The sequence below is a fragment of the Pseudomonas sp. RIT-PI-S genome (assembly GCF_025642975.1).
In the GTDB taxonomy this organism is placed as follows: Bacteria; Pseudomonadota; Gammaproteobacteria; order Pseudomonadales; family Pseudomonadaceae; genus Aquipseudomonas.
Map to the genome: position 1 here is coordinate 1 of NZ_JANZKJ010000008.1, position 54742 is coordinate 54742.

Below are 54742 nucleotides of genomic sequence, written 5' to 3' on the forward strand. Positions count from 1 at the left end.
TGAATTCACTTCCGCCCCCTCGCTGGGAGCACCTAATAGAAGTTCTATTAAAACGCCTCTGGAACCGGCTCGTCCTCTAACCCCAGTTTGTTGAGGTCAAGGAACATCACTGGCTCTTTTCGAGCGTGATTGTCGGCCGTGTCGAGCATCGTGAAGCCGACCTTCTCATAGAATCTCTTGGAGTTGGCCTTTGAATCCGTCACCAAAAAACGGCACCCCACGCTAGGCGCGATGTGATCCGCAGCCATCGCGATGGCGAACTCCATCAACACCTCCCCGATCCCATAGCCGGCAAAGTCTGCGTGTCGCGCTAAGCGGGCAACTTTCAGCGCCGGCATGGAGGGGTAGCGATTGGCGTGCTCGCAGTCATCCAGATGGTACGCACCCCTCAGCTCGATCTCGCTGCAGGTGATGGTGATGTAGCCGATCACCCTTGGGCGGGCGTCCGGCTGTTCCGGAGGTAAGGCTGCTACGTAAGTCACCGCGACATTCGCAGCCTGATAGTCCCAGGCATTTTTTTGAATGAACGATTTCAAGGGCCGCAGACTTTCATCTGGACCCAGGGAGAATTTATTCGATTGGTGGTGAGGGAGGAGCTTTTCGATGAAGTAGTCAACGCCTGGTTGCATCGTGCAATAGAACCGGGTCAGCGCGGACGAGCCGCTTGGGTGCCTAGCACCTGCGCTAGCAGCTTTTTACCCCGAGCATAAGATGCTTTCGCTTGGGCGTTGGGCTTGTCCTCGCGCATGTGTTGCACGAAGCGAATAGCGTCGGCATCAGTCAGCTCAACTCGGCTGAAGGTGTCGCTCTTGATCGCCATATTCGTTTCCTTGCGGTATCACCGCGTTTCCGCTTTGCAATTCTTTGTAGCCGATCCTCGGAGGGGATCGCGGCGCCATCGCCTGCGGAATCATAGAGCAATGGCGCGCTCGTTGATCATTTTCGGGGGGCTCGACAGCAGTGTCAAGGCATCGTACTTCTTGAAACAAGCTGCCGTGAATTAGGAGTTACAGCACTTCGTCCAGCTTAGTGAGCGATTGGGAAAACCTTCCCTGCACCAAGGACAGAAGCTGGTGAAGGGGAGGGGCTGGCAGCAAGCTGCTCTCCGCCGAATTCAATAGCTGGAGGATCAGTTGCATCGTGCCTTCGATGGCGCTCAACGAGTTTCGTATGGATTCGATTTCGTCCAGGTTGTGGCCTAGCGCTTTCACATCGGCGGCAACCTCCTCGCGGGTGGATGTAGGCAAGTCAACCAGCCGTCCGGCCAGGTTGCGCCGTACTTCTGACAGGTGCCTGAGGCATGTAGGGGTGTTCATGACGGTCTCCTCATGTTGTGAGGCTGCCACGAACGTCGCCAAACGAATGGTGGCAGCTGTGCGCAGGTTGGCGAACCGGTACATAAGGAAACCGGCAGACCCGAAGGTCTCCCACGCACAGCCGCCATAAAGCCGATCCGCAAGCACGTGAAGCGCCTGCAATCGGTATGGCGCGCTGATGCGCCTTATGTTGAACGGGTCGCCAAACCCGGCCGCTAACTCCACAGCGGCGGCGCAAGGGTACGAGGATCTCTAGAGGAATGACAAGGGCCTTTGCGGCCCGATGTGGATGAGAAGGCCACCCGGGACGTTGCGCGCGCAATCGTCCCCCCGCCACGCCTGCGGTCTAAACCGACCGTTTTTCCTGCGCCCCTGCGCTTGAAACTGACCTACCTGCGGTTTGGGCTCGAAGGCAAGTCGATCAGGCCTGGCATCGCTGCAAAACCCTGCATCCGAGCGTTCTCTCACTGCATGGCAATGTTGGAATCAGCCGTCAAAAAAGGATGGCCCTGGCAAACAGGTAATTTCGGCAGGTCATCCACCCCAGATCACCTAAACCCCCATAAAGTCGAGCTCAGGAGTGAATTACCTCATTAGGGTAGGGTGGGTATTTTCTTGCAATGGTCCAGGTGAGGCCCTTGATTTTGGGGGGCTCTCTGCCCTAGTCCAATTACCCTTCTTGACGGTAATCGACGTACCTTAACTTACCGTCCTACTTACCTTAGGCCGAACCGGTCAAAGCCTGTCCTTATGGCTATCAGAAAGGTTTCATAACCTCCACCTAACCTAAATTACCCATCCGCCAGTCCCCACCAAATTTTTTAGCCCGTCGGCGCAACGCTTGCGTTGTTAAAAGCTGATCCGCTCATTAGTCCCCTGCGCCAGTCCTTCAGCAGATGCTCGCGCTCGCCTCGCCTGCCCTTGATCCAATGGCATTACGAACTAGAGAGCTACAGATCATCATCGCTATCGACGGCACGGTGCGGCGATATTACGGCCTAAGGCGGAATAGTTGCGGTCATCCCAGGCACCTTTGCCAAAGATCAGGCGTTCCGCATGATGTCGCCGGTGACCTACCTGTTCGGTCCAGCGGTGTTGGCAGTGCGCGGCCAGGTCCGGGCATCGGGCGCATTCGACGGTGCGGCGAAGCTCTATTACGGCTACGACGTTGAGAACTCGTGGACGGAACGCTGCGCAACACCGTCTATTGACCGTGCCAGACCGAGTCAATGCCGGGCACCTTGCGCACGCCTTCGCTGGTTAGGGAGTTGGACGACACTGCCTTGCGGGTGGGTGCGGATCTACGTGAACCCGGCGGTTGCTGGGCGGGATGCACTTTGGGCCCGCCCATCTCTCATGGGTGCGGTTCAGCGTGCCGCGTGATCTAGGGCTAGCGATGGCACCAGCTACAGAAACGCTGCTCTGATGTTGACCTGGGGATTTGAATCCCCGTCAGACGCCCATATGACTAGGCTTGCAACCGTATAGGTGGCATAAGGCTGTCACTCCTCGCTGTATTGTCTCGGCTATGCCATTCTCATGCTTCAGCCGATGTTGCCGATAAATGGAAATCCCATACGGAAGGACTTGGAATGGCCTTACCCATTGCTGCTGCAGCTAATAGCCCTGTTGGAGGCAGCCATGCTGCTTTCGATGATCAGGGCGCTTACCTAAAATCTTTAACTCCAGAAATCGTAATCGCGCTTTGCGGCCCGATGGGTACCCCATTGCATGAGGTAGGCAAAACATTTCAGGAGCTTTTACGAGGCAATGATTTTGGCTATTCAGAAGTCAAAATTTTGCGGCTCAGTGAGCAAATTCGGCGCCTGAAGGGGCTTGAGAATGAAAAATCGATTGAGCGTCTTATAGATGCAGGAAACGATCTCCGTAAGCAATACGGAAGTGCGGTTTTGGCTAAACTAGCAATTCAAGAAATTTTGATTTCTAGAGCAGAGCATCAAGAAGCTCACGATGCTAAACTTCGGGATGAAGACCCGCGATCAGCTTCAGATCCCGACGTTATGATGCCAAGGGCTCCTAGAAAATGTTGTCATATTATCGATTCGATTAAAAATATTGACGAACTGACTCTGCTGCGATCTGTATACGGAGACATGCTTCATGTTGTAGGAGTATATTCTCCTATTGAAATGCGAGTGGAGCGTGTAGGACGGATTAAGGGGCCGGAGGATCAGATTCACCAACTGATTGATAGGGATTCGGGCGAGGAAGTGAAGTATGGGCAGAGTGTTCAGGATACATTTCCCCGCTGTGATTTCTTCCTAAGAGTAGACTCTGCTACTGACTCACAACGCAATACTCGTGTAAGACGTTTTTTAGAGCTGATGCTCGCAACCAAGATTATCACCCCTACTATCAATGAGCGTGCCATGTACGCTGCATATTCTGCAGCACGCAATTCCGCCTGTCTTTCCCGGCAAGTAGGAGCTGCAATTACTAACTCGGAAGGGGAGATACTTGCTACCGGTTGGAACGACGTTCCCAAAGCCTTTGGAGGACTTTATCATACGGTTGATCAAAACTCCTCTACTGACGATGATCGACGGTGTTGGAATATTGAGGGTGGTAAATGTTTTAATGATGATGAAAAGACTATCATCGCCAATGCTATGGTTGATCGATTAGTTGCGAATAATTTAGTAGATGAATCAAGGCGCGTTGATGCTTTCGACATGCTCAGAAAGGATTCTCAGCTGAAAAGCTTAATTGAATTCTCTAGGGCAGTGCATGCAGAAATGCACGCTTTATTGACTGCGGGAGAGACTAAAGGCGGTCAAATAAGAAATGGCAAGCTTTTTGTAACTACCTATCCTTGCCACTCCTGTGCCAGACATTTGGTCGCTGCTGGTGTTAAGGAGGTCTATTTCCTTGAGCCATATAGGAAAAGCTTGGCGACCAGGTTGCACTCAGATTCCATTACGGAGCGTGAAAGCGATGAGTCGAGGGTGAGACTAATGCCTTTCGACGGAGTGGCGCCCTCTAGATTCCTAAGGTTTTTTTCAGCCCATCCAGGTGGCAGAAAGGATCCAAAGGGGGTCATGCATGTACACGAAGCTTCGCCCGTGACATCCATCACGCTTGAGGCTATACATACGCTTGAAGCTTTCACCTTAAGGGCATTAGAATCCGCCGGCCTGAACAAACGGTGACCGGACATGTCTCAAATTGACCTGAAGCTTACGGGGGCCAGCATGGAGCATCACGTCCAACTCTCTTTGGATTTTCACAGCGTTGCAGAGCGGGTCAATGAGTTTCCGACTACTCTCCAGCCCATTCCCTATGCTATTCACCACCGTTTTGAACAGGCGCCTGAGCAGGTATTTTCGAACGTGGTGGCGTTGACTGCTCGAGCTTCCCCTGCCGTTAGTCGTCATAACGATTTGGTCAGTCGGATCCTCAAAAGCGTTCGCTTTTACGGCTGACGTGGGGTTCAGTACTGGGCTGGACCCAAAGCTGCTTAGCCTTTGGCCGGTTGTACGTCTGCAACTGACATCCACCGGCCATAAATCCGATCAATCATAGTCCAGTCTCTATGCTCTATCTCCTGCCTATCCACATTGGATGTTTACCCGCTTATTGCCTGACGGCTGGCGGATAAAGCGGAGGGTCGCCTTTCACCACCCCGGCCCCCTGTCCAACGGCATCACCAGTTGCTCCCCCTGATTCCGGACATTTCCCACCGCCCGATCCACGGCATACCACTCAAACGCCTCGGTCCCCGTTCCCAACTCCCGCGCGATCACTTCCGCCCGCTGCTGAGTGGTCGCCGGGTTCATCCATTCCTTGGCCAGCTCCGGCGCGAGCACGATCGGGCGGCGGTCGTGGATATCGACCATGCCGCCCATGGAGTCGGCTGTCAGGATCACGAACCCTTCGTCCTCCCGGCCGATGCCAGCGAAGAACATTGGCTCACCGCTTTTGAGGTGGATGAAGTACGGCTGCTTATGCTTGGGATCGTCCGCGTTGGTTACCCATTCATACCAGCCCGCCGCCGGCACCAGCAGCCGATGGGGCCAGGCGTCGCGGAAGAAGCCGCTCGAGGAGACGGTTTCGACCCGGGCGTTGATCGCGGGTGGCCGCTTGCCTTTCGCCCAGAACGGCTGCCAGCCCCACTTGATGGCTGAGATCAGCAACCCATTGCCGCTTTCCTGCAGTACGTGAACCTTAGACGTAGGCGCTACGTTGTAGCGCTCTAACGGCACGCCGTCGTAGCCGCTGGCAGCGTTGGTGCCGAGCCAGTCGACGTAATCCGCAACGCTTCGGTCCTGTACAAATCTTCCACACACGGCTGCCACCCATCGTTTTGCCACCATTCTCTTATTGACCCTGTCAGGCGGCAAAGGTTAACTGTATATAAATACAGTAATGCAGTGCTCCCCATGGTTACCATCCTCAGCCCCTTGTCCCCCAGTACGGCGCGCCTGCCGATTTATTCCTTCCGCGTGCCGGCCGGTTTCCCGTCGCCGGCGACCGACCACCTGGAGCGCGCCATTTCGCTCGACGAGCTGCTCAACCTGCGTGCTCCGCACATCTACCTGGTGCGCATCGAAGGCCAGAGCATGATCGGCGCCGGCATCTTCGATGGTGACCTGGTCCTGGTGGATCGCGCCGTGGAACCGGCGCATGGGCAGATCGTGATCGCCGCCGTCAACGGCGAGCCGGTGTGCAAACGGCTGCACCGGCGGGGTGGAGAAGTGGCGCTGTTGTCCGAGAATCAAGGCTTCCCCGCGCGGTACATCCTCGACGGCGACGAGCTGGAGATCTGGGGCGTGGTGACGTTCAGTGTGCGCAGCCATGACCCAAAAGCCTGAGCCCGCCTTCGCGCTGATCGATTGCAACAGCTTCTACGCCAGCTGCGAGCGGGTGTTCCGGCCGGACCTGAAGCGCACGCCCATCGTCGTGCTCAGCAACAACGACGGTTGCGTCATTGCCCGCTCGGCCGACGCCAAGCCCTACGTGAAGATGGCGGAGCCGTACTTCCAGGTCCGAGAGCGGCTGCGCAAGCACGGCATCCTGGCGTTCTCGTCCAACTATGCGCTTTATGGCGAGATGAGCGAGCGGGTAATGACCACCATCGAGGGCATGGTCCCGCGCCTCGAGGTCTACAGCATCGACGAAGCCTTCGCGGACCTGAGCGGCATGACCTGTAACCTGGAGCAACTGGGCCGCCAGGTGCGCGCCCGAGTGAAGCAATGGACCGGCATTCCAGTGGGCGTCGGCATCGCCGGCACCAAAACCCTGGCCAAGCTGGCCAACCACGCTGCCAAGACCTGGCAGGCGCAAACCGGCGGCGTGGTCGACCTCCGCGGCCGCACCGCACGCGAATGGGTGCTCAAGCACTGCGACGTGGGCGAGGTTTGGGGCGTGGGCCGGCGCATGAAAGCCCACCTCGAGCCGCTGGGCATCCGCACCGCCTGGGACCTGGCCAACGCCGACGCGCGGGCGCTGCGCGGCCAGTTCAGCGTGGTGATCGAAAAGACCGTGCGCGAGCTGGCCGGCACGTCGTGCCTGGAGCTGGACGAGGTCGAGCCGCCAAGGCAGGAGATCTGCTGCAGCCGCATGTTCGGCGAGCGCCTGACCCAACTGGCGCCGATCCGCGAGGCCGTGGCCAGCTACACCTACCGCGCCGCCGAAAAGCTACGTAGCCAAGGCTCGCTGTGCAAGAAGATGCGCATCGCCATCCGCACCGGCCTGTTCAACCCCGACGAAGCCAAGTACGCCAAGGGCGTGGTGGTCGAGCTGCCATACCCCACCGACGACGTTCGGGTGATGACCAAGGCCGCGTGCGAGGCGCTCGAACAGCTGTACCGGCCAGGGTTTCGCTACAGCAAGGCGGAGATCCTGCTGATGGATCTACGCCAGCGAGGCGAGTACACCGATGATCTGTTCGCAATCACGCAGCCCGCCGCAACGGAGCGGCTGATGGGGCTGCTGGACGAGATCAACGCCAAATGGGGCAGGGGAACGGTGCGCACGGCGTCCGTGCCGCTGGAGCCGGATTGGGGGATGCGGCGGGAGTTGATGAGCCAGAGCTATACCACCCGCCTGGATCACTTGATGAGGGTGAGGTGAGCGTTATGTATTTCTTGATTGCTCCGATGTTCGAACGCGGCGTCCATCGCGACTGGAAGGATATTCGACGCGCTGAGCGAGTAACAGGCGATATTCAAATTCAGGACTGTCCGTTTAATCCAATGAAACGCACTTCGCTGACAGCCCGCATTTTAGGCTCAGGTCCCCTTTCAGATGATCAGATACCGCCGCTTTATGATGTGCAGATGGACGGCATGGCCACGCTAGGATTCGTTTTGAAGGGCTTTGAAATCATCGACGGGGTGATGTACCGCCAGGCTTGGCATTGCAAGGATGATCCGAGAACGGTTCGTATGATTGAGGTGGCGATATCGGAGTTAGGAAGCTTAATCTAAAAGAGAGGGGTACTTAAAGGGGCATGAAGAGGAGCTCAATACGAGCTGCATAGAAACCGCGACGACGTACGCAGGTGATGCCGGCGGATAGCGGAACAAAAGTTCGCTAAACCTCTTGACCAATTGAAGGTAATGCGCTAATAAGATTTGTAATATTTCTTGTGACTCCATAGGATATTGTGCGGAGAAAACGTTGTTCTTCGCGAAAGGATTTAATTCAAGGATCGCTCATGAAAAAAGTTGCAATATTTAATCATAAAGGTGGAGTTGCTAAAACTACCATGACTTTTCACCTGGCTTGGATGCTTGTCGAGCGTGGGAAGAAAGTTATGGTGGTCGATTGCGATCCTCAATGTAATCTTACGGGAATGTTTATTAATGATATGGAGGAAGAGTACCCGTTTGAAAGCACTGCCGCACAGCGGCCACGTAACCTAAGGGATGCAGTTAGGCCAGCCTTTGAATCCCGGCCTTATATGATTCAAGCTGCAGAGCTGGTAGAGTCTCCGAAACGCCCAGGATTATATTTGCTGCCGGGACATGTTGGGCTTTCAGAGTACGAAGGCCAACTATCAGTCGCGCACGAGTTAAGCAGTACGTTGTCCGCGCTGCAAAATATACCAGGTGCGCTACATCACGCCATTCAGAAAACCGGAGAAGCCCATAATATAGATTATGCTTTTCTAGATATGAGTCCAAGTCTAGGGTCAATAAATCAAAATTTGTTTGTAACGAGTGACGCCTTTATCATTCCGATGGCGCCTGACCTATTTTCTTCCATGGCTCTGAAATCCCTGGCAAGGACACTTCCGAAGTGGGTTGAGTGGGGTAAGAAGGCAGCAAGCAACACTATATTGAAATCGGCTGATTATCCATTCCCGCAGACTTCTCCAAAATATCTGGGTGCATCGGTCCAAAACTTCAGGAAGCGGTCCAGAGGTGGTGAAGAAGCAAAACCAACCCAAGCGTTCCAAAAGTGGTTTGACGCTTTGGGGCAAACGTTGAGTGGAGAACTATTGGTAGCCCTGAGCGAAGCGGGAATGCTCCTACCAAATTCAGTATATGAGACGGCCAATGCTTTACCGGATAAATTTATCATGGAGATCGGTGCGCTAGATGGTCTGATAGCAATCGCTCAAGAATTAGGTAAGCCGGTGTATGCCATAGATTTAGAACAGGATACGGATTATGCTGGTACTATTCTGACGAACTATCAGATAAAGGTTGATGGTATCAGAAGTGGATTTCAAACGGGTGCAGATAAGATTGATAAACTTCTTTCGGCAATTTAATCATGGAACGATTCAATAGTGCGATAGCCGTCTTTCAACACGCTGTCGAACGCGCGCGACAAATGGTCAGCTTATATGACGCGTTAGTAGCTTTAAGGCCACGTGAGCCTGCTAACGATGATGCATTAAGATCCGCATATTTTCAGGTGGTAAGCTCCTTTGATTTTTTTGCACATGAAATTGCTGCTATTGAAGCAAACTATCGGCTGTCTAAAAATATTCGGACCAAGAAAATTTCGGTTCCTATGGAGCTAATGGTTATAGTGAATGAGGAAGAAAGAATAGCCGCGGCTGATTCATATCTTAGACAGCAAAATTCCTACCGGGCATTTGTCGATCCAGGAAAGCTTGCAGAACTTCTTTCTTGTTATTGCGATGAGCCTTGGAAAAAAATTCATATTTCTTTTAATGATGGAAAAAATGAATCAGATAAGTTGGGGCTGGAGGAATTAAAAGGACAGCTTAAGAATATTTGGAGGCGGAGAAATCAAATTGCTCACGAGGCCGATGTAAATCCTACGTTCGCTGGTATCGGCTTATGGCCCATAGATAAAACTGACACTCAGTTTACAATTGATTTCATAGTTGAGTTAGGAAGATTTCTTCCAATGGTGATTTCGACTGAGTTTGATGCTTAAAGGGAAGAAGAAAGGGGGAAGTGATGCAGGTACCGAAGCGCGATTGTCTTGGCGTAGCTCAGTACAGCTCAGATTTAACCGAACAGTTTCTCTAAGCTGTGCATGAAATTTGTCTTGATTATATAATCTCCAGGTATTGGTTAATCCAGTCTGTCGTCGTTATAGTTTTGGTATGTGCCGCCGCTCTGCTTTTGTAGGTGGATGGTTATGTGGCTTGCAGCGGAAACATGCTCAAGATTGTTTAAAGCAATGGTTTGTTGACTTACCTTGGAGCCCCCTTGGTCTTACGTACTGATTTGTGATCAATACATGGAATTGCAAAGCGAGGCTCCGCCGTTTTAATCCAAGCTCGGCCTTGGAAAGAGCGCCCAATCAATGGCGTGGCATTTAGTGGGGACGTGTAAGGAACGCGGGCAGTGGTAAAGAATTGGTACAAAGCAAGGACGGCAAGCCCAAAGCCCCCGGCAGCCGCTACCCGCCGCGAGACACCGTCCAATCCATCATCGGGGCAACGCTGAAGCGCCGGGACAGCGCAGGGCGCGTGGCCGTTGGGTTAGAGGCAGTTTCGGAGGTCATCTGAAAGGTCTGGTTATGGCTCGTTTGCACTCTGCCGTCAGCGGGTTTTCAAGAGATCACCGGTACGGTGTACCAGACAATCCTCATGTACCTGTGACGCTTGGCATCCTTCTAAAACGAAAAAATGCAGTAACAGCTTAGGGCTGTACGGCGCGAGTGTCGGCTGGTGCGGGATGAGAGACCAGTCTATCAGGAAAGCAAACCCCCTCGACTGCCCCCAGGCTGCCAGTGCACCTCCTTAGCAGCGATACGGCTGTTACTGGTCAGGTGGTACACCCCCGACTGGGTCCCGATCCCCGAGGACCGTTGAGCGGCACTGCTGGCGGGCCTTCCGGGCGAATCATTGCCAACGCGCTGAGGCAGGATCTCCAGGGCATTCACTCTGGGGCCGCCAGTCCATTCAAGGCGGCCTCGTACTCGGCGAAGCTTATGACCGTTGCCTCCCCGGCCCAGTCGATGCTTGGGTCGCCGCGCTCGGAAATCTTCTGCGGGCTTTGCTGGTCGTGCCTGAACCCCAGCAGGATGTATGCCGTCTGCCCGCACGAAAAGAACCGACCGCCCCATAACGCAATGCTACCTAGGTGAATGCCCAGCGCTTTCCATACTTCGTTCGCGTCGATCCGCTCCGGACAGTAAGCGGCCCATAACTCAAGCAGGCGGTCGTGCTCGGCATAAATAGCCTCTGGCTTGACCAACTGCATGCCCCTGGGGATTTTTGGGCGCTTGCGCAGCGTTCGGTAACCCCATTGATCGGGCCGGCGCCAGTGCCGGTCCAGCTCCACGCCACCGGTCAATTGCACCCCGCCAATGTAATGGGCCTGTAGCCAGCGCATCGATGACACCGGCCCGCCTAGCTTTTGTGCCAGTTGTAGCCGCGCCTGATGGAAGCTCGCCACTTTCTGTTCCCACGCTTGCACCGTGGCGACTACAGCGGGCGCATTGGTTCGGCAGCAGGTGCGGTAAGCGCTGGACATGACCTGATCGGTGATAATCTCTGCGTCGCTAACGGCATTGAGCTCTATTTGCATGGTGTACTCCTTGTATCGTTGGCAGGCGTCGGGTGTTGCCGCACCCGGCGCCGCCCTGGTCAAAGTTGCAGCAGCTCGAAACCCAAAGGCACGGCGTAAGCCAGGGCGAAAATCAGCCCGGCCATGCCTACCGCTTCGCCAGCCAAGGCCAACAGGCCGGGTTCGTCAGGCGGTTCGTTCATCCAGGGGTTGCTCCTTATCAGGGCGTGTCAGTTCACCAAGCGCAGGTGGCGGCGGCCCGGAGCGGCGAGGATCAGCCGGACGATGGCAGCCACGGGGACCATGTACGTCAGCCCGCTGGCCGAATCCGTCAGCACGGCCAGCGAATCGGTGCTGTTGGCGAGGTCCAGGCGGTAGCGCCCGTCGGCCCTGCGAAACTCGCCATAGGCGCGGCCGGCGATGACATGAGCCTGTTCTGCTTCCACGCCGTGGTCATGCTGCAGGTGAGCCGCGGTCCGGCTGAACAGCGCTTGGTCGCAACCGGGATGCGTGTTCCGGTGGCTTTGCAGAAAGGCGAGGGCGATGCCCTGCATGGTGCTGTGAGGGTCGTGTGGCGCGCTGAAGGTCATGGCAATCGCTCCTCAGTCCGCTGTAGGGGCTTTGGCGACGTGGCGTCGCGCTTTCGAACGTGCCGCCCTGGGAGAAAGGGGTAATTTGATGCCTGGGCTGGGCATCCCCGATGGGCTCAGCTCATGGGTCATTTCAAATTGAGCCCGGCATGCCCAGCCGCAGCGCTCGTTGAGGCATTGCAGGTACGCCACACGCAGAAAAAGATGCACGCCATCGCTGGTGCGGATACGCATTCGCGCCTGGCAGTGGGGGCATACCAGTTTATAAACGCTCATGCCGCCTCCCTGGGGCGCACGCCGCGCTGGCTGGGGAAGTCGCTTACCGAGGCTTCTGACGTCTGAATCCGCTCGTGGGCCGACCGGCGTGCTTGCTCACTGGCATAGGTCATAGGCATATTCCGTTTCGTGTGACTGTTTGTGCATTTAAGTAGACGATATTCAACGAATGTTGAATCGTCAAGCCGTGGAGTGATCGCTTTGTTGAAAATCGGTGACCGGTTGAAGGAAGAAAGGGTGCGCCTAGGCTTTAACCAAGCGGACTTCGCTGCGGTAGGCGGCGTCGCCAAGACCAGCCAGTTCAACTACGAAAAGGGTGATCGCAGCCCAGACGCCGAGTACCTGGCCAAAGTGCTGGGGGCCGGCGCAGACATTCTGTACATCGTGAGCGGCCAGCGAGTCCCGCCGGCGGCCAGCCTCGATGCGGCCGAATCATTGCTGTTGAGCCGCTATCGCGCTGTGGGCGCGCGGGATCGGGACACCTTGAACCACATCCTGGAGCGGATGGTCGCGGCTAATTAACCGCCTAGGCCATTAGAGTAATATTTTGTCAGGTTCCAGACTTTTCTCGGCTTGCGGCGCTGCCTTTAGGCGTTCAATCCAGTACCTCCATCCAGGAATAGGTACATGCGGGAGAAGCAAGAAAACCAAACCGTCGTCGAGCCGGAATTCAACAAAACGGAACGAACGCTTATTCACCTTTACCGGCAGTTGCCCCTGCAAGATCGTCGCTACCTTCGGAGGGTAGCGCTGATCATGGCAAAGGCTGCACTGAAGCGTTCGTAAGACCCCCTGGCACGGTTACTGGCCAAGAGGGTCGCTGTTCACTCATAAGCAGGAGCATGTAATGGAATCAGTCAAATTTTACTTATCCACCTTTGATCATGTTGACTTCACGCACTGGGGGCCCGCATACAAAGCTGGCGGCCCCGCTAACAAACCCTCGGTGCTGGCGGTAAAGCCAGGCCGGCACCGGTAGCGCTCGGCGCACCCCGGGCGCCGGCTATTCAAGGGCGCGTTGCTGATGGTCCACGATCATGTCCAGTTGTGCCGCGCAACGCGCCCAATCCGCTACAGCGGCATCCAGCGCGGCTTGCAACTCGCCGTTATTGCGCGGCTGGCTCGCGCTCAGCGTGCAGCGCACCACGGCGGGACATCCATTCACGATAGGCAGCGGCACCGCTGAGGGCGGGACGTTGGTGCAGCCCACGAGCAAGCTCAGGCAAAGGCTGGCCAGCCCACTGGGCCAATTCGGTATTTTCACGTTTCAGCTCCTCGATCAAACGCTCGCGTTCAGTGGCCAAAGCGGCCAGTTGGTGATGCTCGCGGCGCAGCCGGGCTTGTGCCCTGCGTTCGGCCTCGAGGGTGTCGCGAATGGCCCTCAAGGCGGTTTCGCTGTGGGCTTGGGCCATTTTCGCCGCTTGGGTGCGAGCCTCGCTGGCGCTGCGTTCAAGGGCATTGAGGCGAATGAACAGCCCCAACGTAAGCAGCAGGCCCAAACCGTACAGGGCTTGGCGCAGCAGGCTCATGGTTTGCTCGCCCGGCGTACGAAAAAGCGCAGGGCGAGGGCGCGGATGGCCTCGACCCCGAGCAGCCCGATCATGCCGCCGAAGAAGGGCGCTGCGCTGCTGGCAATGCCAAGTAATGCCAGCCCCGAGCAGCCCGCCAGGGCGATCGCGCCACACAGCAGCGCTTCTAGGATCATGCGGCGCCAGGTGCCCCCGCCATAGATAACGCGCAGGCCGGCGATCACGCCGGCGAGTGTGCCGGCATACAAAGCGGTCCAATGCTGTTCCAGCCAGGCAGCCAGCCAGGCCCAGTCTTCCGGTTTGTCTGGCATGTTCGGGATCCTTCCAGGTGAGAGGTTCAGGTCCACGGCTATAGGTGCGCCTGCATCGAGCCGATGGAGCGTGGTCAGGCAATAGCCGGTTCGTTCAAGCGGGCTCAACCCAGGCGCAGCTGCTTCCTTGCAGCTCACTCAAGGCTTGGCGATAGGCCCTGCGGTAGTCATCCGCGGCGTGCGTGAGCGCATGGGGCCGGCGCTGACCGTCGCCGATGCCATCGTCGGTACGGGCGAACTCGCATAACCGAGCGCCCGCCGCGCAGTACAGCGCGCGGCGGTACAGCAGCAGCCATACGCTATGGCCATGCAGACGCTCCGCGGGTACTTCTGCGAGGGTGTTGTAGCCTTCAGCACGCCAACCCTGTTTCAGAGGCCGCAGTTCGCGATTAAGACAAAGCATGGCGTCGAGCACTGCTTGCTCCAGCCGCACCGGCGTCACATTGGCAGTCAGCCCCAGCACCGTGGTGACGGCCTGAGGGTCGATGTCTGGCCAGAAGCCGTCGTTGTCGAAGGTGGAGTTGGCAGCGATGAAAGCACTCATATATTTCCTCCTTGATCGGGGGTGGCCTTGGCGCCTGGGCGGCGCGGATGAAGGCCATGGTCGCGATGAAGGGCTGCGTGGGGCAATGAGCGCGAGTTGTAGGGGCGTACGGCACAAAAGCAAAGCAGGTCAGCTGCGCTCGCTATTGTCATCGGCCCCCGGTAAATCCAGCGACTGGATGAACAGCGAGAACAGCTCCGGCTGCGCGGAAATATCCAGCTTGGCATACAGATGGCGGCGATGAACCTTGACGGTTTCTGGGGAAATACCCAGCCGCTCGGCCATGGCCTTGGACGAATACCCCCGCAGAATCAGCCTTGCCACTTCCAGCTCCCGCTCCGACAGCACCTGCGTGCCAAACCGCTCGAGTGCGTCGCCCACAGAGGGCCGGGTGCCCTCCCAGCGGGTGGCAGCAATTCGCTGGCGGGCGTGTGTCCAGTGCTGCTTGAGCAACGCCAGCACCCAGGGGGCGCACAGGGTAAGCCTGCCCAGATGGTGGAGGCTAAAGGTTTCGTGCATGCCCAGCGAGAGCGACAGCGTCCCTTCGCCTGGCAGCTGCAGCACGTACTGCACCTCATCCTCGAGCACGTGGTCGTGAAAGTAATTGAGGTAATAGTCGGTCTGGTGGAAATGATCAGGGGCGACTTCCTCAAGCCGATAAAAGCCGCTGGCGATGCCTTCCCGGGCCGCCTGGTAGAAGGGGTCTAGCAGGTACAGCCCGTCCAGATAACGAATGCTCGAAGCAGGCCCGGAAAGGGGCATGGCATCGTACTCTTCAAGGGCCACAGGGGCGGCTGAATCCGAGTAGAAGGTCGCCAAGGCATTATCGAAGGGCACCCAGTGCCTGAGCAGCAGCACCAGCTGTCGCCAGAAGCGGGGGCCGCCAGCGTGCTCGACGGTGCGGGCCAGGGCCATGTGCATCGCGGGTATTTCAAACAGGCTGTTCACGGGCCGCCTTGGTGCTTCAGGGCGTTACAGTACCTACCGTTTGGCCCCGCGTTGTCAATGGGGGTACCCCCATAGGGGAATTGTTCCCCCCGTCGCAACTTCCTACAGTGCTGCCCATCAAGCGCTCCCGTCGAGGGCGCCCGATTTCAGTCTTCGTTCCTGCCTCAACGCCAATAACAACCCGAGGGTAACGATATGACGGCTCCCGTCCCACAGGCGTCCGCGCTCAAGCCCACCTTGAGCGTCGCTGACGTGGTTGCGATCACCGTGTCATCCGTAACGCCGGCAAGCTCCGTGTTTGTGATAGCCCCATTCGCGATTCAACAGGCCGGTACGGGGGTCATTTGGGCCTTCGGCCTGGCGGGGGTGCTGGCGCTGATGTTCGCCTATTGTTATGCAGAGTTGGGCCGGGCCCACAACACCGCCGGTGGCGAGTACGTCTTCGCCAAGCGGGTATTTGGCGGCATGGCCGGGTATGCCACTTTCCTCACCGTGCTGGCCATGTTGTTGTTCATCCCGCCGGTATTGGCGACCGGGGCCGCGACCTACCTTAACGCGGCGCTCGGTACCCAATTCGATAGCCAGGCGGTGGCGCTGGCGATCGTGGTCCTGAGTTACGCCATCGGCATTCTGAACATCAAGCTCAACGCCTGGGTCACCGGGCTGTGCCTGTTCCTGGAAGTGGCCGCGCTGATGGTGATCGTGGTGCTCGGGTTTGGGCATGCTCAACAACCCGTGAGCGCACTCTTGCACCCTCACGTCCTCAGCGGTGGCGTACTCAGCGCGGCGCCCTTTGCCCTGGTCATCGGTGCCATCGGCACGGCGCTGTTCTCCTATAACGGTTTCGGCGGCGCAGTCCTGCTGGCCGAAGACATGCGGGACGGCGGCCTGGGCGTGCCCAAGGCCGTGTTGTGGTCGCTGGTGCTGGTGGTAGCGATCGAGATCATCCCGATGATTGCCCTGCTGGTGGGCGCGCCTTCGCTGACCGAGATGCTGGCCAGCGCCGACCCCATTGGCTACCTGCTGACCGCGCATGGCAACGCGACCCTGTCACGGTTGGTCAGCGCGGGTATTTTCCTGTCCGTGTTCAACGCCATCGTGGCAATCGTCATCCAAAGCGGGCGAGTGATCTACAGCAGCGGCCGTGATGAGGTCTGGATGCCGCGGCTCAACCGGGCCTTCACCCGCATCCACCCGAAATGGCAATCGCCCTGGCTGGCTACGCTGTTCCTGGCAGTGCCTTCGGCGGTGCTGACCTTCAGCTCCAACCTGGCCGAACTCACCTCGTTCACGGTGCTGTTGATTCTGCTTGTGTACCTGATCGTGGCCTTGAGCGCGCTATTCAGCCGTGTGCTGCGGCGCGACCGTGAGCACCTTTATCGCATGCCGCTGTGGCCACTGCCTGCGTTGCTCGCCACGGTAGGCGCCGGCTACCTGCTGTTCACCCTGATGGGCGAGGCCTCGAGCCGCGACATCATGATCATCATCGGCATTCTTTGTGTGTCGGTGATCCTTTACGGAACCTACGGGAAGTTAAGCCCGGGCTTCCAGAAACTTTGAGTGAGGACATGCCATGCGTGCGCGTCAACTGGGTATCACCCTGGGCCTGGGTACCCCCGGCCCGTTCAATGCGATCACCGATGTACCTGGTGTGCGGGTAGGGCATAGCACCCTCAACGAGCGGCGCAACGGCAAGCAGGTGCTGACCGGGGTCACCGTGGTGGAGCCGCGCGAGGCGGCGGCGCGCTACCAGCCGTGTTTCGCCGGTTGCCATGTGCTCAATGGCAATGGCGATGCCACCGGCCTGGAGTGGATCCGCGAGGCCGGCCTGCTCACCACCCCCATCGCGACCACCAACACCCACAGCGTGGGCGTGGTTCGCGATGCGCTGATCGCTCACGAACGCAAGGTGCTGGGCGACCGTTCGACCTATTGGTGCATGCCGGTGGTGATGGAAACCTATGACGGCGTACTCAATGACATCTGGGGCCAGCACGTGAGCGCTGAGCAGGTGGAGCAGGCGTTGCTCGCGGTTGAGTCAGGGCCGGTGCGCGAAGGTGCGGTCGGCGGCGGCGCCGGGATGATCTGCCACGAGTTCAAGGGCGGGATCGGCACTTCGTCACGCCAGCTGGCACCCTCCCAGGGTGGCTGGACGGTGGGTGTGCTGGTCCAGGCCAACCATGGCCAGCGTCGGGAACTCCGGATAGACGGGTACCCGGTGGGCCGCCATCTGCTGGATATCGCCTCGCCCTTCGCCGCGCAGGGCACTCCGGGCATGGGTTCGATCGTGGTCATCATCGCCACCAATGCGCCGTTGCTGCCGCACCAGTGCCAGCGGCTGGCGCAACGGGCGTCCATTGGCATCGCCCGCACGGGGGGCGGCACCGAAGACTCCAGCGGCGATATCTTCCTGGCCTTCGCTACGGGTAACCGAGGCATTCCCGTGGCCGATTACGACCGCCAGGGGCTGCCCCTGACCACCCCGCTGGCAATGGTCAACAACGACCATATCTCACCGCTGTTCGCTGCCGCCGCAGAAGCTGTGGAGGAGGCCATCATCAACGCGCTGCTCGCAGGAACCGCCGTGTGCGCCGATGACGGCCGGAAGGTAGAGGCCCTGTCAGAAGCTCGCCTGCTCGCCGCCCTGGGTTCAGCCGGCTGGCCGTCGCAGGAGCACTCGTAGTCGCCGGTCGCTCCTACCTCCTTTCACCGTGCAGGGCCTGGTGCCGAGCCTTTACGGCGACTCCTGGCCCACATCCGCTGAACGCCCATCACTCCTACTCCGATGACATAAATCCTTACATGTAAGGTTTTAAAATTCCTTACATGTAATATTGCATGATCCTATTTCCAGGAGTAAGGTACCTTTCATGTAAGGGATGGAGCGGATCGAAATGCCCCCCAGGAAAAAGACCGAGGCTGGCCAGGCGCAACCTGCCGGCAAACTCAAGACGTCCACTGACTACGTACGCAATATGCGGCAACGGTTGGCCGAAGCGGGCCTGGTGAAGCGGGAGTTCTGGATTCTTCCGGAGAACGTCGGTGCCCTGCGGGGGATCGAGAAAGCGCTGCGGCAGCCCTTTTTAGGTGAAAGGATCAAACTGGAGAATTTCATGACACAAAACGGCAACTGGACCACTGAGTCCCTCCGCAAGGCCCTGGCCGAGCTGGAAATCGTCACCTCGGGCAGGGTTGTGCTGGGGAACGAAGCGGGCGCGAGCATTTCGCTGACCATGACCGAGCTTGGCGACCTTCCGATCTATATCGCTGTGTCCGGCGACCAGGTGCTCGTGGACACCACCCTGGCCGAAGTGGCCAAGGTCAAGGATGTACCCGCGTTCAACAGCTTGGTGCTTCGCAGCCGTGACCTGTTCCCGCTTTCCTCGGTCGGTATCGAGACGCTGGGTGATGGTACCGAGGTGTACTGCATGTTCGGCGCGCTCAGTTCAGCGTCAGACCTGACTGTCATCGTGCAGGAAATCTTGACCCTGGCGGACAACGTGATCCGTGCAGCGGATGCGTTCGAAGGCTATTTCAGCAATTAACCCTTACGTTGGGCAGGAGTACTCAGATGAGTGTCTGGAAGAAAATCGTCACCGCCCTTCGTGGCGGCGCTTCGGAAGTTGGTGAAGCAATCGTTGATGCCAATGCCATCCGTATCCTCGAGCAGGAGCACCGCGACGCGGACGCCGCCGTGCTCAGGGCTCGCAATGGCCTGATCGAAATCAAGGCCAAGCAAAAGCTGTCGCTGCAGCGGCTGGAAGGGTATGCCTCGGACATCGCCAGCTGGGAAGGCAAGGCCATGGCCGCGCTGAACAAGGGCGAGGAGGGCCTGGCCACCGAATGCGCGGCCAAGGTGGCGGAGCTCGAAGGCCTGCGAGACCAGGAAAAGGTCCTGGCGGACCAGTTCGGCAAGCAGGTCGAAACCTTGCACGCCCAGGTCACCAAGGCCGACGCGCAGATCAAGGGGCTCAAGCAGCAGATCGAGATGGCCAAGGCCCGCGAAACCGTGCAGCAGGCGCGTGTGGCCACGGCGGCCGCCACCGGTGGCGCCAACGGCAAGTTGGAAACCGCGGTTGGCTCGTTGGCCCGCATCAAGGAACGCCAGGACGCGCAAGATGCGCGCCTGGAGGCTGCCCAGGAAATGGCAGATGCCGCCAACGGCGGTGACCTCGAGCGTCGCCTGCAGCAAGCCGGCATCGGCGCCAAGGCGGGTGGGGCCGATGACGTGCTGGCCCGGTTGAAGGCCAAGCAGGCCGGTGGCAGCGCGCAGTAAACCCGCGCGAGGAGGGCAAGCGGGATGATCCGTTTGCCCTTTTTTTTGCCCGGAATTCGTGGAGCAGGGGATGCAGATAGGAAAACGCGTTCAAGTGGTGTTGGCGTTCATCGCGATACTTGTCGTCGTCCAGGTGATCAACACGTTCACCGGCAACGGTCTTGTGCATCACGGGATCGTCCCGAGGACGCTCGGTGGCCTGCAGGGCATCGCGTTCGCACCCTTTCTCCACGGCTCGGTTCGGCATCTGCTGAGCAACCTGTTGCCGCTGGCCGTGCTCAGTTGGCTGGTCATGAGCGAGGGCATCGAGCGGTACCTGAGGGTCGCGGTGCTCATCTGCGTGATCAGCGGCGTGCTCGTGTGGGGGTTGGGCAGGGCTAGCGTTCATGTGGGCGCGAGCGGCCTGATCTTCGGCCTCTGGGCTTACGTGCTCGCCAGGGCCTGGTACCAGCGCGGGGTCGTCAGCGTGCTCATCGCCATGGGCGTGGTGCTCACCTACAGCGGGTTGGTGTTCGGCTTTATTCCAGTGCCAGGCGTTTCGTTTGAAAGCCATATCTTCGGTGCGTTGGCGGGGGTGCTCGTCGCCTGGCTGATGCATTCGAAAACGTTACTGGCGCAGGCGTGAAGTTTCGCGACCTGCTTCAGGTGGCAAAAGCCCCCAAAGGGGTTATGTTCATCCGTTGAATTCACATGGGAGATGCTCAATGAGCTGGTTAAAGCGGGCGTTTGGAATGGAGGCGCCCAAGCCCTCCACGAAGGCCGCCGACCTGCCTGGCGCGCCTCGGTCACCGATGGGCCTGGCCCCTGGGCGGATGATCTGCTTGAGCCCGAACCTCAAAGGGCTGCTGGTGGGAGAGTCAGGCGTGGTGGTGCCGGACGACGACAAGGTCTGGGCCGTCGGAACCATCGACCTGGGCCAGGCAAAGCGGCTGCTGCGCTATTACCTGGACAACGAAGACTACTTCGTGCAGTTCGTGATGAGCGGCCCGGGCGCCGAGGACATCGAAGACGTGATCCTCTTCGGTTACCACGAGGTCAAGACCGTGGCCAGCAAGGCAGAGTTGCTCCGGCTGGTCGGCCCTCAGGCCAGGATCGGCATGCCTTACTACGAACTCGAAGGCGTGGAGTACAGCCGCCAGTGGGGTAGCGAGGATGGCCAGACCGAGCTCGCGCCGCTGACCGAGCACGTGGTCAACCCGGAAGCTGCATACACCGTGCACCACAACAGCATGCTCTACGCGCGGGACATGGGTTTGACCAACCGGCGCGAATTCCTGCTCTTCTCGGTCGAGGAGGACGCTGAGGGCAACGTCTCGCTGACGACCTCTGTCGGCGTCTCCTTGCAACTCACAGACATCACCGTTCTCTGATAAGGAATCCCTCATGTTCGACGCCCTCCGCATGTCGCTCAACGCGACTGCCGTCTTTGGTTTCATCCTCTATATCGCCGTGGCAGCGTTGCTGTTCGCACTGTTTCAGTTTGTCTATACCCGCCTGACACCGCACAAGGAGTTCGAGCTGATCCGCGGCAACAACCCCGCCGCGGCGGTCGCATTGGGCGGTTCGCTCATCGGTTTCGCGTTGCCGGCCAGCAGCATCATTTCCTACAGCGTGAGCGTTCTGGATTTCGTGGTGTGGGTGTTCATCGCGGGGGTCGTTCAACTGCTCGCCTTCTTCGTCACCAGCCGCGTGCTCAAGGGCTTGTCCGCCCGTATCGCCCAGGGCGAGTTGGCAGCGGCGATCTATGCCGCTTCGGTGGCGATCAGCGTCGGCTTTTTGAACTCGGCGTGCATGACCCCGTCGACCTGAGCCCAAAGGAGAGATCAATGAGAGCTCGCAGCTCGATACAGCTGGTTCTGGCGGGTGCGTTACCCATGGCGTTGGCCGGGTGCAGCAAGCCCGACGACACCGTGGCTTACTCGGTAAAGAACAATTTCAAGTCGGTTCAGGAGTGCGCGGACGCCAAGATCCCGGTCGATGTCTGCTCGGACGCCTACATGCAGGCGCTTTCAGACCATCGAAAGATCGCCCCGACCTACGACGATCAGGCCTCATGCGACGCGGACTTCGTCCAGGGGTATTGCCAGGCGACGTCCGACGGCAAGTTCATGCCCAAGATGGGCGGTTTCGAACTGGCGATGTCCGGCAAGGTGCCCAAGGCCGAGTACGAACAGGCCCAGGCCCAGGCGAGCAGCCAAGGCAGTGGCTGGAACGGGAATGGCCTGCTCACCGGCTTGCTGATCGGCCATATGCTCTCTGGCGGTGGCGGCAATCGCTATTACAGCCAGCCGGTATACGACACTCGGGATTCGCGTGGCGCCTATAGCACCTCGACCCTTTCTCGGCAGATCGAGCAAGGCAAGACCTTCAGCCGCTCCACCCAGGCCATGAGCAGCGGCACCGGCAGCTACGCCTCGACCCTCGGCCGCAGCCTGGGCAACAGTGGCTCGGGCGTGAGCTCGACCATCTCCCGCGGCGGCTTTGGCCAGCAGGCCACCGCTCGCAGCGGTTGGGGCGGGCGCAGTTCCGGTGGCGGCGTAAGCTTCGGCGGCTAGCAGGGGAGGCAGCGTGAAGAAAATCAGTATCGAAGAGCGCCCGGGCTGGCGCGAGACGGTGGAACGCCAAGGGTTCGCCTTCCACACTATCGACGGCGAGCGCTATTGGGACGAGCGAGCGTACTACCAGTTCAGCGAAGCGCAGATCGCCCGAGACATCGAGGGCCCGACCAAGGAGCTGCACGAGATGTGCATAGACCTGGTCGCCCGCGTGGTCGACAGCGAGGCGCTGCTGACGCGCCTGGCCATTCCCCCAGCGTTCTTCGACCTGGTGCGCACCTCGTGGAAGGAGGGGCACCCGCACTTGTACGGCCGCTTCGATTTTGCCTACAGCGGCACAGGCCCCGCCAAGTGCTATGAGCTCAACGCCGATACCCCTACCTCGGTGCTCGAGGCCGCTTCCGTGCAGCTGCTGTGGCTGGAAGATCAGATCGGGCGCGGGGTGCTGCCGGCCCACGCCACTCAATTCAACACCCTGGCCCAGGACATGGTCAGCGCCTTCGCCGCCTTCCCCAAAGGGGGGCCCTTTTATTTCGCGGCGATGGCCGGGTCGGTGGAGGATCGTGGCACCACGGACTTCATGCGCAAGATGGCGGGCCACGCCGGTATCGACACGCGGCACATCGATATCGAGGACATTGGCCTGACCTCCGAAGGCCGGTTTGTCGACCTCGAGGGGCGATGGATCGAGCGGCTGTTCAAGCTGCACGCCTGGGAGCACATCTTCCACGAGCCGTTCGGCGTGGCGGTGCCGGGCTGTGACACCCAGTTCGTGGAGCCCGCCTGGAAGGCCATCTTGAGCAACAAAGGCATGCTGGCGCTGCTCTGGGAGTTCAACGAGGGGCATCCGAACCTGCTGCCCACTTATGTGGACAATGACCCGCGCAAGCCGCTGCCCAATGGTTGGGTGCGCAAACCGTACTTTTCCCGTGAGGGCGCCAATGTGGAGCTGCGCACCGCCAGTGGTGAGCAGATAGCCGAAGACGGCCCCTATACAGACGCGCCCTATGTCCGGCAAGCGTTTGCTCCTTTGCCCAGGTTCGGCGACAGCTACACGCTGGTGGGCTCGTGGGTCATCGGGGACGTGGCCTCGGGGATCGGCATCCGCGAAGACGACACCCTGATCACCAAGGACACCAGCCGGTTCCTGCCCCACGTGGTGCTGGACTGATCGCCATCACCTGGGGGCGCACGCGGTCATGACTGGGCGCTTTCCGCCAGCCCTTTCAAGTAATCGCCGAAGCCACCCTGGGCCCGGCAATCGAAGCGGGCGCTGGTGATCACCCGGTTCAAGTGAGTCCAGACGATCCGCGCGCCGTTGCGCTCCAGGTCTTCGATCAGGTGAACGTCTTCATGGGCGCTCAAGGGGCGAAAGCCGCCCACTCGGCGGTAGGCCTGGGCGCACACGCCCAGGTTGGCGCCGTGGATGTGACGATGGCCGTCACGGTCCTGGTAATTGGCCTGATACCGCGCCTGCACAGCCTCTGAGTGGCCGTGCCAGTCAGCCACATGCACGGTGCCACACACGGCCTCGGCGCCGAACTCCAGCTGGGTGTAGAGCCAGTCTTCGCCGACCTGGCTGTCGGCGTCGGTGCAGGCCAGCCAGCGGGCGCCGCGGCCCAACAGGTAGCTTGCCCCCACACTGCGCGCATGCCCCACGTTGCGGCTGTTGACGCTCAGCGTGTGCACACCCAGCGCGGTGGCAACGGCCTCGGAGTTATCGCTGCACGCATCGAGCACTGCAAGTACTTCAACCTGTTCCCCTGCAAGCCCGGGATGGCTGGCGGCCTTTAGCACCGAGGCCAGACAGGCGCCGATCAACTGCTCTTCGTTATGCACCGGGACCAGAACACCGATCATTCGACCACCTCGCTTAAATCGAAGCCAACCGGCGGGCGGCCCCAAAGTTCTAGAATGAAGTCTTTCTCCTGATGGTGAATAAGGGGCTCAAGTTCCAGCGCCTGCGCCAATAGCCGATGCACGCCTGGACCGTCCATCTGGCAGCCTTCGATCGGGTGCAGCCAGTGGCACGCCAGCAGGCTGCCGCCGGCGGTGAGATTTTTGCCGGCGCGTTGCGCCACATCCTGCCAAGCCTGGGGAGACAGGTAGTAGCCCAGTTCGCTGAGCACGATCAGGTCGAATTCCCCAGGCGGCCAGCCCTCCGGTAGCGTGCGTTGCAGTACCTCGACCCCCGGCAGCCCCGCCACGCGCTTGCGGGCCAGGTCCACCGCCTGGGCGTTGAGGTCAGTGCACAGCAACTGATCACAGCGCTTGGCCAGCTCCACGCTGAGCTCACCGTTGGAGCAACCGGGCTCGAACCCGCGGCTGTAGCGCTGGCGCGGCAGGCAGGCAAGGGTCAAGTCACGTTTGCGTTTTTCGTACCAGCGGCGGCGATATGCCCAAGGGTCTGGATCATCGCTGTAGAGGTTGTCGAAATAGCTTTCCGGGTCGGTCATACGAATACCATCTCGAACGGTTGCAGCCAGCGCTGCAGTGCTTGCTCGCTAAGTACCGGCGCAGCGCCCGTGGTCGGGTCCGAGTGCAGTTGGCTCTGGTGGGCGAGGATCGCCGCGCGCTTGCGCTCCACCTGCACCGGTGTTAGCGCAAAACGCCGCGCCCGCTCCCAGGGGATACGTGCGTCCTCGGGAGAGGCCCAGTGCCAGGCCCACACCGGGATTTCCCGCAGCTGCGCACCGGCGTCGGTGCTGGCGCTGATGCAGGCGCGCGCTACCGCTTCGTGATCACAATGGCCATCCTGTTGCCAGGTGGTGAACACCACGTCGCCTGGGCGCAACAGCGCCCGCAGTGCCGCGGCAAGGCCTTGTTCGTCCGTGCCCACCTTGCTGTCTGGGGCATGCAGGCGCTGCCAATTGAGCGCTTCGGGGGCCAGGCCGAGCGCGAGCAGGGCAGCCCGGCTTTCTTCCTCGCGTACCAGCCGCAAGCGCTCAGGGGGCCATTCCAGGGAGCCGGGATGGCTGCCTTCGCCGTCAGTCACCGAAATCAACAGCAGCGGCTGCGCCCGGTCGGCCAAGGCGGCCAGCAACCCGCCGCAGGCAATCACTTCGTCGTCCGGGTGGGGGGCTACCACCACCACGCGCTGCCCCGGCGGGGCCAGTTCATCGAGGCTGATCGGCGTTACCGCCGCGAGGCGCTGCGAACCCTGCCAGGCCTGCAGCGGGGTGCCTGCGGTTTGAATCAGGTTTTCACCCTCGCTCATAAGTGCCAGCCCCCCGCTTGAGATTGCCCACGGCTCAACGCCCCGAGAGCGGCAAGGTCGCGTTCCGCGTGGCTTTGCCGCACGAACACCGGGAGGTCGGCGGCCAGCCGGGCAAAGTGCCCATTGCGGCAGAATGGCGTTGCGCCGAGGGCACGGCCCACATGACGCAGTACCTGCTCCACGGCCTGTTCGATCTGCGCACGCACCCGCCGCACCGGCAGTTCGGCCAGGGCCTTGGGGTTAGCATCAATCCAGGCGGCGCACTCGCGCAGGTTGGCGGCGGCACTGGTCAAGCAGGCGTCTACCGCCCCCAGGTGGGCCAGGGTATGCGGATCGTCCTGGTTGGACGTTCGCAGATACTCGCCCAGCCGTGCGGCGGCGCCATACCAGCAGGCCGCGATACCGCCGCCGCCTTGCCAGAAGCCCGGGCGGCGCAAGTAGCCGTCTCCGGCGGCGACCACGTCTGCCACAGCGCCGTCGAAGCGCACATCCAGGCTGGCCGACGCGCCCATGCCGACCGCCTGCCAGGCGCCATCGAGGATTTCGATGCCCGGCTGGCGCAGGCTGACCGCTGCCAGCCATGGCTGCCCCTCGGCGCTCCATACGGTCACCAGTGCACGGTCCACTTGGGCGGCGCCGGAGCACCATGCCTTGGTGCCGTGCAAGCGCAACTGTTGGGTGCCCAAGGGTTCTGCCGTCACCCGGGCATTTGGCGGCTCGGCTGCCCATACCGCCCACAGTGCGTGGCCCTGATCCAGCTCAGGGGCCAGCTCCGCCAGGATCGCCAAGGCATCAGTGTGGCCCTCGTAAAATTTCACCAGGGACAGGTCCACGGCGGCCACATCGGCCAGCGCGCGCCAGCGTTGCAGCGTGTTGCCCGAGCCGGGCAGGGGCAGTCGGTCCAGCCCGGCTGCCATGAGGCGACGCAGGTCCTGCTGGATGTCGAGTTCGGCGGGGCTTTCGCCCACCACCGATAGGGTCTCGCGGTAGTCGCGGCTGGCGGCGTGTTTGCTCATAAGGACCATCCTTTCACTGCACTTTGTATAGGACTTGCATAAGCGCAGCGGGGTTCAGCCGATCTCGCGACAGCCGCCGGCTGGTCGCGGTGTCATCGCACCAGCCGTCGGCGCGGCAGCACCGCGCGCCCAACTTCCCCCGGCAAGCCGGGTCGATGAGTAAGCATTCACCAGTGACCGAGGAGTACCGCTATGCACGTGGACGAAGACAAAGTACGCGATCGGGCCTATGAGCTATGGGAACGGGAAGGGCGCCCGGAAGGGGCGGCGAACTCGCACTGGAAGCAAGCCGCGGACGAGATCAAGGCCGAGGCCGATGACGCCAGCAATGCCGACACCCAGGCGTCAGCGTCGGGCGGAGTGGAAAGCGGCGTTGCCCAGCCTATGCCCAAGCCCTGAGCTGCCACCCACAGGAGAGGGAGGAGCAGCCCTCCAAAGGCAGCCTGCGAACCAGGGAACGCCTCAGGTTCGCGGGCTTTGCTCACTCCCACAACCGAGCCCGCACCGCCAGGCCTTCCCCTATCGCTGCTGTAGCGTCTCGCGAACGTCTTTCACTTCGCCGGCATCTACCGCCGGTGCCGCATTGCCCCAACTGTTGCGAATGAACGTGACCACATCGGCGACGTGCTGGTCCGACAGGTTCCAGCCGAAGGCCGGCATGGCAGGCCCGGTCGGCGCTGCGTCGGTGCTGCCGGCGCGGTTGCCGGCGAGCACCACGCGGATCAGCGAGGCGGGGTCCGGGCTGTTCACCAGCGGCGCATTGGCGAGTTTGGGGAACAATCCGGGGATGCCTTCGCCATTGGGTGTGTGGCATCCGGAGCAGCGGTCGGCATACAGCGCTTTGCCGCTGCTCATCGCCGCACTGTTGGCGGCCACGGCAGGCGACACGATCGCCTTGTTGTCGCCGTCCTTGAGGTAGGCCACCACGGCTTTAAGGTCCTCGTCTTTCCAGTACTGAAGCGAATGCTCCACGGCCTCGGCCATTGGCCCGGAGGCCACATCGAAACGGTTGGCGCCGGTCTTGAGGTATTGCAGCAGGTCTGCCTCGCTCCAGCGGCCCAGGCCCTCGTGTGCATCGGCGGTGATGTTCGGGGCCACCCAGGCCTGAAGGTTGGCGCCTTGCAAAAGCCGCGAGTTGTCATCGCCACCGCTGAGGTTTTTCGGTGTATGGCACGTGCCGCAGTGGCCCAGGCCCTGCACCAGGTAGGCACCGCGGTTCCACTGTGGCGAGCGGGTGGGGTCAGGGGCGTACGCGCCTTTTTTGAAGTTCAACCAGTTCCAGCCCACCAGCGCCAGGCGCTGGTTGAAAGGGAAGGGCAGTTGGTTGGTCTGCACCGGGTTGGCCACCGGTTCCAGCGTTTGCAAGTAAGCCCAGAGCGCCAGGTTATCGTCGCGGGTGACCTTGGTGTAGGCGGTGTAGGGCATGGCGCCATACAGGCGCTTGTTCCCCGGGCTGTGCCCCTCACTCATCACCTTGTAAAAGTCCTCGAAAGACCAGCCACCGATACCTGTGGTGGGGTCCGGGGTGATATTGGCGCCCACCAGTTTGCCGAACGGGGTGTCGATCACCACGCCGCCGGCGAACGGCCTGCCGCCAGGGGCGGTGTGGCAGGCCGTACAGTCGCCCAAGGTGGCGATATAGCGCCCTTGTTCCACCAGGTTCCAGGAGTCAGCCCCCGTGCCCGCCAGCGCCGTCAAGGGCAGGCACAGCACACCCGCGCACAGCAGCGCGGCCGAACGAATCGCACGCTTCATAGGCTGAGCATCTCCCCGGGCCGCTTGAGGTAGCGGTTAACGATCGCGTCCGCGGCTTTGTAAGCCAGTGCGCCTACGGTACCGGTCGGGTTGTAGCCGGGGTTCTGCGGGAAGGCCGAAGCGCCGATCACGAAGAGGTTGGGCACGCCCCACACCTGCAGGTATTTGTTCACGGAGCTGGTCGCCGCCTCCGCGCCCATGATGAACCCGCCCACCACATGGGAGGACTGGTACGGGGCGCTGTTCCAGTGCCCGGTTTGCCCGGCACCGTAGAATTCCCGCGGGTTCATGGCTTTGGCGATCTCGCTGAGCTTGCTGATGCAAAACGCCGACATGCGCCGGTCGTTCTCGGGAAAGTCGAAGGTGATCCGCAACAGCGGGCGGCCATGCGGGTCGCGGTAGGTGGGGTCCAGCGACAGGTAATTGGTGCGCGTTGAATAGCTACTGGCCTCGCAACCGATGGACATGGTGCTGAGGTAGTTTTTCACCGTCGCGGCTTTCCATTGCGAACCCCAGGCGGGGGTGCCGGGCGGTACCGGGCGCGAGTCGATGGGCGCGGCGCCGATGGGCGTCACCCGGGTGCTGCCGCCGCCAACGAAGCCCAGGCCGGAGTGGTCGAAGTTATCGTTGTTGAATTCGTCGATGCCCATGCCGATGGCACCGCCGCCGATAAACGGGTTGAAGTTCTTGTCATCGAAAAACAGCCGCACGCTGTTGGCGGTCTGGTAGGCGAAGTTGCGCCCGGTGGTGCCTCGCCCGGTCGCCGGGTCGTAGGCTTCGCCCACGCCGGACAGCAACATCAGGCGCACGTTTTCGAAGGTAAACGCCGCCACTATGACCAACGCCGCCGGTTGTTCGAACAGCTCGCCAGAGGCATCGGCGTAGATCACCCCGGTGGCCTGCTTGCCCGAGTTATCCATCGTCACTTGCAGCACTTCGCAGTTGGTGCGCGCGGTGAAATTGGGCTTGCGCATGAGGGCCGGCATCACCGTGGTGATGGCGCTGGCCTTGGAGTAGTTGGCACAACCGTAGTTGGTGCAAAAGCCGCAAAACGTGCACGGCCCCATGGTGACCCCCAACGGGTTGGTATAGCCCTGGGACAGCAACGCCGAGGGCGCCGGGAATGGCTTGTAACCCAGGTTGCGCACGGTGTCGGCGAACAGCATTGGCGCATAGGGCTGCGCGGTGGGCGGGTTGGGGTAGGGCTCGGAGCGCGGCCCTTCGAACGGGTTGCCGCCTTCGATCAAGGTGCCCTTGATGTTGCCGGCCTGCCCGGAAATGCCCGCCAGGCGCTCGAAGCGCGTATAGAAGGGTTCCATTTCCTCCCAGTCGGTGCCCCAGTCCTGCAGGGTCAGCTCCGGGGACAGCTCCTTGCCGTAACGCTCGGTGAGGTGGCTGTGCAAGCGAAACTCTTCGGGCTGAAAGCGGAAGGTGATGCCTGCCCAGTGATTGCCTGCGCCGCCAGTGCCGTTGCCGGGATGAAACGAGCCCCATACGCGCATCGGCAGTGCCGTTTCACTCGGGCTGTTGCGTACCGTGCAGGTGTTCTGCCGGTTGCGCAGCATCAGTTCCTGGCGGCGGCTGTAACGCAGTTCGTCGGCGATGGAGGCAATGTTGAAATCCACCGCGGTGTCGCGCCAGGGGCCACGCTCGAGCCCGATGACGGAAAGGCCGGCGGCGGCCAGTTCGTGGGAAACGATGGCGCCGGCCCAGCCGAGGCCGACCACCACCACATCGGTAGCGGGAAGTTTACGTGCCATGCGCTTATCCTTTGCGGTTCCAGGCGGAGCTGCCGATGATCGACAAGGGCTCGAGGTCCAGTTTCTGGTTGTGCAGGGCTATATAGGGGCGGTAGTCGTAGCGGGCGCCGGGAAAGCCGATCATTCGCCAGCTGACCATGTTGCGATTGCCACCGTAGACCGGGTCGGCGAAAAACCCTTCCATGGTGTTGCCCAGCACTTGCTCGAAGAACATCTGGGCGTCGATACCCTCGAGCTTGATCGCGCCTTTCTCCAGCTCGCCCAGCAGCTGGTCGCGCTGAGCTGCATCCAACCCGCTGAAGGGCTTCTGGTGATTGGCCTGGCAATAGCGCGTCAGCGCTGCCAGGCCCAGGCGATAACGGTCGCGCGGGGTCAGTTCGGATTGATCGCCCTGGGTGGCGGTCCCGGGCTGGAAAGGCGCTTCGCGGTATAACCGGGCGCTGCTGCCGTATTCACCTGCCAACTGGCGGTCGATGAACACCGCGCAACCAGCATCCTTGCCGCTGACGCTCAACTCGTCGGCAGGGATCAGCCGCTCCACGATGGCTTCTACTTCCCGCGCTTCGTCGGCGGTAAAGAACTGCCAGCCAGGGGTTTCGTAATGAAGGGGGCCGTTATGGTCGAACGGCAACCAGGCAGGCACGCTGGTGAAGGTGGTCGCCTGTGCCGCTGCCGCGCCGGCCAGCGCGCCCGTTGCGGTCACCCTGAGAAACGCGCGGCGCGAGACGCCTTTATCTGTTCTGCTACTCATGCTCGCCTCCCTCTGCGATCAGCTCACCCCGGGCTGGCCAGTGGTTTGGCAAGCGGGGGAACTCACGCTTAGATACAGCGACGGCAAGAGGTTTCAGTTTTTTAGCTTAATGGATCCTTTTCCCCGGCCCACCCCGGGCCCATTACGCGAGCCCTTGCGCGCGAAAGTGCGCCTTGAGCACGTCGATGAACACTTTCACCTTGCGGGTGTTGCGCCGGTGCGGCAGGAACATCACGTGGATGGCCGGGCCGAACGCGCTGTCGTCCCGCCAGTTGCCGGGCGCCAGCTCCACTAGCTCGCCGCGATCCAGGTACGGCTGGGCGCTCCATTGGGGCAGGAACTGCAACCCCTGGCCGGCCAGCAGGCAGCTCAACAGGAAGTCATAGTTATCGCTGGCAAGGCGCGGCGCCGGCTGTGGTGCACGCACGCGCGCGCCATTGTGCTCCACCCACCAGAAGTGCCGGTCCAGCAAGGGGTGGCGAAACACCAGCCAGTCGTGGGCCTGGTAGGTGTCGAGGGTCACCGGCAGCGGCTTGCGCGCCAGGTACGCCGGTGCCGCGCACAGCAGCAGGGTGTTGTTCAGCACCGGCTGGGCGATCACCCCCGGCAGGTCCACCGGGCCGTCGCGCAGGGCGAGGTCGTAGCCGCCTTCGATCAAGTCGGTGAAGTCGTCGCTCAGGTCCACCTGCAGCCGTACCGCGGGGTATTCCTCCAGGAACCGGCAACACACCGCGCTCAGAAACGCGGGTGCGAAGGAGGGCGGCGCGCTGACTTTCAAGGTGCCGCGCAGCGCTTGCTGCAAGTGTTCCACTTCTTCGCTGGCCAGCTGCAAATGCATCAGCGCCTGGCGGGTGCCGGCGAGGTACACATGCCCAGCTTCGGTCAAGGTCATGCGCCGGGTGGTGCGCTCGAACAACCTGGCGCCAACGTCGGCTTCCAGCTGCGCGATGGCCTTGGCCAGGGCAGAAGGGGTTTTGCCCAAGTGTTCGGCGGCACGGCTGAAACCGCCGTGGTCAGCGGTGGCGACGAACATGGCCAGGGCGGTCATCTTGTCCATTGTCTGTTCCTGAATGCCCACCCGGCGCGGTGGCGCACCGGGTGGTGAGGTATATACCTCGCCCCCCGGCGCTTTACCACTACACCGCCGTTTCCATCACCGTATTGGAGGGTTCACGGCCGAGCTGCAACGCCAGCCAGGTGAGCGAGTCCGCGTTGCTCAGGATGACGTCATTGCGCACGCTCGGGTTTGCCTGGTACATCGCGATAGCACCCGGCAAATCCTTCTGGCGGGTCAGCGCAAGCAAGTGCCGGAGCGTCGAACGGTCGGCAGAGCCCAACTGCTCCCCGCTCAGAAAGCCGAATAGCCGGCTGGCTGGCGTATCGAAAGCGAGCCCTCGACGGTCCGCTTCGATCTGCACCCGGTCGCTCTGCCACACGGCCGGGTCGACCAGGTCGAAATAGGGCGTGCTCAGGCCCAGGTAGGTGAAGTCATCGGTCTTCAGGCTCCAATGCGACAGCTCGTGGATCAGCACGGTCGATTGCAGATAGCGCAGGGGATCGAACCCCGCCTGCAGGGCGCTCGGTGAAACGCTAGTGACGACCGAAGGGTCGAAGAAAGTATCGCTGAGGAAAATTCGCCGTTTGGGGTCGGTGTTCACGATAAAGGCCACATTGAGTTCGTTGCCTGGGGTGGCGGTGCACAGTACCCACCGCTCGCCATCGCGCAGGGAAGTCGTGACCGCTTCGGCGTAGAGCTCCTCGATCAGGCTGTGCAGGCGCTTGACCAACAGCGGCGTTGCCTCGCCAGGGCCGAAGGTGTCTTCGAGCACCGCGCGGGTGGCGGGGCTGATGCGCTCGGGCATGGCCAGCTTGCGCTCGGCGCGATGCAGGATGCGCTGGGCATCGATCAGGCTGCCTTCCAGTTGCGCGGCAAGGCTGGGTTTGAACCTGCGGATTTCGCGCAGGCCGCGCTCCGTGACAACGAACTGGTCTTTGAAACTATCCACCACTCTTTCGCGCCGATAGCGGCTGGCCACCGGCCCGCCGCCGCGCAGGTTCAGTTCCAGCTGCCAGCGGTTGTTCGGCCCCAGGTGGATCGACGGCCCCCATTGCTGGTCGCGATCCAGGATGCGCCACTGCCCCGCTTGCTGGGCGACCTGGAACACCTTGCCTTCCACGCTGGCATAGTGCTGGTTCCCCTGGCGATACAGCGGCAGGTCAGCCACCGGCATGAGTTGCGCCAGCGCTTGGTCAGTGACTTCCATGGCCGCCAGGCGACGACGCAAGGTAGAGGGCAACTGGCCGCCGGGGCCCCAGGCCAAGGCATGCGGCGGCGTGCCGGCATGCGGCCCTGGCGCTGCCACAGAGAGCAGGTTGACCATGGCTGCGACCATCTCCGACAGCGCTTGCCCCCATTTACGGTTGCGCGCCGCCGCCAACGCCGCGCCGGCCAGTTGGCGGCTTTGCCACAGCCCGATCACCGCTGCGACCGGGATGGGCAAGAACATGGACCCTTGCTCGACCGCCAGGCCGACCAGATAACGCAGGTCCTGCCAGCGCGCTTCCTCTGCGCTGATGGTTTGCGCCCTGGCCATGCTGCGCAGCAGGTCCAGGTTGTCTTCGTACAGCCGGTGAAAGGCATTGCCGGTCACCGGCGTGGTGACCCACTCGGCCGGGGCGACCGTGCTGATCAGATCGGTGAAGGCCTCTGGGAAAAAACGGTTCAGGTGCGGCCGTGCCAGGCCTCCGTCGGCATAGATAGGCCGGCGCACCGGGTCGATTCGTTCAAGCAACGCTGCTTGCAGGCTGTCATCGGTGCGCAGCGCGCGCTGGAACAGTTCGTCGCGGGGGTATTCCACGAACGCTGCCTGCCGCGCATACAGCATGAACATCACCACCGGCCCGTTGCTTGCCGGGGCTTGCAACACATACACCCCTTCGCAGGGGTCCAGGCCCAGCCCGGGCCCGGCCCGGAGCTCAAGCAGCGACAGTGTGACCCCCGGCAGGCCAGCATCGCGCCGGGCCTGATCGTCCGGGGCCTGGGCCACTTGCTCGATCATGGCAAAGGCCACTGCGCCTAGCACCCCTTGTAACTTCAAGGCAAAAGCGGTCACCAGCATCTGCCGCCGCATCTGCTGGGTAAAGCGTGCGCGTCGTTCCACGAAGCTTGGGCTGTCGCGGCCTAACGTACCTTCCAGCAACCGACGGTAATGGCCGCCGCAATCCAGGCTTCTGACCAGCGAGCGCACATACAGCGGCGTGAGCCCGGCAGGCAATTCGCCGCCGTCATCGCGGCTGAGCAGCAGGGTTTCGCGAAGCCATGCCGAGGGTTGCAGCGCGGCCTCGCTCAGGCTTTGCTCATGCTCGCTCACGGCGGCAGGAATGGCCGAGGGCAGGTTGCCAATGGCTACCGGCGCAGGGATATAAGCGCGGCTTACGATGCGCACGCGGTCGGGGTCCAGCGCCGGGCCGAAGCCATCGTCCGCCAAGCGTTGGCGCACTTCCTGGTTGGCGAAGTGCTCAAGGCTGGGCAGGCCTTCGAGGTAGTCCTGGGTCGGTGAGGCGACTTGCGCGCAGTCGCGCAGGTATTGGATGAACGTATGTTGGTCCTGGGGGGTCGCTGCCAGCAGCCAGCCCGGCAAAACCGTCTCAGCCTGTTGATCCACCCAACCCTGGGCCAGGCGAGAGAACGCCTGCGCCAAGCTGTCATCGATCGCCACGCCGTCGAGCAACACCCGGCACAGCGGCGCTCCGAAGCGTCCTTGGCGCAACAACTGCTGCACTTGAATGGTCTGCTGCAGCCGGCGGCCATGAGCGCTTTTGTGAAGCCGATGGAGCAGGTTTCCGTCCATTGGCCAATAGGCGATGTTCAGGGCAAGAGAGGTGTGCTGGTCGTACAGCACGCGCAGCAGGGCGTGGTCTACCCGCGGCAGCAAACCTAGATAGCGGTTATCGGGCCCGGGTTGGCTGAGCCACTCCACCAGCCGTTCGCCCAGCGCGTCGAGGCTGGGGGCCGTTTGCAGCCCCAAGGCGGCGGACCAGAACAGCACGGCGCTATCACCACTGTGCGGGGCGCTGAGCGCGGGCTTGAGGCGCAGCACAGCGACGTCGGCCAGGCGCACCGAAGTGCCTTCCTTGATGAACTCCAGGTCGATGCCAAACGCCTCCACCGAAGCGCTATCGTCCAGCGCGGCCTGGAGCAGCCCTAGTGTCGAGGTCGGTAGCCAGCTTTCGCGTGCGGCCAGGGTCAGGTCTGCGCGCAACACCCATTCGAGGGTGCGCTGCATGACCGCCCGGGCGCTGACCCAGAGATCGTTGACCCGAACGCCGTAGTGATACAGGTGGTCTACCTGCGCCAGGTAACGGTCGTTGAATGCGGGCACCGCCTGGCCCAGACAGAATGCGACGCTTGCCGCGTCCAGGCCAGCGAGCTCCCCCTGGCCCTCGACCTGCACGGTCGCGGTCTCTGGTAACTCGGCGGTTTGCCGGCCGGTCACGCATTCGAGCAGCAGATCACTGAGCGAAAAACGATGGTGCACGTGTTCTCGATCAAGCCCGATGCTGACCTGCTCTGAGGTCAGTGCCGGGTCGAACACCGCGAGCCAGGGCGTCAACAGGCTTTCGATCACCTGCTCTACGTCCGGTTGCGCGAGGCTGATATCGCTGCGGCTGTCACGGACCTGGCCCAGCAGCGCGATCACTTCCCCTTCTTTTTCCGGGATGTCCGTCGGGTCGGGTTCGGCCGATGCTTGGGTCACCCGCTGGTCTATCCAGCGTGCGGTCGGGTCCAGTGCGAGCAAGCGATAATCCAGCCGCCGGCGGATGTCCAGGGCGTTTTCCAGCGGGACCATCACTTGCTCCACCGGCAGCCCTTGGGTGCGTAGCAAGGCGTCATACACGTCGCTGCTCTGCGCGGCGCGGATCTGCTCGATGGCATTCGAAAACGGCTCAGCCTGCAGGGGTTCCAGCACCAGGTGTCGGGCTGGAGCTTGGTGCCAGCGTACCCGGCTGGTCGAGGGCAGCGCCCAGGGCGCCAATGGCTGGAGGGCTTCAGCCTGCAGCAGGCTCTGTTCGCTGCGGTACCAGCCAAGGCCCCTCTCGGGCATGAACAGGCAGCGCTCCGAGCGCCCGGGCAGGGACCACACCAGCGCGCCGGCGAAGGGCACCAGTTGGTCATCTTCCTGCACCAGCAAGCGTTGCCAGTAAAGGTGTGTTGCCTGCGGGTCGGCCTGTAGCAACGCTGCCGTCCAGGCAGGCGGCGAGCAATAGCGTGCGCTCAGCAGTGCCTGGTAAAACCCCCCGCGGTACGCCTGGGCCAGTAACGCCCGGCGGGGATAGCCCGCCGGGCCTGTTTCCCAGAATGCGTCCAACGCCGCCAGTACTGCAGCCTCCGGCTCGCTGGCGGCCGCGCGCAGTTGGGTATCGAACACCGGTAGCAACGCAAGGGCGTCGGCGGCCTGGGCCAGGCCGCTGCCTCGGTGGTGCAGGTAGTGTTCGGCCAACGCGCTGAAGGCTTGCTGCTGTAACAGCTCCAGTGCCAGGCCGTCGGTGTCGATACCGGCGGCGCGTAGCGCCTGGGTGAGCTGTTGATGGTTGGCATAACGGCGCAGGCCGCTCAAAGGAGAGAACAAATACACCGCTGAGGCGTTCGGCAGGGCCAGAACCAGTGCGCCGTGCAAGCGGGCATCGAGGGCTTTGCCAGACGGCGCCACGAAGCAGTCGTAACGGCCAAGCATCGGCTCAGGGCGTCGGGCGACCAGCGTTGTCAGCGCTTGCTGCTCGAGCGCGCTGATCGAACCCGCCTGCGCCTGTTGACGCAAGCTGTCCAGGAACTGCTGCTGTAGCACGGAGGCGTGGAAAAACGGTAGCGAAGGGGTAGGCATTGGGGGCGGTTCCGCGGTTGAGAAAGCGGCCACCCTAGGCACAGGGCGAGTGCTTCAGGCAGTGCATATTCGGTGCCCGCGGTGGCCGTCTAAATGCCGCGTCTGCGGGCCGAAACGGCTTTAGCTGCGGGATCATCTGTGCCTGTCAGGCACAAAAGTTGTGCGTGAGCTGAGCGTTAAAGCCGGCCTTCCAATTGCGTACCCTTGGCGAACACCCAAGCTAGCAAGGGCCTAAAAATAATGAAAATGCTGATTCCCGCGTTGCTGTCCATGGGCGTTGCCCTTTCCTGTGGGGAAACGATGGCAGCACCTAGCCTTATCTTGCATGGCGGCAAGATCTACACCGCCGAACCCGCCACCCCGCTGCAACAGGCCATCGCCATCGAGAATGGCAAGGTGCTCGCGGTGGGCAGCGATCAGGCGATCCTTGGCCTGCGCGGGGCCACCACTGAAGTGGTCGACCTGCAAGGCAAGGTGCTGATGCCTGGCCTGATCGACTCCCATTCCCATGCCATTCGGGGCGGCCTGCAACTGGGCCAAACCTGCGTGGACGGTAACCTGCTGCCGTTCGATCAGCTCCAGCAACGCCTGCGCGACGGCATTGCCGATGGCAAAGCCAAGCGCGGCGACACCTTTATCGTGTGCGGGCTGCCGTCTTCGTACTGGAGCGAACTGCCGAAATTCTCCCGCTATTTCGACCACGGCGAGTGGGCCGATAAGCCTGTGCTGTTCCTGGGCTGGGACCAGCACACGGGTTGGGCCAACCGGGCCATGCTGCGGCGCGCTGGAGTTGACGCGGCCTATGTTCGCGGGCTGTCGGCGGCCCTGCAGGAAACCATCGGCCAGGATGCCCACGGGCAGCCGAACGGTTTTTTGGCGGACGATGGCTTGTATGCCTTGATGGACCACCTGCCGCCGCTCAGCCATGCAGCGCTGGTGCAAGGCGCCCACGCCGCCATCGACTACTACCACAGCCTTGGCGTGACGGCCTGGATGGACCCCACCGCCAACGATGCCCCTGGCCAGGCTCTGACCAATCAGAGCCAGGGCATGCTGCCGATCTACAAGGAACTGGCCGACCGCGGCGAACTGAACGTGCACGTCGCGGCGCTGATGCTGGTCGACTCCAAGGCCACCCCGGCAGATCTCGATGACGTGGCCAAGGTGCGGGAGCAGTTCGCCGACGTGCCCAACCTGACCATCCCTGGCATCAAGGTGTTTGCCGATGGCGTGCCCGAGTACCCGGCGCAAACCGCGGCCATGCTGGAGCCTTATCGCGGTACGAATAAATCCGGCGAGCTGTTGCTCGACCCGGCGACTTACCCGGCGTTGGTGGATGCTGCCGATGCCCGCGGCTGGCTGGTGCATGTGCATGCCTTGGGTGACCGGGCCACGCGGGTGGCCCTCGATGGCGTAGCGCAGGCCCGCAAGGCCCGGCAGAGCGGGGTGCCGCATTCGATCACCCACCTGCAGATGGTCAGCCCACAGGACTACGACCGCTTCAAGCAGCTGGATGTGATCGCTTCGATGCAGCTGTTCTGGGCCAGCGCCGATGAAAACTCGGTCGACCTGGTACAGCCCTACGTCAGCCCCGCGCTGTTCGAGCATCAATACCCGGCGCGTTCGCTGGCCGATCACGGCGCGACCATCGCCGGCGCCAGCGACTGGCCGGTGACCACGCCGGACCCGTGGCAGGCGATTTACCAGGCCATCACCCGCAAGGGCCCCAAAGGCGTGCTGGCACCCACCGAGCGGCTGGACCGCGACACGATGCTGCGGGTTTACACCGCCAACGCCGCGCGGGCGATTCGCCTGGAAAACAGCATTGGCTCGCTCAAGCCCGGCAAGCAGGCAGACATGGTGCTGCTCGACCGCGACGTGTTCCGCGTGCCGGTGGAGGCGCTGCGCGAGACGCGTGCGCTGCGCACCTGGTTCGCCGGCCGCGAGGTTTATAGCCGCCCGAACGCTAGCGAGCAGTAGCCCGCAGGCACGCCGTTCTCCGTTATCGACGTACAAGGAAACCCAAGCTGTGAACCTCAATACCTTCGTCAGCGACACCACCGACCCGCGCCAGCGAGGCCGCGAGATCGGCGCCTGCTGGACGTCGCAGATCCAGCGCACGGTCGGGTCATACCTGGCGTTCTTTCCCCAATTGGACATCCAGCCGAGCGCCGTTCGCCTGGCCGCCGACGCCAGCCTGCAAGCGCTGCGCGACTGGTGCCCGGCGCTGGCCGAAGAGGTCGAAGGCCTGGCCGAGGGGGCACGGCTGCCGCTGTGGCAGCTCGCTGCGCTCAATGCCCGAACGGAAATCCTCGCCTTGGCGCCACGCGCGCCGGTTGAAGGCGAATGCTCCACGGCGGTGTATGCGCCGGCCGGCGCCGACCGCGTGCTCAGCCTGCAAACCTGGGACTGGCACGACAGCCTCGTGCCCGAAGGCCTGCTGCTGCAACTGGTGGGCAGCCACGGGCTGACCGTGAAGCTGTTCACCGAGTTCGGCATGCTCGGCAAGATCGGCGTGAACAGCGCGGGGGTCGGCGTGCATTTCAACATCCTGCACCACGCGAGCGACCACGGCGATGCCGGGGTTCCGGTACACGCCGTGGCTCGGCGGGTGATCGAAGAGGCCCGCTCGGTGGACGAGGCCGTGGCATTGGTGCGGTCCGCACGGGTGAGCGCATCCACAGTGTTGACGGTGTTTTCCCACCAAGCCGCGCCGTTGCGCCTGGCCAGCATTGAAATGAGCCCCGCGGCGGTCGCCGTGGTCGAGCCGGAGGCGGGTTGGATGCTGCACACCAATCACTTCCTGGATGCAGGCTTGGCGCACGGCGAACGGACCCAGGATGTATCCACCACCTACGCCCGCCTGGCCCACGTATACGCGCAGCGCTCGGCCATGGCCGGTACCGACCTGCGCGCCCGTGCCCGTGCCATGTGCGGCAGCCTTGGCGCACAGGCCCCTATCTGCTTCCACGCCGACCCCGAGCTGCCGCCCACCGAGCGCTGGGAAACCTTGCTCACCGTGGCGCTGAACACCGAACGCTGCGAGCTGGAGTACCACGCGGGCAACCCGCTGGCGTTGGCCGAGCTTGGGTTCTTCCGTTTCTGAAACCTTGCGGCGGTGCGTATACGCCGCTGCCCCGGGCAAAGCCCTTTGACAAGAGCGATAACAACAATGGCAAAACCCACCCCCAGGCAGGCCGGCCTGCGCCCTGCCTTTAAAACGTTTTGCGTATCCGGCATGGGCACGGCGCTGGAATTCTACGATTTCATCATTTACGGCACCGCCGCCGCGCTGGTGTTTCCGCAGGTGTTCTTCCCGCAGATGGACCGCCTCACCGCAACGCTGGTGGCCTTCGCCGCCTTCGGCGCGGGCTTTTTCGCCCGGCCGCTGGGCGGCATGGTCTTCGGCCATTTTGGTGATCGTTATGGGCGCCAGAAAGCCTTGGTCATCACCCTGTTGCTGATGGGCCTGAGTACGTTCCTCATCGGTTGCCTGCCAGGCCAGGCCCATCTGGGCACCTGGGCGCCCGCGTTGTTAGTGCTGCTTAGGTTGGTGCAGGGCTTTGCCGCTGGCGGCGAGTGGGGCGGCGCCGCGCTGTTTGGGATCGAGTCCGCGCCACCAGGGCGCCGGGGGCTGTGGGGCAGCTTCACCAGCATGGGGATCGGCATTGGCGGCATCCTGGGCTCGGGCGTGTTCGCACTGGTGAGCCTGGCATACGACGACCAATTGACCGGCATCGCCTGGCGGATTCCATTCTGGCTCGGCGGGGTGCTGGTGTTGATTGGCTTGTATGCGCGGCTGCAGGATCCGCCGCTGGAGCCCGCCAAGGCTCTTCCGGTAAGGGTGCGCTTGCCCTTGCTCGAGGTGCTGCGTCGCCGGCCGCGCGCGGTGTTGCTGTGCACCGGCGTTGCCTTCGGCTACGTCACCATCGCCTATATCGGCAGCACCTTCTTCATGGCCTATGCCACCGAGGCGGGCTATGGCAGCACCGAAGCGCTGGTGTTCGACCTGGCGTTGTCCGTGGCCATCGTGCTTTCCGCCCCCACCTTCGGGCACCTCTCGGACCGGCTCGGCAGGCGCTGGGTGATGATCCTGGGCGCGGCAATCATGGCGCTGGGCATGTTCGCCTTCTTCCCCATGTTGCAGCAGCACCAGGTCGGCCTGGCCGTGTTGGCCTACGTCATGGTGGGCGTGTTCATGGGCGCCACGCAGGGGCCGATCCCGGCGTTTTTGGCCGAGCAGTTCCCGCGGGAAATTCGCTATTCCGGGATTTCCGCCAGCTACCAGATCGGCGCGGCCCTGGGTGGCGGCACCGCCTCGAGCGTGGCCACGGCGATCCTCATGGCCAACGGCGGCGACCCTACCGGCGTGGCGATCTATGGCTGTGTGGCGCTGACGCTGGTTGCGCTCTGTTCCTGGGGGCTTAAGGAAACTGCTGGGCTGAGCATGGCTGAAGTGGATGGTTTTGCTGAAGCAGGCCGTTCGGGCGCTGTTGGAGCAGAGGGGGCGGCGTCTGGCGCCCGCTCGCGAATCAGGCTGTAGGCCCTGTTCCCGGGCCTTGCCCGGTCCCACCAGGTCTGTAAGTGCCCGTTGTTCCCGGGCTTTGCCCGGTCCTACCAGGTTTATAGGGGGGCCTTGTTCCCGGGCCTTGCCCGGTTCCACAAGGTTTGTAGGTGCCTGTTGTTCCCGGGCCCTGCCCGGTCCCACAAGGTTTGTAGGTGTCTGTTGTTCCTGGGCTTTGCCCGGTCCCACCAGGTTTGCAGGTGCCCGTTGTTCCCGGGCTTTGCCCGGTCCCACCAGGTTTGCAGGTGCCCGTTGTTCCCGGGCTTTGCCCGGTCCCACAAGGTTTGTAGGTGCCTGTTGTTCCCGGGCTTTGCCCGGTCCTACCAGGTTTGTAGGGGGCCCCTTGTTCCCGGGCTTTGCCTGGTCCCACAAGGTTTGTAGGTGCCTGTTGTTCCCGGGCTTTGCCCGGTCCTACCAGGTTTGTAGGGGGCCCCTTGTTCCCGGGCTTTGCCCGGTCCTACCAAGTTTGTAGGGGGGCCTTGTTCCCGGGCCTTGCCCGGTCCTACCAGGTTTGCAGGTGCCCGTTGTTCCCGGGCTTTGCCTGGGCCCACCAGGTTTGCAGGTGCCCCTTGTTCCCGGGCTTTGCCCGGTCCCACAAGGTTTGTAGGTGCCTGTTGTTCCCGGGCTTTGGCTGGTCCTACCAGGTTTGTGGGTGCTCGTTGTTCCCGGGCCTTGCCCGGGCTCCATTAGGTAGTTACCCCTGTGGGACCGGGCGAAGCCCGGGAATGATCTGCACCGCAACAGTTGGACGGTGTAATCAGGCTGCCGCGGCCTGCCTTCGGGCTCAGCGCCGTCTCGGCCTCGACACCACGGACTCGATATTCTTGCGGCCGATCAGCGGGGTCGCCGGCGCCTCGGGCGCCTGCGGCCCTAGCCATTTGAACATCACCAGGCAATCCACCAGCCCCTGCTGGGCATGACGGTAAGCCTTGGGCAAACGCCCCACCACCTCGAAGCCGAGCTTTTGCCAAAGCGCTACGGCGACCTCATTGGTAGCGACCACTGAATTGAATTGCATCGCCAGGAAGCCGCTCTCGCGGGCCAGGGTTTGCGAGTGTTCGCACATCAGCCGGGCCACTCCACGGCCGCGGGCGGCCTCGGTCACCATGTAGCCGCAGTTGCACACATGGTTACCGGGGCCAGCCGCGTTGGCCTTGAGGTAGTAACTGCCCAGCAGCACGCCGTCTTCCTCGGCCACCAGGGTGTGCTGGGGCAGGTCAAGCCATAGGGTGCGGGCCTGTTCCTCGGTCAGGGCGGGGTCGTAGGCGTAGGTTTGCCGGGCGCTCACCACCGCGTGGAAGGTCGGCCAGAAGCGCGAAAAGTCCTCTGGCTGCATAGGGCGAATCTGGATCATGACGGGTTCCGAAAAAAGGCGGGCGTGGCCCGCCTGGTAGGGCACGCGGGCTATTGAACGACCCGATAGCACGGCACGTAGGCATCACCGCCGGGCAATTTCATCCGGTGCTGGGCCACGAAGGCGCGCAGGAGTTTGTCCAGTGGCTGCAGGATGGTCGGATCCCCATGGATTTCATACGGCCCATGGGCCTCGATCAGGCGAATGCCGTGCTCCTTCACATTGCCGGCAACGATCCCGGAAAACGCCCGCCGCAGGTTCGCCGCCAGCTGGTGCGCCGGGATCTCGCGGTCCAGCTGCAATGCCGCCATGTTGGCGTGGGTCGGATCGAAAGGCCGCTGGAAGCTCTCCTCGATGCGCAGCAACCAGTTGAAGTGGAAGGCGTCGTTGCGCTCGCGACGAAACTGCTTCACTGCCCTCAGGCCTTCGGCCATCTGCCGCGCCACTTCGGCTGGGTCGTCGACGATGATCCGGTACAGCGCCTGGGCCTGCGCGCCCAAAGTGGCGCCGATAAACGCGTGCAGTTGCTCGAAGTAGGGCGCCGCACTGCGTGGCCCGGTCAGCAGCAGCGGGAAGGGCAGGTCGCGGTTATCCGGATGCATCAGGATGCCCAGCAGGTACAGCAGCTCCTCGGCGGTGCCAGCGCCGCCGGGGAATACGATGATCCCGTGGCCCACGCGAACGAAGGCTTCCAGGCGCTTTTCGATGTCTGGCAGGATCACCAGCTCGTTGACGATGGGGTTGGGCGCCTCGGCAGCGATGATGCCAGGCTCGGTCAGCCCCAGGTAACGGCCGCCGGTGAGGCGCTGCTTGGCGTGGGAAATGGTGGCGCCCTTCATCGGGCCTTTCATCACGCCTGGGCCGCAGCCGGTGCACACATCCAGCTTGCGCAGGCCCAGCTCGTGACCCACCTTCTTGGTGTACTTGTACTCATCGCTGTTGATCGAATGGCCGCCCCAGCACACCACCATCTTCGGCTCCACGCCGGCGCGCAGGGTGCGCGCATTGCGCAGCAGGTGGAATACGTAGTCGGTGATGCCTTGGGAATTGCTCAGGTCGATGCGCTGGCTGTCCAGCTCGCTCTTGGTGTACACGATGTCGCGCAGGGCGCTGAAGAGCATTTCGCGGGTGCTGGCGATCATTTCGCCGTCCACGAACGCGTCCGCTGGGGCATTCAGCAGCTCCAGGCGAACGCCGCGGTCTTGCTGGTGGATGCGCACCTCGAAGTCCCGGTAGGCGTCGAGGATGGTCTTGGCGTTATCGACGTGCGCGCCGGTGTTGAGGATGGCCAGGGCGCATTGGCGGAACAGGGTGTAGATGCTCCCGGAGCCGGCTTCGCTCAGTTGCTGGACTTCACGCTGGGAGAGGGTTTCAAGGCTGCCCTTGGGGCTGATCGAAGCATTGATTACGGCTCGTGCGGTCATACTCGGTTCCCTTGGTACGACCCCGGTGCCCACGGCGCCCGGGTGTCCATTGACCTGCCTGCAAGGCAGTTACGCTTGGGGCCATTGTTCCGGTCCTTGCCAGGGAAAGCAAACCCCCCGGCGCAACGGCTTTCACCCCATGCGGCTCTTTGCCAGCCTGCCCAGAGGCACATTTGCCACCGAGCAGGCCATCGTGGCCGCGACTGGCCACATTCGCCGGCACCACCTATCGTCCGCAATGCGCCTGCGGCGGCGCAGCTGGTCATAAACGTGGGGAGGTGTATGCAAAAGCTTTTACCTCGTTGTTGCCTGTTTATCCTGTCGCTGTTTGCACCTTGCGCCTGGCCGGTGACGCTGCGGTTGGCCGGGGACCTGTGGCCACCTTACGTGGACGCCTCAGTGCCCGGTGGCGGCGTGGCCACCCAGGTAGTGAGCGCCGCCCTGGCGCGGGCCGGCTACACCACCACCCTGGAACAGGTGCCGTGGGCGCGTGCGGTGCAAGGCTTGAGCGAGGGCCGCTACGATGTGCTACTAACCGTTTGGTACAACGACGAGCGCAACCGCTTTGGCCAGCACTCAGCGGGCTACCTGACTAACCGCATTCTTTTCTGGCGCAAGCGTGGCTCGGGCATCGAGTTCAACCACGACCTTGCCGCCCTGCGCCAATACCCTATCGCGGTATCCCGGGGCTACGCCTACAGCCCGGCCTTCACCCAGGACGACGCCTTGCAGAAGGTTCCAGTGAAAAACTTCGCCATGGCGGCGGGCATGCTCGCGGTCGGCCGGGTATCGCTGGCGGTGGAGGAAGAGCGCGTTGCGCGTTACGTGCTTGCCCAACTGCCAGGCGCTGCGCGTGAACGCATAGAGCCGCTGGCCACGCCACTGGCAGAAACCGACCTGCGCATACTGGTGAGCCTGAAAACCGCCAACCATGAGCAGATCGTGGAGGCATTCGACCGCGCCATCGGCGAGATGAAAGCCGACGGCAGCCTGAACGCCCTGGTGGGCGAGGGCGCCGCCGCTGACCCCGCCCCGCCAGCGCCAGCCACACCCTGAGCAGAACAGCCCCCGCTCAGCCCTGGGCCCTTGGTCGACCATCAGCACCAAGGCATGGAACGCGCGCCGATGCAGGCTTTCGAAGGGAAGGCCAATGCTGGAACCCCTTAGAGAAGTGAACACCCATGCGCCCGCAAACCTCCTTCATATTCGACCTCGATGGCACGCTCACAGACAGCGTCTATCAAAACGTAGCCGCCTGGAAACAAGCGCTGGACGCTGAAGACATCGCCCTGGCGATGTGGCGGATACATCGCAAAATCGGCATGAGTGGCGGGCTGATGCTCAAAAGCCTGTCGCGTGAAACGGGACTGGATATCAGCGAAGAACAAGCCAAGCGCCTGAGCGCCAAACATGCCGAGGCCTACGAGGCGTTGCAGGGCCAGATCATCGCCCTGCCTGGCGCGGTGAAGCTGCTTGAAACCCTCAGTGATGAAGGCCTCAAGTGGTGCATCGCCACCAGCGGCGAAATCGACACCGCCAAGATCAACCTCAAGGCCCTGGGGCTCGATATCAACGACATCACCATCGTGACCCGCGACGACGTGAAATACGGCAAGCCCGACCCAGACCTGTTCCTGGCTGGGGCCCGAAAACTGGGCGTTCCCATTGAAGAGTGCCTGGTGATTGGCGACGCGATATGGGACATGCTGGCCGCCAGGCGTTGCAAGGCCACGGGCATCGGTTTGCTCTCCGGTGGCTATGATATTGGTGAGCTTGAGCGGGCTGGGGCGTTGAGGGTCTACGAAGACCCCTTGGATTTGCTCGATCATCTGGACGAAGTGGCCTCGCGGCCGTAGACCCGTGTACTAACGAGCCGCCGGCTGGCGGTTCGGTTCAACAGGACAGGCGGCATGAGTACACACCACAAAGCGCACAACGTCGTTGTCGTGGGCGCCTCCGCCGGCGGCGTCGAAGCCCTGCAAACGCTTTTTAGCGCGCTCGATCCCCAGTTGGACGCGTGCTTTCTGGTGGTGATGCACATCCCTACGCAGCCCCAGAGCAACTTGCACCTGATCTTGTCACGGGCCACCGCCATGCCGGTGATCGCCGCGCATGAAGACCAGCCGCTGCGGGCGGGCGCGGTGTATGTGGCGACCGCCGACCGCCACCTGATGCTCGATGAGCGAGGCGTGCGGGTCACCCGCGGCCCGAGGGAGTGCAGGGTGCGGCCGGCCATCGACGTGCTGTTTCGCTCGGCGGCGGTGACCCACGGCAAGCGGGTGATCGGCGTGGTGTTGTCCGGTGCCCTGGATGACGGCACCGCGGGCCTGTGGGCAATCAAGGACTGCAATGGCCTGGCCCTGGTGCAGGACCCCGTCGAAGCGCCTCACAGCTCCATGCCACGAAGCGCCATCGAACATGTGGCCGTGGATTTCGTCGGCTCGTTGCAGCAACTGGCCGAGCAGATCAACGCCCTGGTTCGTGCCGAAGCGCCCGCCGCGCAAACCGATGCCGCCGCGGTCAATGAGCACTACTTTATCGAGAACCAGATCAGCCTGACCGGCAAAGGCCTGGAAGCCGGGGTGTTCCGCCTGGGCAAAGTGTCCAGGTACAGCTGCCCGGACTGCCACGGCGTGCTGGTGGAAATCAAGGAAGGGCCTATCACCCGCTTCAGGTGCCACACCGGGCATGCTTACTCGGTTAAAACCCTGATCTCGGCGGTCAACGACTCGATCGACACCGCGCTGTGGGACACCCTGCGCGCCCTGGAAGAGCGCATTTTGCTGCTGCGCCAGATGGCAGACCTCGCCGGCAAGGCGGGCAATGCCGGTGACGCGGCCGATTGCCTGAGGCAGGCCGAGCGCGCCGAGGCGCGGCTCCAGCCGCTGCGCGAGCTGGTGCTCGACCCACAGATGTTCGGTTCGAACGAGGCGGGGTAGGTACGCCACCGCGCCACCAGGCAATGACGGCACACCAAAACTGTGCACGCCTTGCCATCTGCACTAAGCTGCCGACCTTTCGCCCATTGCCGATCATCACGCCATGACCCACACCCCAGACAACCCGCTTCACGGCGTTACCCTCGAGAAACTGCTGACCGAACTGGTGGCCCATCACGGCTGGGCAGAGCTCGCCCGGCGGGTGGACATCCGCTGCTTCAAGAGCGATCCGAGTATTAAATCCAGCCTGACCTTCCTGCGTAAAACCCCTTGGGCGCGGGAAAAGGTCGAAGCCTTGTTTATCGAGCTGCGCCAGCGCCAGGCCTGACCTGCAGCGGTGTTCGGCAGATCCTGACCCTGGAGGTACCCTTTGGCCCGACGCCGCCTTTCGATGACCATGCCAGCCACCGCCATGGACACCTTCGAGGCGTTCCACAACCATGACCGCCGACGTGAATGGGACACGCTGCTGCGTGGCTCGGCGATTGACGGCGGCCACAGCCACCCTTTTATCGGCGCCGTCAGCAGCAACCCCGGCCGTGGGCTGGCGCGTTTCATCACCTTGCGCACCCGTTTCGTCAACTACGTGCCCGGTACCCTCGCTGCCGCGGTCATCGTGGAACCGGCCGGGCCTTTCCAATGGTGGGCCGCCTCCCTGCATCACCGGGACATTGCCGAAGGCAGGTCTGAACTGGCGTATACGTTCACCTTGCGCTTGCGCCCTCGTTGGTTCGGCCGGCTGTTCGACCGGTTGACCGCAGCAGCGTTTGAACGGGCCACGAGAAAGCGCTTCGCCGCCCTGGCGAAGTACCTCGATGAGCAGCAACGGAACGCCGGCCCCTAAGGGACCGATGCTTTCACCTGCCGGTGCAGGCCCGGCCATCCGGCGGCCGGGCGTTGCTCAGTGGTTCACCCGGCCCCCGTGAGCTGTGCTGTTACGGGTCAATGCCCGGCAGCTTGCTCGATCACCCGCGCCACGGCGTCAGGGTGAGACACCATCACCACGTGGGAGCCGCCCTTGATCGTGGTCACTGCCTGGGCGTGGGCGCGTTTGGCCATGAACTGCAAGGCTTGCGGCGGGATGTTCTTGTCCTGGTCGCCGTACACGAACCACGACGGCAGGTGCTTCCAGGCGGGCTCACCGGCCGGCTCGTTCAAGGCTGCCACGGTGATAGGGCGCTGCGTCGCGGCCATGAGCGCGGCCTGCGCGGGGGGGACGTCGGCGGCGAACTGGGCGGGGAACTTCGCCTGATCGATGGACAGCTCTTTGCTGCCATCGGGGAGGGCGGCGGGAGGCGCGAGCGCGTCGCCCAGGGTGCCTCCGGGGAATTTGCCGGCGAGGTCCGCGGCGGTTTCGCCGGCGTCGGGCGCGAAGGCGCTGACGTACACCAGTGCCTTCACATTGGGCCGGGCATTGGCCGCCTCGCTGATCACGCTGCCGCCGTAGGAATGCCCCACCAACACCACCGGCGCATTCACGCTGGCCACCACCGAAGAAACATACGCGCCGTCTGCCTGCACGCCGCGCAGCGGGTTAGCCGCGGCAATCACCGGATAGCCGTCTTTTTCCAGCCGCTGGATAACTCCGTTCCAGCTCGAGGCATCGGCGAAAGCACCGTGCACCAGCACGATGGTCGGCTTGGCCGTGTCGGCAAAGCTGCTTGGAGTCGCCAGGACGGTCAGCGCCAGCGCCAGGCCGGCAAACAAAGGTTTCATTCAAAGCTCCTTATCGAGGTAACAGCGCAGTCATTGGCCAGAGGCCAGTTAAAGATGGTCGGCATCGATCACCGCCTGGGCGAACGCTTGCGGCGCTTCCTGTGGCAGGTTGTGGCCGATGCCGCCCGGGATCAGCCGGTACGCGTATTTGCCGGTGAAGCGCTTGGCGTAGTCCTCGGCGGCCGGGTGGGGCGCGCCATTGGCGTCGCCTTCGAGGGTAATGGTAGGCACGCCGATGCCAGGGAATTTGGCCAGCCGCTGTTCCAGTTGAGCGTAGCGCGGCTCGCCTTGTGCCAAGCCTAGGCGCCAGCGGTAGTTGTGCACGGTAATGGCCACATGGTCCGGGTTGTCGAGCGCACCCGCGCTACGGTCATAGGTGGCATCGTCGAAGGCCCAGCGCGGCGAGGCCAGTTGCCAGATCAGCTTGGCGAAGTCATGGCGGTTCTTGTCATACCCCGCGCGCCCGCGCTCGGTCGCGAAGTAATACTGATACCACCATTGCAGTTCGGCCTTGGGAGGCAGCGGCTGCTGGCCAGCGGCCTGGCTGCCGATCAGATAGCCGCTGACCGCCACCAGCGCCTTTACCCGCTCCGGCCACAGCGCCGCGACGATATCCGCCGAACGCGCCCCCCAGTCATAGCCGCCGAGCACCGCTTGCTGGATGTGCAGTGCATCCATGAACGCGATCAGGTCAGTGGCCAAGGCTGCGGGTTCGCCGTTGCGCGGCGTTTTCGAAGACAAGAACCGCGTGTCGCCGTAGCCCCGGGCATAGGGCACCAGCACGCGGTAACCCTTGGCCGCCAGCAACGGCGCGACCTCGCTGTAGCTATGGATGTCGTAGGGCCAGCCGTGTAGCAGGATCACCACCGGGCCGTCGGCCGGGCCCACCTCGGCGTAGGCCACGCTGAGCACGCCTGCGTTTATGTGTTTGAGCGCGCCAAGGGGCGTGGCGGCGCCGGCTTCGGCTGCCGGCGTGGTCACCGCGCTGGTGTTCGCGGTAGAGGCGTTGGCGGCAGCAGCAGCGGTGGCGGTGAGTACAGACAACGCAAGGCTAAGCATGAGTGGGCGAGGCATGGTCAAGCTCCAGGCGTGGGTGCGTGTGTAGCCAGCTCGCTCGCCATACCGCCGAGCCGCGCTGACCGTTATGCCTAGTCCACCCCATGGTTGTATTGCACGTGTGTGCTGGGTTGCCGCGAACACGCCGCGGATGTATCTGCCGCGTGGCCGTATACACGAACATACAAAGCCCGCCTGCAGCGAAGCCGGGTAGCCGGCGCCAGGGGCGAAATACAGCGCGCTTATGTAGGGCGGTGTATCTACGGTCGGCGTGGATACAACATTGTTCGTCAGCGGGCCGGGGTGGACACAGCCTGGATACCTCAGCGGCGTTGAATCAACTGGCGAGGGCCGCAACCCTCGCCGGTTACGACCGACCCCTGACCTCTATCGCAGGTGACCCCTATGCTGCTCATTGCCTTTGTGGGCGGGATGTTGACCATCCTCAGCCCTTGTATCTTGCCGGTGGTGCCGTTGCTCTTCACCGGTGCCCATCGACCTCGTGGGTTCATCCTGCTGACCCTGGCGGGAATGGCCGCCACCTTCGCCTTCGTATCCACCCTGGCCGTGGCCAGCAGCGCCTGGGTGACGCATGCCAATGACACTGGCCGCCTGGTCGCTCTGGCGGTGATGGCGGTGTTTGCCCTGTCGCTGATCTTCACCCGGGTGAGCCACGCCCTGACGCGGCCCTTCGTGGCGCTGGGCAATCGCCTGGATGCGCGGTCTGGGAAGCGCGCAGGGCCGGTTGGAGCATTGGCGCTCGGTGCGGCCACCGGCCTGTTATGGGCCCCCTGCGCCGGGCCCATTCTTGGTGTGATCCTTACCGGTGCCATGCTGCAAGGGCCCAACGCCCACACCACGCTGCTGTTGCTGGCCTATGGCGCTGGCAGCGCGCTGTCGCTTGGCGCGTTGATCTTCGCCGGGCGCGGGTTGGTGAACCGGATCAAACCCTCGCTCGGTGCTACGGCCTGGCTGCGGCGTGGGGCTGGGGTGGCAGTGCTGTTGGCGGCGGTGCTCATCGGCAGTGGCGCCGACAAAACCTTGCTCGCCGCCACCTCATCGGCAGGGGGTGCGGCGCTGGAGCAGGGCGTGCTGAGCCGGGCGCCGAAGGCTATCGACGCCTTGCTCGGCAATGCCCGCGCCGCCCCGGCAAGCCTCGACCGGCAAGGGGCCATGCCAGCGCTTAGCGGTGCGGTCGCCTGGCTCAACTCACCGGCGCTAAGCGCTGACGCGCTGCGCGGCAAGGTGGTGCTGGTGGACTTCTGGACGTACGACTGCATCAACTGCCAACACACACTGCCCCATGTGAATGCCTGGGCCACGCAATATGCCGATCAGGGGCTGGTAGTGATTGGCGTGCATACGCCGGAATACCCTTACGAAAAAATCATCGCCAACGTGCGTGAGCAAGTCCGGAAGCTGGGCATCGGTTACCCGGTCGCCATCGATAACGACTACGCCCTCTGGAAGGCCTTCGGCAACCAATACTGGCCGGCGCATTACCTGTTCGACGCCCAAGGCCAGTTGCGCTACACCCATGTAGGGGAGGGTGATTATGCCGAGCAGGAGCAAGCGATCCAGGCCCTGCTGCGCGAACGTGACCCCGTGGGAGTGGGCGGCGCAATGGGTTCGCAGGCTCGCGCCAGCTCCAGCTGAGGCCTCTGTGGGAGTTGCGCAGCCGGCGAATGGTTTTTTTTTGCAGTGCTATGTATCGCAGCCGTCCCAGATACAGAGCGATACACGCAGCGCGGGCATGCTGGCGCAAAGCCGATAAACTCCGCTACAGCTCAACGCAGGCAGGTGGGTTAGATGGCACATGTGGATCACGTACTGATCGTCGATGACGACCGGGACATTCGCGAACTGGTCGGCAACTACCTGACCAAGAACGGCCTACGCACCACGGTCGTCGCCGATGGCCGGCAGATGCGCGCCTTTCTGGCCGCCTCCCAGGTGGACCTGATCGTGCTGGACATCATGCTGCCCGGCGACGATGGCTTGCAGCTATGCCGGGAGCTGCGCGTCGGCAAACACAAGGCAACGCCGGTGCTGATGCTCACGGCCCGCAGCGATGAAACCGATCGCATCGTCGGCCTGGAGATGGGAGCCGACGACTACCTGCCCAAGCCCTTCGCCGCCCGTGAGCTGCTGGCGCGGATCAACGCGGTGCTACGGCGCACGCGGATGCTGCCGCCGAACCTCACCGTGAGCGAAGCCGGCCGCTTGTTGGCCTTCGGCAACTGGCGCCTGGACACCACCGCGCGTCACTTGCTGGACCCCGCCGATACCGTGGTGGCCCTCAGCGGGGCCGAGTACCGCTTGCTACGGGTGTTCCTCGACCATCCCCAGCGAGTGCTAAGCCGCGACCAACTGCTGAACCTGACCCAGGGGCGCGAGGCGGACGTGTTCGATCGCTCCATCGACCTGTTGGTGAGCCGCTTGCGCCAGCGCCTGCTCGACGATGCCCGCGCCCCCGCCTATATCAAGACCGTACGCAACGAAGGCTATGTGTTCACCTACCCCGTCACGCTGCTGGAGGCCCAGGCATGAAAGTGGCTTTGCGCTGGCCGCGCACGCTCGCCTCACGCCTGTCGCTGATCTTCCTGCTCAGCCTGGTGATCGCCCACGGGCTGTCGTTCGGGCTGCAGTTCTATGAGCGCTACCAGAGTGCGCTGGCACTGATGCTGGGTAATTTCGAGCAGGACGTGGCCCTTTCAGTGGCGCTGCTGGAGCGGTTGCCCGCTAACGAGCGCAGCGCCTGGCTGGGCCGGCTGGAACGGCCCAACTACCGTTACCTGTTAAGCGAAGGGCAGGCCGGCGCGCCGCTGGACCCCGCTACCGCCCCGGCCTCGGTGCGCACCCTGCAGGCGACGCTGGGCGACGATCATGACCTCAGGTTCAGCACCGTGGCGGACGTTCGCCCCCACTATCAAGCGCACTTGCAACTCAAGGACGGCAGCCCGCTGACCCTCGACGTGCGCCCACAGGTGATGCCGCTGTCGCCCTGGCTGCCGGTGGTGTTGGCGTTGCAGTTGCTGCTGACTGTCATCTGCACCGGGCTGGCGGTACGCATCGCGATCGCCCCGCTGACTCGCCTGGCGCAGGCGCTTGGCGACCTGAACCCCAACGCCCAGCCCGCTCGCCTGGACGAACGCGGCCCTACCGAGGTAGCCGATGCGGCAATGGCGTTCAACGCCTTGCAGGCGCGCATCGCGGCTTACGTAAAGGAACGCATGCAGTTGCTGGCCGCCATTTCCCACGACCTGCAAACGCCGATCACCCGCATGACGTTGCGCGCGGAAATGATGGAGGAGTCGCCCGAGAAAGAAAAAATGACCAGCGACCTCGGCGAAATGCAGCATCTGGTCCAGGAGGGGGTGGCTTATGCGCGCAGCATGGATTCCGCCGCCGAGCCTGCACGGCGGGTCGACCTCGATGCCTTCCTCGACAGCCTGGCGTTCGATTATCAAGACATGGGCAAGGCCGTGCGCCTGGACGGTAAAAGCGAAGCAGTGATCCAGACACGCCCGCAGGCGCTGCGCCGGGTAGTGGTGAACCTGGTCGATAACGCACTCAAGTTCGCCGGGGCGGCGCAACTGGCCGTGCAGCAAAGGCCCGCCGGCCGCTTGGCCATTCAGGTGCTGGACCGAGGCCCGGGAATCGCCGAGCACGCCCTGGCCGAGGTGACCCAGCCGTTCTACCGGGTGGAAGGGTCGCGTAATCGAGACAGCGGCGGCGCCGGCCTGGGCCTGGCGATCGCCCAACAACTGGCCATGGCCTTGGGCGGTGAACTGCGGCTTTACAACCGTGAGGGCGGTGGCCTGTGCGCCGAGCTGGAGCTGTAAGCGCGCTTATTGGCAGCACCGCCTATACCCCGTGAACCTCCTGCAATCGTGCCCTCACGTGACCTCGCTGGCCGCTCACGGCTTGGGACGAAAGCCGCTGTCGCCCATGCGTGGGCGGTCGGCCTCCACCGCGGCCAGCGGCTCGCAAGGCTCCAGGCTGGCCAGGCAGCGGCGGGTAAGGGCCTGATACTCCTCGGTACCACGGCGCTTCCAGGCCAGTTCGTCATCGCCCAGGTGACGCTTGACCGTGGCCGGCGTGCCCATGATCAGGCTCTGGGGTGGGCTTTCGAAGCCAGCCTTGACAAAGGCGGCGGCCGAAACGATGCAGCGGTCGCCGATGATCGCGTTGTCCATGACCACGGCATTCATGCCCACCAGTGCATCGGCGCCAATTCGGCACCCGTGCAGTACGGCGCCGTGGCCGATGTGCCCATTGGGGCCGACCACGGTGTCGCTCTCCGGAAAGCCGTGCATCACGCAGGTGTCCTGCAGGTTCGCGCCGGCTTCCAGCACGATGCGCCCAAAATCCCCTCGCAACGACGCCAGCGGCCCCACATAGCAGCCTGGGCCGATGATGACATCGCCGATCAGCACGGCCGTGGGGTGAACGTAGGCGCTCGGATCTATCACCGGGCGCAGGCCATCGAGGCTGTAGCAGGGCATGGAAAAGCTCCTGGGCTATGCGTGAATGGCTGCTTTTAGCACGAATAACGCATGATGAAAAAGCGTGACGTATCGGTTTTCACGTATGTGGATTGGCCCAAGCTTTATCTAGAGGGTTTTCAGGAATACGGAAATTCAAATCTGCTTAGGTAGTTTGTATCGAATTTAAAGCCCGCTGACCCGCCGGCGCGGCGCGGCCCGCTTGGCTAGACTCAAGCGCAACCTACGAGGAGGGCTTTATGAAACGCATCATTGCCGGCGTTCTGGACATCGCCTATGTGGAGGTTGGCCCCGCCAACGGAGCGCCGGTGGTGCTGTTGCACGGCTTCCCCTATGACGCCCACGCCTACCACGGCGTGGCACAAAGGTTGGCGGCCGCCGGGCGGCGCTGCCTGGTGCCTTGGCTGCGGGGTTATGGGCCCACGCGATTCCTGCATGCCGAGACGCCGCGGTCTGGCGAGCAGGCGGCGCTGGGGGCCGACTTGCTCGCCTT

Annotated in this window: 57 protein-coding genes and 1 pseudogene (1 of these 58 cut by a window edge); 31 read left to right on the top strand and 27 right to left on the bottom strand. The window is 62.5% G+C overall.

The genetic code is table 11. The features are described from left to right. Window positions 1–47 precede the first annotated feature (47 nt). The 3 genes from OGL93_RS12685 to OGL93_RS12695 form a co-directional block, all read right to left on the bottom strand. The gene (locus tag OGL93_RS12685) at window positions 48–536 is read right to left on the bottom strand and encodes a GNAT family N-acetyltransferase (RefSeq protein WP_263263011.1); all 489 of its coding nucleotides are present in this window, start codon (window positions 534–536) and stop codon (window positions 48–50) included. A gap of 110 nt (window positions 537–646) precedes the next feature. Then, window positions 647–820, bottom strand: a complete 174-nt coding sequence (locus OGL93_RS12690; protein ID WP_263263012.1) for a hypothetical protein — start codon at window positions 818–820, stop codon at window positions 647–649. 187 nt (window positions 821–1007) lie between these two features. Next, the gene (locus OGL93_RS12695) at window positions 1008–1316 is read right to left on the bottom strand and encodes a hypothetical protein (protein ID WP_263263013.1); all 309 of its coding nucleotides are present in this window, start codon (window positions 1314–1316) and stop codon (window positions 1008–1010) included. Window positions 1317–2908: 1592 nt separating this feature from the next. Here OGL93_RS12695 and OGL93_RS12700 point away from each other — a divergent pair. Continuing rightward, window positions 2909–4486, top strand: coding sequence for an anti-phage dCTP deaminase (locus OGL93_RS12700; protein WP_263263014.1), 1578 nt, complete (start codon window positions 2909–2911; stop codon window positions 4484–4486). A gap of 6 nt (window positions 4487–4492) precedes the next feature. Then, window positions 4493–4759, top strand: a complete 267-nt coding sequence (locus OGL93_RS12705; protein ID WP_263263015.1) for a hypothetical protein — start codon at window positions 4493–4495, stop codon at window positions 4757–4759. Window positions 4760–4951: 192 nt separating this feature from the next. Here OGL93_RS12705 and OGL93_RS12710 read toward each other — a convergent pair whose 3' ends face one another. Next, window positions 4952–5623: an SOS response-associated peptidase family protein gene (locus OGL93_RS12710; protein WP_263263016.1), complete on the bottom strand. Its 672-nt coding sequence runs from the start codon at window positions 5621–5623 to the stop codon at window positions 4952–4954. 93 nt (window positions 5624–5716) lie between these two features. On the opposite strand from OGL93_RS12710, the gene OGL93_RS12715 reads away from it, so the two are divergent. The 5 genes from OGL93_RS12715 to OGL93_RS12735 all read left to right on the top strand — a co-directional run bounded on the left by OGL93_RS12715 (window position 5717) and on the right by OGL93_RS12735 (window position 9695). After that, window positions 5717–6148: a S24 family peptidase gene (locus tag OGL93_RS12715; protein WP_263263017.1), complete on the top strand. Its 432-nt coding sequence runs from the start codon at window positions 5717–5719 to the stop codon at window positions 6146–6148. Continuing rightward, complete coding sequence (gene umuC / locus OGL93_RS12720) at window positions 6132–7409, top strand: translesion error-prone DNA polymerase V subunit UmuC (protein ID WP_263263018.1); 1278 nt, start codon at window positions 6132–6134, stop codon at window positions 7407–7409. Before OGL93_RS12715 ends, umuC begins: the two co-directional genes overlap by 17 nt. 5 nt (window positions 7410–7414) lie before the next feature. Then, a complete protein-coding gene (locus tag OGL93_RS12725; RefSeq protein ID WP_263263019.1) occupies window positions 7415–7765 on the top strand; it encodes a hypothetical protein in 351 nt (116 codons plus the stop codon). A gap of 230 nt (window positions 7766–7995) precedes the next feature. Further along, complete coding sequence (locus OGL93_RS12730) at window positions 7996–9057, top strand: AAA family ATPase (protein ID WP_263263020.1); 1062 nt, start codon at window positions 7996–7998, stop codon at window positions 9055–9057. Between the two features lie 2 nt (window positions 9058–9059). Then, window positions 9060–9695, top strand: coding sequence for a HEPN domain-containing protein (locus tag OGL93_RS12735; protein ID WP_263263022.1), 636 nt, complete (start codon window positions 9060–9062; stop codon window positions 9693–9695). A 953-nt stretch (window positions 9696–10648) separates the two neighbouring features. Here the strand turns inward: OGL93_RS12735 and OGL93_RS12740 are convergent. The 4 genes from OGL93_RS12740 to OGL93_RS12755 are packed head-to-tail and all read right to left on the bottom strand — an operon-like array spanning window position 10649 to window position 12144. After that, on the bottom strand, window positions 10649–11299 hold the full coding sequence (locus OGL93_RS12740) for a hypothetical protein (RefSeq protein ID WP_263263024.1): 651 nt from the start codon (window positions 11297–11299) through the stop codon (window positions 10649–10651). Window positions 11300–11358: 59 nt separating this feature from the next. Beyond that, a complete protein-coding gene (locus OGL93_RS12745) occupies window positions 11359–11481 on the bottom strand; it encodes a hypothetical protein (RefSeq protein ID WP_263263025.1) in 123 nt (40 codons plus the stop codon). Between the two features lie 27 nt (window positions 11482–11508). Beyond that, a complete protein-coding gene (locus OGL93_RS12750) occupies window positions 11509–11868 on the bottom strand; it encodes a hypothetical protein (RefSeq protein ID WP_263263027.1) in 360 nt (119 codons plus the stop codon). 12 nt (window positions 11869–11880) lie between these two features. Next, entirely contained in the window at window positions 11881–12144 is a 264-nt protein-coding gene (locus OGL93_RS12755) for an ogr/Delta-like zinc finger family protein (RefSeq protein WP_263263029.1), read from the bottom strand. 237 nt (window positions 12145–12381) lie between these two features. Here OGL93_RS12755 and OGL93_RS12760 point away from each other — a divergent pair, with 237 nt between their 5' ends. Continuing rightward, window positions 12382–12666 carry a helix-turn-helix transcriptional regulator gene (locus tag OGL93_RS12760; RefSeq protein ID WP_346659646.1) on the top strand — a complete coding sequence of 95 codons (285 nt, stop codon included), beginning with the start codon at window positions 12382–12384 and terminating at the stop codon, window positions 12664–12666. Between the two features lie 105 nt (window positions 12667–12771). Next, window positions 12772–12930, top strand: a complete 159-nt coding sequence (locus tag OGL93_RS12765) for a hypothetical protein (protein ID WP_263263032.1) — start codon at window positions 12772–12774, stop codon at window positions 12928–12930. A gap of 217 nt (window positions 12931–13147) precedes the next feature. Here the strand turns inward: OGL93_RS12765 and lysC are convergent. The 5 genes and pseudogenes from lysC to OGL93_RS12790 form a co-directional block, all read right to left on the bottom strand. Further along, window positions 13148–13327, bottom strand: a pseudogene (gene lysC, locus OGL93_RS12770) (Rz1-like lysis system protein LysC); the annotation flags it as partial. After that, window positions 13251–13673: an Rz-like lysis system protein LysB gene (lysB, locus tag OGL93_RS12775; protein WP_263263033.1), complete on the bottom strand. Its 423-nt coding sequence runs from the start codon at window positions 13671–13673 to the stop codon at window positions 13251–13253. The gene lysB and the pseudogene lysC, both read right to left, overlap by 77 nt. Then, window positions 13670–13984, bottom strand: a complete 315-nt coding sequence (locus tag OGL93_RS12780) for a phage holin, lambda family (protein ID WP_263263034.1) — start codon at window positions 13982–13984, stop codon at window positions 13670–13672. Before OGL93_RS12780 ends, lysB begins: the two co-directional genes overlap by 4 nt. A gap of 94 nt (window positions 13985–14078) precedes the next feature. Beyond that, a complete protein-coding gene (locus OGL93_RS12785; protein ID WP_263263035.1) occupies window positions 14079–14528 on the bottom strand; it encodes a head completion/stabilization protein in 450 nt (149 codons plus the stop codon). A 129-nt stretch (window positions 14529–14657) separates the two neighbouring features. Continuing rightward, the gene (locus OGL93_RS12790; RefSeq protein ID WP_263263036.1) at window positions 14658–15476 is read right to left on the bottom strand and encodes a helix-turn-helix transcriptional regulator; all 819 of its coding nucleotides are present in this window, start codon (window positions 15474–15476) and stop codon (window positions 14658–14660) included. 195 nt (window positions 15477–15671) lie between these two features. On the opposite strand from OGL93_RS12790, the gene OGL93_RS12795 reads away from it, so the two are divergent. From OGL93_RS12795 to OGL93_RS12835, 9 genes are all read left to right on the top strand, one after another. Then, window positions 15672–17036, top strand: a complete 1365-nt coding sequence (locus OGL93_RS12795; protein ID WP_263263037.1) for an APC family permease — start codon at window positions 15672–15674, stop codon at window positions 17034–17036. A 13-nt stretch (window positions 17037–17049) separates the two neighbouring features. Beyond that, window positions 17050–18159 carry a P1 family peptidase gene (locus OGL93_RS12800; RefSeq protein ID WP_263263039.1) on the top strand — a complete coding sequence of 370 codons (1110 nt, stop codon included), beginning with the start codon at window positions 17050–17052 and terminating at the stop codon, window positions 18157–18159. A gap of 211 nt (window positions 18160–18370) precedes the next feature. Then, a complete protein-coding gene (locus tag OGL93_RS12805) occupies window positions 18371–19021 on the top strand; it encodes a YjfI family protein (protein WP_263263040.1) in 651 nt (216 codons plus the stop codon). Between the two features lie 26 nt (window positions 19022–19047). After that, a complete protein-coding gene (locus OGL93_RS12810; protein ID WP_263263041.1) occupies window positions 19048–19752 on the top strand; it encodes a PspA/IM30 family protein in 705 nt (234 codons plus the stop codon). 70 nt (window positions 19753–19822) lie between these two features. Beyond that, window positions 19823–20377, top strand: a complete 555-nt coding sequence (locus OGL93_RS12815; protein WP_263263042.1) for a rhomboid family intramembrane serine protease — start codon at window positions 19823–19825, stop codon at window positions 20375–20377. A gap of 79 nt (window positions 20378–20456) precedes the next feature. Then, the gene (locus OGL93_RS12820) at window positions 20457–21122 is read left to right on the top strand and encodes a YjfK family protein (protein WP_263263043.1); all 666 of its coding nucleotides are present in this window, start codon (window positions 20457–20459) and stop codon (window positions 21120–21122) included. Window positions 21123–21135: 13 nt separating this feature from the next. Continuing rightward, on the top strand, window positions 21136–21561 hold the full coding sequence (locus OGL93_RS12825) for a DUF350 domain-containing protein (protein WP_263263044.1): 426 nt from the start codon (window positions 21136–21138) through the stop codon (window positions 21559–21561). Window positions 21562–21578: 17 nt separating this feature from the next. Then, on the top strand, window positions 21579–22307 hold the full coding sequence (locus OGL93_RS12830) for a DUF1190 domain-containing protein (protein ID WP_263263045.1): 729 nt from the start codon (window positions 21579–21581) through the stop codon (window positions 22305–22307). Between the two features lie 13 nt (window positions 22308–22320). Next, window positions 22321–23478 carry a glutathionylspermidine synthase family protein gene (locus OGL93_RS12835; RefSeq protein WP_263263046.1) on the top strand — a complete coding sequence of 386 codons (1158 nt, stop codon included), beginning with the start codon at window positions 22321–22323 and terminating at the stop codon, window positions 23476–23478. A 26-nt stretch (window positions 23479–23504) separates the two neighbouring features. Here OGL93_RS12835 and OGL93_RS12840 read toward each other — a convergent pair whose 3' ends face one another. Genes OGL93_RS12840 through OGL93_RS12855 form a run of 4 tightly spaced genes read right to left on the bottom strand, consistent with a single transcriptional unit; the run spans window position 23505 to window position 26540 of the window. Beyond that, window positions 23505–24167, bottom strand: a complete 663-nt coding sequence (locus OGL93_RS12840; RefSeq protein ID WP_263263047.1) for a glycosyltransferase — start codon at window positions 24165–24167, stop codon at window positions 23505–23507. Beyond that, window positions 24164–24763: a class I SAM-dependent methyltransferase gene (locus OGL93_RS12845; RefSeq protein ID WP_263263048.1), complete on the bottom strand. Its 600-nt coding sequence runs from the start codon at window positions 24761–24763 to the stop codon at window positions 24164–24166. The genes OGL93_RS12840 and OGL93_RS12845 overlap by 4 nt, the downstream gene beginning before the upstream one ends. After that, complete coding sequence (locus OGL93_RS12850; RefSeq protein ID WP_263263049.1) at window positions 24760–25524, bottom strand: PIG-L deacetylase family protein; 765 nt, start codon at window positions 25522–25524, stop codon at window positions 24760–24762. The genes OGL93_RS12845 and OGL93_RS12850 overlap by 4 nt, the downstream gene beginning before the upstream one ends. Continuing rightward, window positions 25521–26540 (bottom strand): acyl-CoA dehydrogenase family protein, encoded by a 1020-nt coding sequence (locus OGL93_RS12855; protein WP_263263051.1) that lies wholly within the window; start codon window positions 26538–26540, stop codon window positions 25521–25523. The genes OGL93_RS12850 and OGL93_RS12855 overlap by 4 nt, the downstream gene beginning before the upstream one ends. Before the next feature lie 192 nt (window positions 26541–26732). Here OGL93_RS12855 and OGL93_RS12860 point away from each other — a divergent pair, with 192 nt between their 5' ends. After that, entirely contained in the window at window positions 26733–26939 is a 207-nt protein-coding gene (locus OGL93_RS12860; protein WP_263263052.1) for a DUF2934 domain-containing protein, read from the top strand. Between the two features lie 120 nt (window positions 26940–27059). Here OGL93_RS12860 and OGL93_RS12865 read toward each other — a convergent pair whose 3' ends face one another. From OGL93_RS12865 to OGL93_RS12885, 5 genes are all read right to left on the bottom strand, one after another. Then, entirely contained in the window at window positions 27060–28295 is a 1236-nt protein-coding gene (locus OGL93_RS12865; protein ID WP_263263053.1) for a cytochrome c, read from the bottom strand. Continuing rightward, window positions 28292–30055 (bottom strand): GMC family oxidoreductase, encoded by a 1764-nt coding sequence (locus OGL93_RS12870; RefSeq protein WP_263263054.1) that lies wholly within the window; start codon window positions 30053–30055, stop codon window positions 28292–28294. The genes OGL93_RS12865 and OGL93_RS12870 overlap by 4 nt, the downstream gene beginning before the upstream one ends. Before the next feature lie 4 nt (window positions 30056–30059). Beyond that, entirely contained in the window at window positions 30060–30806 is a 747-nt protein-coding gene (locus OGL93_RS12875) for a gluconate 2-dehydrogenase subunit 3 family protein (protein WP_263263055.1), read from the bottom strand. 142 nt (window positions 30807–30948) lie between these two features. Beyond that, window positions 30949–31863 (bottom strand): LysR family transcriptional regulator, encoded by a 915-nt coding sequence (locus OGL93_RS12880; RefSeq protein ID WP_263263056.1) that lies wholly within the window; start codon window positions 31861–31863, stop codon window positions 30949–30951. Window positions 31864–31942: 79 nt separating this feature from the next. After that, a complete protein-coding gene (locus tag OGL93_RS12885; protein ID WP_263263057.1) occupies window positions 31943–36688 on the bottom strand; it encodes a DUF6543 domain-containing protein in 4746 nt (1581 codons plus the stop codon). Window positions 36689–36928: 240 nt separating this feature from the next. Between OGL93_RS12885 and OGL93_RS12890 the strand changes: the two genes are divergently transcribed. From OGL93_RS12890 to OGL93_RS12900, 3 genes are all read left to right on the top strand, one after another. Continuing rightward, window positions 36929–38668 carry an amidohydrolase gene (locus tag OGL93_RS12890; protein ID WP_263263058.1) on the top strand — a complete coding sequence of 580 codons (1740 nt, stop codon included), beginning with the start codon at window positions 36929–36931 and terminating at the stop codon, window positions 38666–38668. Between the two features lie 49 nt (window positions 38669–38717). Next, window positions 38718–39794: a C45 family peptidase gene (locus OGL93_RS12895; RefSeq protein ID WP_263263060.1), complete on the top strand. Its 1077-nt coding sequence runs from the start codon at window positions 38718–38720 to the stop codon at window positions 39792–39794. A gap of 66 nt (window positions 39795–39860) precedes the next feature. Further along, the gene (locus OGL93_RS12900) at window positions 39861–41231 is read left to right on the top strand and encodes an MFS transporter (protein ID WP_263263061.1); all 1371 of its coding nucleotides are present in this window, start codon (window positions 39861–39863) and stop codon (window positions 41229–41231) included. A gap of 805 nt (window positions 41232–42036) precedes the next feature. Here the strand turns inward: OGL93_RS12900 and OGL93_RS12905 are convergent. Beyond that, window positions 42037–42606, bottom strand: coding sequence for an N-acetyltransferase (locus tag OGL93_RS12905; protein WP_263263062.1), 570 nt, complete (start codon window positions 42604–42606; stop codon window positions 42037–42039). A gap of 50 nt (window positions 42607–42656) precedes the next feature. Next, window positions 42657–44030, bottom strand: a complete 1374-nt coding sequence (gene ppnN / locus OGL93_RS12910) for a nucleotide 5'-monophosphate nucleosidase PpnN (protein WP_263263063.1) — start codon at window positions 44028–44030, stop codon at window positions 42657–42659. A 282-nt stretch (window positions 44031–44312) separates the two neighbouring features. Between ppnN and OGL93_RS12915 the strand changes: the two genes are divergently transcribed. From OGL93_RS12915 to OGL93_RS12935, 5 genes are all read left to right on the top strand, one after another. After that, on the top strand, window positions 44313–45086 hold the full coding sequence (locus OGL93_RS12915; RefSeq protein ID WP_263263064.1) for a transporter substrate-binding domain-containing protein: 774 nt from the start codon (window positions 44313–44315) through the stop codon (window positions 45084–45086). 125 nt (window positions 45087–45211) lie between these two features. Continuing rightward, the gene (locus OGL93_RS12920; RefSeq protein WP_263263066.1) at window positions 45212–45886 is read left to right on the top strand and encodes an HAD family hydrolase; all 675 of its coding nucleotides are present in this window, start codon (window positions 45212–45214) and stop codon (window positions 45884–45886) included. 54 nt (window positions 45887–45940) lie between these two features. Further along, the gene (locus OGL93_RS12925) at window positions 45941–46969 is read left to right on the top strand and encodes a chemotaxis protein CheB (protein ID WP_263263068.1); all 1029 of its coding nucleotides are present in this window, start codon (window positions 45941–45943) and stop codon (window positions 46967–46969) included. Window positions 46970–47072: 103 nt separating this feature from the next. Further along, window positions 47073–47297: a VF530 family protein gene (locus OGL93_RS12930; RefSeq protein ID WP_263263070.1), complete on the top strand. Its 225-nt coding sequence runs from the start codon at window positions 47073–47075 to the stop codon at window positions 47295–47297. Window positions 47298–47339: 42 nt separating this feature from the next. Next, window positions 47340–47813, top strand: a complete 474-nt coding sequence (locus tag OGL93_RS12935) for an SRPBCC family protein (protein WP_263263071.1) — start codon at window positions 47340–47342, stop codon at window positions 47811–47813. Window positions 47814–47911: 98 nt separating this feature from the next. Here OGL93_RS12935 and OGL93_RS12940 read toward each other — a convergent pair whose 3' ends face one another. Beyond that, complete coding sequence (locus OGL93_RS12940) at window positions 47912–48685, bottom strand: alpha/beta hydrolase (RefSeq protein WP_263263073.1); 774 nt, start codon at window positions 48683–48685, stop codon at window positions 47912–47914. A gap of 48 nt (window positions 48686–48733) precedes the next feature. Beyond that, window positions 48734–49759 carry an alpha/beta hydrolase gene (locus tag OGL93_RS12945; RefSeq protein WP_263263075.1) on the bottom strand — a complete coding sequence of 342 codons (1026 nt, stop codon included), beginning with the start codon at window positions 49757–49759 and terminating at the stop codon, window positions 48734–48736. A 387-nt stretch (window positions 49760–50146) separates the two neighbouring features. Here OGL93_RS12945 and OGL93_RS12950 point away from each other — a divergent pair, with 387 nt between their 5' ends. From OGL93_RS12950 to OGL93_RS12960, 3 genes are all read left to right on the top strand, one after another. Further along, window positions 50147–51397: a cytochrome c biogenesis protein DipZ gene (locus OGL93_RS12950; RefSeq protein WP_263263077.1), complete on the top strand. Its 1251-nt coding sequence runs from the start codon at window positions 50147–50149 to the stop codon at window positions 51395–51397. Window positions 51398–51550: 153 nt separating this feature from the next. Then, complete coding sequence (locus OGL93_RS12955) at window positions 51551–52291, top strand: response regulator (protein ID WP_263263079.1); 741 nt, start codon at window positions 51551–51553, stop codon at window positions 52289–52291. Beyond that, complete coding sequence (locus OGL93_RS12960) at window positions 52288–53586, top strand: HAMP domain-containing sensor histidine kinase (RefSeq protein ID WP_263263080.1); 1299 nt, start codon at window positions 52288–52290, stop codon at window positions 53584–53586. The genes OGL93_RS12955 and OGL93_RS12960 overlap by 4 nt, the downstream gene beginning before the upstream one ends. Window positions 53587–53661: 75 nt before the next feature. On the opposite strand, the gene paaY is transcribed toward OGL93_RS12960, so the two are convergent. Next, window positions 53662–54249: a phenylacetic acid degradation protein PaaY gene (gene paaY / locus OGL93_RS12965; protein WP_263263081.1), complete on the bottom strand. Its 588-nt coding sequence runs from the start codon at window positions 54247–54249 to the stop codon at window positions 53662–53664. A gap of 239 nt (window positions 54250–54488) precedes the next feature. Here paaY and OGL93_RS12970 point away from each other — a divergent pair, with 239 nt between their 5' ends. Continuing rightward, window positions 54489–54742, top strand: partial view of an alpha/beta hydrolase gene (locus OGL93_RS12970; RefSeq protein ID WP_263263082.1) — the start only. Its footprint extends 631 nt past the window's final position; only the first 254 of its 885 coding nucleotides appear in the window; the start codon lies at window positions 54489–54491; the stop codon falls past the right edge of the window.

What these genes read in the sequence shown, in the direction of transcription:
- OGL93_RS12690 (WP_263263012.1), bottom strand. Translation starts at nt 820, where the DNA reads ATGGCGATCAAGAGCGACACCTTCAGCCGAGTTGAGCTGACTGATGCC.
- OGL93_RS12695 (WP_263263013.1), bottom strand. Translation starts at nt 1,316, where the DNA reads ATGAACACCCCTACATGCCTCAGGCACCTGTCAGAAGTACGGCGCAAC.
- OGL93_RS12700 (WP_263263014.1), top strand. Translation starts at nt 2,909, where the DNA reads ATGGCCTTACCCATTGCTGCTGCAGCTAATAGCCCTGTTGGAGGCAGC.
- OGL93_RS12705 (WP_263263015.1), top strand. Translation starts at nt 4,493, where the DNA reads ATGTCTCAAATTGACCTGAAGCTTACGGGGGCCAGCATGGAGCATCAC.
- OGL93_RS12715 (WP_263263017.1), top strand. Translation starts at nt 5,717, where the DNA reads ATGGTTACCATCCTCAGCCCCTTGTCCCCCAGTACGGCGCGCCTGCCG.
- umuC (WP_263263018.1), top strand. Translation starts at nt 6,132, where the DNA reads ATGACCCAAAAGCCTGAGCCCGCCTTCGCGCTGATCGATTGCAACAGC.
- OGL93_RS12725 (WP_263263019.1), top strand. Translation starts at nt 7,415, where the DNA reads ATGTATTTCTTGATTGCTCCGATGTTCGAACGCGGCGTCCATCGCGAC.
- OGL93_RS12730 (WP_263263020.1), top strand. Translation starts at nt 7,996, where the DNA reads ATGAAAAAAGTTGCAATATTTAATCATAAAGGTGGAGTTGCTAAAACT.
- OGL93_RS12735 (WP_263263022.1), top strand. Translation starts at nt 9,060, where the DNA reads ATGGAACGATTCAATAGTGCGATAGCCGTCTTTCAACACGCTGTCGAA.
- OGL93_RS12740 (WP_263263024.1), bottom strand. Translation starts at nt 11,299, where the DNA reads ATGCAAATAGAGCTCAATGCCGTTAGCGACGCAGAGATTATCACCGAT.
- OGL93_RS12745 (WP_263263025.1), bottom strand. Translation starts at nt 11,481, where the DNA reads ATGAACGAACCGCCTGACGAACCCGGCCTGTTGGCCTTGGCTGGCGAA.
- OGL93_RS12750 (WP_263263027.1), bottom strand. Translation starts at nt 11,868, where the DNA reads ATGACCTTCAGCGCGCCACACGACCCTCACAGCACCATGCAGGGCATC.
- OGL93_RS12755 (WP_263263029.1), bottom strand. Translation starts at nt 12,144, where the DNA reads ATGAGCGTTTATAAACTGGTATGCCCCCACTGCCAGGCGCGAATGCGT.
- OGL93_RS12765 (WP_263263032.1), top strand. Translation starts at nt 12,772, where the DNA reads ATGCGGGAGAAGCAAGAAAACCAAACCGTCGTCGAGCCGGAATTCAAC.
- lysB (WP_263263033.1), bottom strand. Translation starts at nt 13,673, where the DNA reads ATGAGCCTGCTGCGCCAAGCCCTGTACGGTTTGGGCCTGCTGCTTACG.
- OGL93_RS12780 (WP_263263034.1), bottom strand. Translation starts at nt 13,984, where the DNA reads ATGCCAGACAAACCGGAAGACTGGGCCTGGCTGGCTGCCTGGCTGGAA.
- OGL93_RS12785 (WP_263263035.1), bottom strand. Translation starts at nt 14,528, where the DNA reads ATGAGTGCTTTCATCGCTGCCAACTCCACCTTCGACAACGACGGCTTC.
- OGL93_RS12795 (WP_263263037.1), top strand. Translation starts at nt 15,672, where the DNA reads ATGACGGCTCCCGTCCCACAGGCGTCCGCGCTCAAGCCCACCTTGAGC.
- OGL93_RS12800 (WP_263263039.1), top strand. Translation starts at nt 17,050, where the DNA reads ATGCGTGCGCGTCAACTGGGTATCACCCTGGGCCTGGGTACCCCCGGC.
- OGL93_RS12805 (WP_263263040.1), top strand. Translation starts at nt 18,371, where the DNA reads ATGCCCCCCAGGAAAAAGACCGAGGCTGGCCAGGCGCAACCTGCCGGC.
- OGL93_RS12810 (WP_263263041.1), top strand. Translation starts at nt 19,048, where the DNA reads ATGAGTGTCTGGAAGAAAATCGTCACCGCCCTTCGTGGCGGCGCTTCG.
- OGL93_RS12815 (WP_263263042.1), top strand. Translation starts at nt 19,823, where the DNA reads ATGCAGATAGGAAAACGCGTTCAAGTGGTGTTGGCGTTCATCGCGATA.
- OGL93_RS12820 (WP_263263043.1), top strand. Translation starts at nt 20,457, where the DNA reads ATGAGCTGGTTAAAGCGGGCGTTTGGAATGGAGGCGCCCAAGCCCTCC.
- OGL93_RS12825 (WP_263263044.1), top strand. Translation starts at nt 21,136, where the DNA reads ATGTTCGACGCCCTCCGCATGTCGCTCAACGCGACTGCCGTCTTTGGT.
- OGL93_RS12830 (WP_263263045.1), top strand. Translation starts at nt 21,579, where the DNA reads ATGAGAGCTCGCAGCTCGATACAGCTGGTTCTGGCGGGTGCGTTACCC.
- OGL93_RS12840 (WP_263263047.1), bottom strand. Translation starts at nt 24,167, where the DNA reads ATGATCGGTGTTCTGGTCCCGGTGCATAACGAAGAGCAGTTGATCGGC.
- OGL93_RS12845 (WP_263263048.1), bottom strand. Translation starts at nt 24,763, where the DNA reads ATGACCGACCCGGAAAGCTATTTCGACAACCTCTACAGCGATGATCCA.
- OGL93_RS12850 (WP_263263049.1), bottom strand. Translation starts at nt 25,524, where the DNA reads ATGAGCGAGGGTGAAAACCTGATTCAAACCGCAGGCACCCCGCTGCAG.
- OGL93_RS12855 (WP_263263051.1), bottom strand. Translation starts at nt 26,540, where the DNA reads ATGAGCAAACACGCCGCCAGCCGCGACTACCGCGAGACCCTATCGGTG.
- OGL93_RS12860 (WP_263263052.1), top strand. Translation starts at nt 26,733, where the DNA reads ATGCACGTGGACGAAGACAAAGTACGCGATCGGGCCTATGAGCTATGG.
- OGL93_RS12865 (WP_263263053.1), bottom strand. Translation starts at nt 28,295, where the DNA reads ATGAAGCGTGCGATTCGTTCGGCCGCGCTGCTGTGCGCGGGTGTGCTG.
- OGL93_RS12870 (WP_263263054.1), bottom strand. Translation starts at nt 30,055, where the DNA reads ATGGCACGTAAACTTCCCGCTACCGATGTGGTGGTGGTCGGCCTCGGC.
- OGL93_RS12875 (WP_263263055.1), bottom strand. Translation starts at nt 30,806, where the DNA reads ATGAGTAGCAGAACAGATAAAGGCGTCTCGCGCCGCGCGTTTCTCAGG.
- OGL93_RS12880 (WP_263263056.1), bottom strand. Translation starts at nt 31,863, where the DNA reads ATGGACAAGATGACCGCCCTGGCCATGTTCGTCGCCACCGCTGACCAC.
- OGL93_RS12885 (WP_263263057.1), bottom strand. Translation starts at nt 36,688, where the DNA reads ATGCCTACCCCTTCGCTACCGTTTTTCCACGCCTCCGTGCTACAGCAG.
- OGL93_RS12890 (WP_263263058.1), top strand. Translation starts at nt 36,929, where the DNA reads ATGAAAATGCTGATTCCCGCGTTGCTGTCCATGGGCGTTGCCCTTTCC.
- OGL93_RS12900 (WP_263263061.1), top strand. Translation starts at nt 39,861, where the DNA reads ATGGCAAAACCCACCCCCAGGCAGGCCGGCCTGCGCCCTGCCTTTAAA.
- OGL93_RS12905 (WP_263263062.1), bottom strand. Translation starts at nt 42,606, where the DNA reads ATGATCCAGATTCGCCCTATGCAGCCAGAGGACTTTTCGCGCTTCTGG.
- ppnN (WP_263263063.1), bottom strand. Translation starts at nt 44,030, where the DNA reads ATGACCGCACGAGCCGTAATCAATGCTTCGATCAGCCCCAAGGGCAGC.
- OGL93_RS12915 (WP_263263064.1), top strand. Translation starts at nt 44,313, where the DNA reads ATGCAAAAGCTTTTACCTCGTTGTTGCCTGTTTATCCTGTCGCTGTTT.
- OGL93_RS12920 (WP_263263066.1), top strand. Translation starts at nt 45,212, where the DNA reads ATGCGCCCGCAAACCTCCTTCATATTCGACCTCGATGGCACGCTCACA.
- OGL93_RS12925 (WP_263263068.1), top strand. Translation starts at nt 45,941, where the DNA reads ATGAGTACACACCACAAAGCGCACAACGTCGTTGTCGTGGGCGCCTCC.
- OGL93_RS12930 (WP_263263070.1), top strand. Translation starts at nt 47,073, where the DNA reads ATGACCCACACCCCAGACAACCCGCTTCACGGCGTTACCCTCGAGAAA.
- OGL93_RS12940 (WP_263263073.1), bottom strand. Translation starts at nt 48,685, where the DNA reads ATGAAACCTTTGTTTGCCGGCCTGGCGCTGGCGCTGACCGTCCTGGCG.
- OGL93_RS12945 (WP_263263075.1), bottom strand. Translation starts at nt 49,759, where the DNA reads ATGCCTCGCCCACTCATGCTTAGCCTTGCGTTGTCTGTACTCACCGCC.
- OGL93_RS12950 (WP_263263077.1), top strand. Translation starts at nt 50,147, where the DNA reads ATGCTGCTCATTGCCTTTGTGGGCGGGATGTTGACCATCCTCAGCCCT.
- OGL93_RS12955 (WP_263263079.1), top strand. Translation starts at nt 51,551, where the DNA reads ATGGCACATGTGGATCACGTACTGATCGTCGATGACGACCGGGACATT.
- OGL93_RS12960 (WP_263263080.1), top strand. Translation starts at nt 52,288, where the DNA reads ATGAAAGTGGCTTTGCGCTGGCCGCGCACGCTCGCCTCACGCCTGTCG.
- paaY (WP_263263081.1), bottom strand. Translation starts at nt 54,249, where the DNA reads ATGCCCTGCTACAGCCTCGATGGCCTGCGCCCGGTGATAGATCCGAGC.